The sequence below is a fragment of the Streptomyces sp. NPDC059788 genome (genome assembly GCF_042732265.1).
Classification (GTDB): domain Bacteria; phylum Actinomycetota; class Actinomycetes; order Streptomycetales; family Streptomycetaceae; genus Streptomyces.
In genome coordinates this window covers 1-56,510 of the sequence record NZ_JBHWHY010000026.1, presented here as the reverse complement: position 1 = coordinate 56,510, position 56,510 = coordinate 1, and the positions used below count along the sequence as shown (strand labels likewise).

Genomic DNA, 56,510 nt, shown 5'->3' with positions numbered 1-56,510 from the left:
GCTGCACCATCTGGATCGCGTCCACGTCGTTGTGCACCAGCGCCGCCGTCGCCTCCCCCGAGGCCACCGCCGACCGCAGTTCCCGTACGGCCCGCTCGAACCCTTCCGGGTCCCGCTCGGCGGGCACCGAACCGACGACCGGCCGAGGCGGCCGCACGCCGAGGGCCCGCAGCGCGGCCTCGTACCCCTCGCGCACGGCGAGCGCCGTCGGGCTGTCGGCGCGGGCCACCAGCAGCGGAGCCGCGTGTCCCTGCGCGACCAGGTGGCGCAGCGCCAGGAGCACCCCGTGGCCGTGGTCCGAGCACACCCGGTCCAGCCCCGCCAGCGGGCTGCCCGGCGGCACGCTGCGTTCCAGCAGCACGACGGGTACGGGGAGTTCGGCGACCCAGCCGCCGTACTCGGACGGGTCGCCCGGCCCGCGCCAGCCCGGCGCGACGAGCAGCCCCTCGGCCCCGGCCGTCAGCAGCCCCTCGGCGCGCGCGGGGTCTTCCTCGGGGCGGTAGTCGGAGATCCGCAGGACGAGCCGGGCCCCGGCCCGCGCCGCGGCCTCGTGGGCGCCGTGGATCACGTCGGCGAAGTAGTACGTGGCCGAGGGCGCCAGCAGGCCGAGCACGGGCCCCTCGGGGGCGGGCGCCCGGCCGCCGGAGCCCCGGTCGCGCTGCCGGGGCCAGGACACCGCGCCGTGCACCCGGTCGAGCAGTCCCTTGCCGGTCAGCGTCTCGACGTCGCGCCGTACGGTGACGGGCGAGACGCCGAGCTGGTCGGCCAGGTCGGTGACGCGGGCCGAGCCACGTTGCCGTACCAAGGACAGCAGGCGCTCATGACGTTGCACAGCACGCTCGCGCACGGCGGCAGCCCCCTCGCGGTGTGGTGGAACGGTGTCGGCCGGGACGGCGGCCGGCCCGGTCCCGTCTCCAAGATGAAGACGCACCCTAGTCCAGCGTGATCGAACGGCGCAGCAACCGGTCATTCGATCAGGTCCTCTTGACGTTCGATCGTGGTGAGTTGAGGATTTTCGAGTCGCCGACCGTAGAGGGAAACACCCATGACCGTGCCGTCATCTCCGCACCCCACCGGCCGGAAGGCCGGTTCCCTGCCGCCCGAGGACCGCGAGCGCAGCCCGTACACCGGCTGGACCCGCGCGCACTGGGAGTCCACGGCCGACAGCCTCCTGGGCGCGGTCGTCCCGTACGCCTCGCCCCGCAACGGACTCATCAACCTCCCCGGCGCCCGCCCCAGTTGGTCGGGCCCGCGCTCCGACGGCCTCGAAGGCTATGCCCGTACGTTCCTGGCCGCCGCCTTCCGGGTGGCCGGAAGCGGCGGCCACGACCCGCACGGCTACCTGGCCCGCTACGGGGAAGGGCTCGCCGCGGGCACCGAACATCCCGTCAGCGAGCCGGACCTCGGCGGCAAGCACCCCGACGCCTGGCCGCTGATGCCCGGCACCCGGCAGGCCATCGTCGAATCCGCGTCCGTCGCCCTGGGCCTGCGCCTGACGCGCCCCTGGCTGTGGGACACCCTGGACGAGGACGTCCGCACCCGCGCCGTCGAATGGCTGCTGCCCGCCCTCGACCCGCCGCCCATCGACAACAACTGGTGGCTGTTCGGCCTGACCGTCGGCGGGCTCCTCCTGGACTCGGGCATCGAGACGGAACGCGCGCAGGCCTCCGTCGACCGCGCGCTGGAGCGCATCGACGGCTGGTACCGGGGCGAGGGGTGGTACAGCGACGGCGACAACCAGGCCTTCGACCACTACAACGGCTGGGCGCTGCACTTCTATCCCGTTCTGCACGCCCATCTTTCCGGCGACCGCGCCCTGCTCGACACATACGGGGAACGGCTGCGCGCCCACCTCGACGGCTACCGCCACATGTTCGACGCCAACGGCGCGCCGATGCCCTTCGGCCGCTCGCTCACCTACCGCTTCGCCACCCTCGCCGCCCCCTGGCTCGGCGCGCTCACCGGCCACACCCCGCTCACCCCCGGCGCCACCCGCCGCCTGGCCTCCGGCACCCTGCGGCACTTCGTCGACCACGGCGCGGTGACGGACGAGGGCCTGCTGCCGCTCGGCTGGTACGGCCCGTACGCGCCCATGCTCCAGGGCTACTCGGGCCCGGCCTCCCCGTACTGGGCGTCCAAGGGCCTGCTCGGCCTGCTGCTGCCGGAGGACCACCCGGCCTGGACCGAACGCGAGGAACCGCTGCCCGCCGAGACCGCGGACGCCGTCACCACGCTGCGCGCGCCCGGCCTGCTCGTGCAGTCCACGGCGGCCGACGGGCTGGTCAGGCTGCACAACCACGGCAGCTCCTCGGTCTTCGGCCCGGCCGACCCGAACTACGCGCGGTTCGCCTACTCGACGCGTACGGGCCCGTCGGCCGCCGGGACCGGCGAGGACGCCGCGAACGCCGTGACCGTCCTGGACACCTCCGCCAACCCCGGCTCGGACACCACTCCCGCCGAGACCCCCGACAACCACTTCGCGCTGCTCGTGGACGGCGTGCCCACCGGCCGCGGCGCCGCCGAACCACGCGGCGCCGGCCCCGGCTGGGCCGCCTCCGCGCACACCCCGCGCCACCCGGACGGCTCCGAACTGACCGGCGTACGGGTGCTGTCCGCGACCCTGGCGCACGGCCGCGCCGAGGTGCGCGCCCACCTCGTCACCGGGGCCGCGCCCGGCACGCCCGTACGCCAGACCGGCTGGGCCGTCACGGAGGACGGGCCGACCGCCCAGCTCCACCCCGTACACGGCTTCGCGGCGGACGGCGCCGGAGAGCCGAGGACCGTACGGACGGGCAGTACGCCCTTCGGGGACCACACCCGCACCGCCTGCCTCGACGGCACCGTGCCCGACACCTCCGACGCGTCCGGCGGCGCGCTGTTCGTCTCGCTCGCCTCGCTCACCGCCGAGCCCGCCCCGGCCCCCGTGCACAAGCTCGCCGAGGTCCGGGTCACCGGCCGCCACACCCTCCACGTGACCTGGGAGGACGGCACCACCAGCGCCCTGACGTTCGACAAGGACACCGCCACCGTCCCGTAAGGGAGGTACGTGACCATGAGACCCGAGGCCGGACCAGCAGTCCGCGCCACCGCCCGCGCGCGTGCGCTCACGGCAGTCCTGGCACTGTCCGCCGCGCTCGCGCCGGGCCCGGTCCCCGGCGCGCACGCCGCCGGCCGCCCCTCCGCTTCCGCGGGCCACGCCTTCCACGTCGACTGCGCCGCGCCCGCCGGGGGCGACGGCTCCCGCGCCCGCCCCTGGTCCACCCTCGCCCAGGCCAACGCGCATCCGTACGGCCCCGGCGACCGCCTGCTGTTCCGCCGGGGCAGCACCTGCGCCGGAACCCTCGCCCCCAGGGGCGCGGGCTCCGCCACCGCCCCCTTCACCATCGCCGACTACGGAAGCGCCGCCGCCCGTGCCCGTCTGGACGGCGCCGGCGCCCACGACACCGTGCTGCTCGCCGACACGCAGTACGTACGGCTCGCCGCCCTGGAGATCGTCAACGCGGCACGCCCCGGCACCGAACGCAACGGCGTACGGCTGCGCCTGACCGACTACGGCACCGCGCGCGGCCTGGTGCTCTCGGGGCTGTACGTGCACGACGTGCGCGGCGGCGACGCCAAGACCCTGACCGGTTCCAGCGGCATCCACGTGGCGGTCGAGGGCACGGCGCGGCCCAGCCGCTACGACGGGCTGGAGATCGCGGGGAACCTGATCGAGGACGTCGACCGGGAGGGCGTGTACTTCAAGTCGACCTGGTCCAGGCGCGACCTCGTCGGCAACCAGCAGGACCCGCACACCTACCCGGGGGCCTGGACCCCGAGCACCGGCGTCCGCGTCCACCACAACACCCTCAGGTCACTGGCCGGCGACGGCATCAAGCTCGACACCACCGCGGGCGCCGTCGTCGAGCACAACCGCGTGGACGGCTTCCAGCTCCGCTCGCCCTCGGCCAACGCCGGAATCTGGACGTTCAACACCGACGACACCCTCGTCCAGCACAACGAGGTCTCCGGCGGCGGCAGCACACACGACGGCATGTCCTTCGACGCGGACGGCGCCTCCAGGAACACGGTGTTCCAGTACAACCACAGCCACCACAACAAGGGCGGCTTCCTGCTGCTGTGCCCGTACAGCGGTGCCAAGACCGTCGGCACCACCGTCCGCTACAACGTCAGCCGCGACGACGGCGCCCGGCTGATCCAGAACTGCGCGGGGCCCATCCTCGACACCCGCATCTACAACAACAGCTTCCTCAACACCGACCGCATCCCCGCCTACCTGGTCCAGGACGACACCGCGGCCCCGGCCCGCACCGACCACCAGCTGACCGTCCGCAACAACATCTTCGTCAGCCGCGGACCGGGCGGCTACGCCCTCAAGAACCCCACACCGGACCTGCGCTTCGACCACAACGTCTTCCACGGGCCGCCCCCGGAACACCTGCCCGCCAACCCGGGCGGCACCACCGCGGACCCCCGGCTGCGCGACGACTTCCGCCTTACCGCGGGGTCACCGGCCCTTGCCGCCGGGCAGCACATCGCGGGCAACGGCGGCCGCGACTACTTCGGCACACCGCTGCCCGCCGGAGCCCCCGCCATCGGCGCTTACGAGGGCCCCGGCATCCGCTGACGACTTCCGCAGCGGTGCGGGCCGCGCGCACCTCACCCACGGCCCGTACCGCAGCGCCTCACTGAGGCCCGTACTTGCGCCCCGTCTTCGACGTGATCCCGCCGAGGAGGTTGCGCGGCGCCAGCTTCGCCACGCCCATCAGCGCCTTGTAGCGCGGGTCCGGAACGGACAGCGACTTGCCGCGCGCCAGGTCCTTCATCGCCGCGTCCACCAGCTTGTCGGCGTCCAGCCACATCCAGTCGGGGATGCTCTCCGTGCCCATCCCGGCCCGTTCGTGGAACTCGGTCCGTACGAAGCCGGGGCACAGCGCCATCAGCCGTACGTTGCTGCCCGACAGGTCGCGGGCGGCGCCCTGGGTGAACTGCACGACCCACGCCTTGCTCGCCCCGTACGTGCCGCGCGGCACGAACGCGGCCACCGAGGCCACGTTGACCACGCCGCCGCGGCGGCGCTCGCGCATCCCCTTGACCGCCGCCGACGTCAGCCGCAGCACCGCCTCGCAGTGCACCTTGAGCATCTTCAGCTCGTCGGCCATCGGCACGTCCAGGAATTCACCCTTGTTGCCGAAGCCCGCGTTGTTGATCAGCAGGTCCACCGGGTGGGTGCGGTCGGCGAGCCGCTCCTCGACCGCGGTGATGCCGTCCTCCGTCGCCAGGTCGGCGACCAGGACGGACACCTCGACGCCGTGCCGGTCGTGCAGTTCGGTGGCCTGCTCGCGCAGCCGCTTCTCGTTGCGCGCCACGAGCACCAGGTTGTGGCCGTCGCCCGCCAGCCGGCGGGCGAAAGCGGCGCCGATGCCCGCCGTCGCTCCCGTAATCAATGCAGTCGTCATACGGGCACGCTATCCGTATACGGGCACGCCCCTCGCCCCCGGCCGGTACGCCCCGGCCGGGGCCCGGACGCCCCGTTCACCCGGGTTCAAGCCTCTTGTGCGCGGATGTACTTGAGCGCCCACTCGCGCAGCTCCGGGTGGAGCGCCGCACCCGCCTCCAGGAGCCGCGGCAGCACCTCGCGCCCCGTGGTCATGCCGCGGAAGGCGAGGGCGATCGTCACGTCGTGGTCCGGGCGGTGCTCGATGGTGATGGTGTCCCCGGCGCGGATCTCGCCCGGCTCGACGACCCGCAGGTACGCGCCGGGCCTGCCCGCCTGTGTGAAGCGCTTGATCCAGCCCGGCTCGCCCAGCCGCCCCTGGAAGGTCATGCAGGGGATGCGCGCTGAGGTCACCTCCAGCAGCAGCCGGGGGCCGACGCGCCAGCGCTCGCCGATCCGCGCGTGGGTGACGTCCACGCCGCGGGTGGTGAGGTTCTCCCCGAAGAGGCCGGCGGGCAGGTCGCGGCCCAGCTCCTTCTCCCAGACGTCCAGGTCCTCGCGGGCGTACGCGTACACCGCCTGGTCGTCGCCGCCGTGGTGCTTGAGGTTGACCACCGCGTCACCGGCCAGGCCGCTGCCGCCGGTGCCCTTGGGACCGGGCGGGGACACCGCCACCGGTCCGTCGACGGGCCGCTTGCCGATGCCCGTACTCCCCGTGGCGCCGCGGTACTCCATGGGCCGCGGCTCTCCCGTGTTCACAGACAGAAGCTCCATGGGGGCACGCTAGAGCCACCGGGGCAAAGGTGCGAGTGATTATTTCCCTCCCGCTCCAAGGCTCGCTTATGATCGAAGCATGATCGAAGCCCGTCATCTCCGTGTGCTGCGCGCCGTCGCCCGGACCGGCTCCTTCTCCGCGGCGGCCCGCGGGCTGGGCTGCACCCAGCCCGCCGTCAGCCAGCAGATGAAGGCGCTGGAGCAGTCCGCCGGCACACCGCTGCTGATCCGTACGGGCCGCGAGATGCGGCTGACACAGGCGGGCGAGGCGCTGGTCCGGCATGCCACCGGCATCCTGGCCGGGCTCACCGCCGCCGAGGAGGAGGTCGCCGCCATCGCGGGCCTGCGGGCCGGGCGGGTGCGGCTGGTCTCCTTCCCCTCCGGCAGTTCGACGCTGGTGCCCACCGCGCTGGCCGCCATGCGCGCCGCCCACCCCGGCACCCGGGTCTCCCTGGTGGAGGCCGAGCCGCCGCGCTCGGTCGAGATGCTGCGCAACGGCGACTGCGAGATCGCGCTGGCCTTCCGTTACCCCGAGGTGCGCGGCGCCGACCCCGCCGCCGAGGCGGAGTGGGACGACCTGGTCGTGCGGCCGGTCCTGGTCGACCGGCTGGTGGGCCTGGTCCCGGAGTCCCACCGGCTGGCCGGTGCCGGCACGGCGGGCTTCGCCGACCTGGCCGGCGACCCGTGGATCGCGGGCTGTCCGCGCTGCCGGCGGCACCTGGTCGAGGTCTGCGAGGGCGCGGGCTTCACGCCGCGCATCGACTTCGCGACGGACGACTACCCGGCGGTGATCGGGCTGGTCGGCGCCGGCCTCGGCGTGGCCGTGCTGCCGGAGCTGGCGCTGGAGTCGGTGCGGCACAAGGGGGTCCGTACGGTCGCGATGGAGCCGTGCGTACAGCGCGAGGTCGTGGCACTGACCCTGCCGGACCTGGCGCAGGTCCCGGCGGTCGAGGCGATGCTCGGCCGGCTCGCGGGCGCGGTCCACCGCTGAGGGCGGCCCCGGGGCGGGCCTTCGTGGGACGCGGGGCGGTCCGTCGTGGGGCGCGGTCCGGCAGGGGGACGCGGTCCGTGACGGCGCGGTCCGCGGCAGAGCCGTGATGCGCGGCAGATCCGCGGTCCCTGGCAGACCCGCGGTCCGGACTGGGCCGTCCGGGGGAAAATTCCGAGGAAACGTTTCTTCAGTCGTCGGCGCGTCCGGCCCCCGTCAGGCGCCGCCGACGCCCGGACGACCGGCCACGGCCGCCGCCGGAACCAGCCGGTGCCGCGCCCGGCCCATCAGCTCCTCGCGCTCGTCCTCCGTCAGTCCGCCCCACACCCCGTAGGGCTCGCGGACCGCGAGGGCGTGCGCCGCGCACTGGGCCCGTACCGGGCAGCGCATGCACACCTCTTTCGCCGACGTCTCACGCGCGCTGCGGGCGGCGCCGCGCTCGCCCTCGGGGTGGAAGAAGAGGGAGCTGTCCACGCCACGGCACGCGGCGAGCAGCTGCCAGTCCCAGAGGTCTGCGTTCGGGCCCGGAAGGCGCGAGAAATCTGCCATTGCTAGTCCCCTCGAAGCGGTACCGGTTCGGGCTCGGTGCTCACGACCGTACATCTACTGTCTAAGTAGATGTAAATATGACTCATTGCGAATCTAGCCACAGACACCGTGAAAAAGGAAGAAAAGCCACCAAATAGGGCACAGCGCCACGAAGGTGGGCATTGATCGGCCGCACATCTTCTGCGTGTCCGGGCCCTCACGTAGAGTGTCGAAGGCGGCTACCCAACCCGTAACTCTTTCGAGTGACCGTCGTTGAGAGGGCGGAAGCGGTTGATGGAGGTAGTCCTCGGGCAGGTGTCCGAGGCGGTCTACCGCTCAGGTGACGATACGTACCAGCCTGGAGGCTCAAGGTGACGCGCATCAGCTGCGGAGGGCGGTCATGACATCCGTCCTCGTCTGTGACGACTCCCCGCTTGCCCGAGAGGCGCTCCGCCGCGCGGTCGCGACCGTGCCCGGTGTAGAGCGTGTGACGACGGCGGCCAACGGCGAGGAAGTCCTCCGCCGCTGGGGCGCCGATCGCTCGGACCTGATTCTGATGGACGTGCGGATGCCCGGACTGGGAGGGGTCGAGACGGTGCGCCGGCTGCTCTCCGCCGATCCCGGGGCCCGCATCATCATGCTCACGGTCGCCGAGGATCTGGACGGGGTCGCCTTGGCGGTCGCCGCCGGCGCCCGCGGCTATCTGCACAAGGACGCCTCGCGCGCCGAACTGCGCGCGACGGTCACGCAGGCGCTGGCCGATCCCACGTGGCGGCTCGCTCCACGCCGGCTGCGGTCCGCCGAGATGGGGGCCGCGCCGACCCTGACCGCGCGCGAGATCCAGGTGCTGGAGGGCATGAGTCACGGCCGCTCCAACGCGGAGATCGGACGTGAGCTGTTCCTCTCCGAGGACACGGTCAAGACCCACGCCAGGCGGCTGTTCAAGAAGCTCGGCGCCTCCGACCGGGCCCACGCGGTCGCGCTCGGATTCCGCTGGGGTCTGGTCCGCTAGGACGGCTGTGACGTGCAGCGATGCGGGGGAGTGAGGGTCCCCGCCCGCCGCGTGGCGGGCGGGGTGGCAGGCGGTCCCGCAGGCGCCGGTCCGGGAGCGGAATCCCGGTTCGGCGCGCGGTGCCGCATCCTTGAGGTATGGAGTTCCTCGGGGACGGGCCGATCCGGTGCGAGGGGAGGGCGCGGGAGATGACAGCCGGCGCACCTGCCGCTCATAACGCTTCGGTGCACAAGTACGGACCTGATGCCGCGGATCGCGCCGCGCCAAGGCACCATGGACCGATGCGCGATGACGGGATTCAGGAGATCGGTGATCTCGTCGCACGCGCCGTGGAAGGGGATCGCCGGGCCACCCACGACCTGCTGGCCCATGTGCATCCGCTCGCGCTGCGCTACTGCCGCACCCGGCTGTCCCGGCTGCCGGGTGACGCGCGCCACTTCGTCGAGGACCTCGCCCAGGAGGTCTGTGTCGCGGTGCTCTGCGCGCTGCCGCGCTACCGGGACACCGGAAAGCCCTTCGAGGCGTTCGTCTTCGCCATCGCCGCCCACAAGGTCGCCGATCTCCAGCGGGCCGCGATGCGGGGTCCCGGCAGTACGGCCGTGCCGTCCAACGAGATGCCCGAGCAGCCGGACGACTCCCTGGGTCCCGAGGAGCGGGCGCTGCTCAGCAGCGACGCCGAGTGGGCCAAGAAGCTGCTGGCCAACCTCCCGGAGAACCAGCGCGAGCTGGTGCTGCTGCGGGTCGCGGTCGGGCTGACGGCCGAGGAGACCGGGCAGATGCTGGGGATGTCGCCGGGTGCGGTGCGGGTGGCGCAGCACCGGGCGCTGAGCCGGCTGCGGGCGCTGGCCGAGCAGTAGTCACGGCTCGGGGCGAGGGGCGGAAGAGCGGTGCACGGTGCACAGTGCTCGCCGGGAAGCCGGGAAGCCGGGAAGCCGGGAAGCTGGGAAGCCGGGAACGCGGGGAAGCCGGCATGGCGCGGCCCCCCGTTTCGGAGCCCCGGCGGATGAGGCGCGCCCGGGGAACGTACAGTCGAAGGAACGTGCGCCCGTAGGAACGCACACCCGTGTCGCCGCGAATTCGTAGCAACGTACAAGTGATGCGCTCCTCACCGGCTGTGGAATGAGACGCCTGTGGTGGCCGTTAGCATGGGTGTCCGCGCTGAGGCAAGACCATTGGGAAGGTGTCATGACTGACAACGTCGACGGAATGCCCGCCAAATTCGCGATGCTCGGTCTGACATATGACGACGTGCTGCTGCTGCCCGGCGCCTCCGAGGTGCTGCCGAACGCGGTCGACACGGCGTCCCGGGTCTCGCGCAACGTCCGGGTCAACATTCCGCTGCTCTCCGCCGCCATGGACAAGGTCACCGAGGCGCGGATGGCCATCGCCATGGCGCGGCAGGGCGGCGCGGGCGTGCTGCACCGCAACCTGTCCATCGAGGACCAGGCCAACCAGGTCGACCTGGTCAAGCGCTCCGAGTCCGGCATGGTCACCGACCCGATCACGGTCCGCCCGGACGCGACCCTCGTCGAGGCGGACGCGCTGTGCGCGAAGTTCCGGATCAGCGGTGTGCCGGTGACCGACGCGGCGGGCAAGCTGCTGGGCATCGTCACCAACCGCGACATGGCCTTCGAGCTGGACCGCAGCCGTCAGGTGCGCGAGGTCATGACCCCGATGCCGCTGGTCACCGGCAAGGTCGGCATCTCCGGCGAGGACGCCATCGAGCTGCTGCGCCGCCACAAGATCGAGAAGCTGCCGCTGGTCGACGACGCGGGCGTCCTCAAGGGCCTGATCACGGTCAAGGACTTCGTGAAGGCCGAGAAGTACCCGAACGCGGCCAAGGACGCCGAGGGCCGCCTGGTCGTCGGTGCCGCGGTGGGCGTCGGCGACGAGGCGTACGACCGGGCCCAGGCGCTCGTCGAGGCCGGTGCCGACTTCCTGGTCGTGGACAGCGCGCACGGCCACAGCCGCGGCATCCTCGACATGATCTCCAAGGTGAAGTCCAACATCCGCGTCGACGTGGTCGGCGGCAACATCGCCACCCGCGACGGCGCCCAGGCGCTGATCGACGCCGGTGCGGACGGCATCAAGGTCGGCGTCGGCCCCGGCTCGATCTGCACCACCCGCGTCGTCGCCGGTGTGGGCGTGCCGCAGGTCACCGCGATCTACGAGGCCGCCCAGGCCGCGAACGCGGCGGGCGTGCCGCTGATCGGCGACGGCGGCCTGCAGTTCTCCGGCGACATCGCCAAGGCCATCGCGGCGGGTGCCGACACGGTCATGCTGGGCTCGCTGCTGGCCGGCTGCGAGGAGTCGCCGGGCGAGATGGTCTTCATCAACGGCAAGCAGTTCAAGTCGTACCGCGGCATGGGCTCGCTGGGCGCGATGCAGTCCCGCGGCCAGGCGCGCTCCTTCTCCAAGGACCGCTACTTCCAGGACAACGTCCTGTCCGAGGACAAGCTCGTCCCCGAGGGCATCGAGGGCCAGGTCCCCTACCGCGGCCCGCTCGGCTCGGTGGCCCACCAGCTCGTCGGCGGTCTGCGCGCCTCGATGGGCTACGTCGGCTCGGCGAGCATCGAGGAGCTGAAGGACAAGGGCCGCTTCGTGCGCATCACCGCGGCGGGCCTGAAGGAGAGCCACCCGCACGACGTGCAGATGGTGACCGAGGCGCCGAACTACGCGCGGCGGTGAAGCCGGTAGGCTTGAGGCGCCTGTTTAAGGGGGCCAGATGCTGTACTCGGTGAGTTACAGCGAACGCGCGGCCCAGATCCGCGACAGTTTGCCCGAGGACCGCAGGGCTTTGCTGGAGCGGGGCCTCAAGAAGCTGGCGGACGACCCGCGGCCGGAGATCTCGGTTCCGCTCTCGAAGGACGGGAACACCCGGTCGCTGGCGCTCACCCGGAACATCGCGATCGAGTACGTCATCAGCGACGGTTTGCTGATCGTCCTCGTGGTCCACGTCGTGGACACCTCGCAGGTGCTCCTCGAAAACGAGGAGTGATCAAGCCCTGATACGTCCCCAGCGTCCCCGGTCGGGGATACTGGGGACGTAATCGTATGGAAGGGCCACACACGTGACTGAGATCGAGATCGGGCGCGGCAAGCGCGGCCGCCGGGCGTACGCCTTCGACGACATCGCCGTCGTACCGAGTCGGCGCACCCGCGACCCGAAGGAGGTCTCGATCGCCTGGCAGATCGATGCCTACCGCTTCGAGCTGCCGTTCCTGGCGGCCCCGATGGACTCGGTCGTCTCCCCGCAGACCGCGATCCGCATCGGTGAGCTGGGCGGCCTGGGCGTTTTGAACCTGGAAGGGCTCTGGACGCGCTACGAGGACCCGGAGCCGCTGCTCGCGGAGATCGCGGAGCTGGACGGCGAGGCCGCCACCAAGCGCCTCCAGGAGATCTACGCCGCGCCGATCAAGGAAGAGCTGATCGGGCAGCGCATCAAGGAGGTGCGCGACTCCGGTGTGGTGACCGCCGCCGCGCTCTCGCCGCAGCGGACGGCCGAGTTCTCCAAGGCCGTGGTGGACGCGGGCGTGGACATCTTCGTGATCCGCGGCACCACCGTCTCCGCCGAGCACGTCTCCTCGGCCGCCGAGCCGCTGAACCTGAAGCAGTTCATCTACGAGCTGGACGTCCCGGTGATCGTCGGCGGCTGCGCCACGTACACCGCGGCCCTGCACCTGATGCGCACCGGCGCGGCGGGTGTGCTCGTCGGCTTCGGCGGCGGCGCCGCGCACACCACTCGTAACGTGCTCGGCATCCAGGTGCCGATGGCGACCGCGGTGGCCGACGTCGCCGCTGCCCGCCGTGACTACATGGACGAGTCCGGCGGCCGCTACGTGCACGTCATCGCCGACGGCGGCGTGGGCTGGTCCGGCGACCTGCCCAAGGCCATCGCCTGTGGCGCGGACGCGGTCATGATGGGCTCGCCGCTGGCGCGCGCCACGGACGCGCCGGGCCGCGGCCACCACTGGGGCATGGAGGCCGTCCACCCGGACGTGCCGCGCGGCAAGCGCATGGACCTGGGCGCGGTCGGCACCACCGAGGAGATCCTGTGCGGTCCCTCGAACACGCCGGACGGTTCGATGAACTTCTTCGGCGCGCTGCGCCGGGCGATGGCGACCACCGGCTACTCGGAGCTCAAGGAGTTCCAGCGGGTCGAGGTGACGGTCGCGCCGTCGCAGCACGACAAGCGCTGACCGACGGCCGGCCGGAGGCGTCCCGGCCGCCTGTGACGCCGAAGGGCCCGGACCGCACACCTCGTGCGGTCCGGGCCCTTCGCCTTGCGCGGGGTGTCAGGCGCCCAGCTTCTTGGCGACCTGGAAGCCGCCGGCGCCCGCCAGCAGGTAGAAGACCACGTCGATCACGCCGAGGTAGTCCTTCCACGCCGCGTTGACCACGTCGAAGTGGTCGAGGGCGACCTCGGCGAGCGGGATGCCGAGGATGTCGGAGGAGATGAGGGCGATGCCGAAGACCTGGCCGAGGTAGAGCCCGAGCAGGCCGAGGGCCGCGGCGACGACGGGCAGTGCGGCGCTGCGGCCGCCGGTCTTGCCGACGACGGCGCCGATCAGCGCGCCGACGGCGAGCGCCGCGTAGCCGATCGAGGCGCCGTCGACGGCCTTGAGCACCGCGCCGTACACACCGGCCGCGACCAGTGTGGTGACGACGCCGAGCGCGACGGCGAGCGCGGCGTTGCCCCGGCGGGCGGGCGGGGCCGTCGGCGCCGGGAAGCCGGCCGGTGCGGGAGCGCCGTACGGGGCCTGCGGCTGCTGGAAGGGCTGCGGCGGCTGATGCGGCTGCTGAGGCGCGGGCGGCCAGGGCTGGCTCATGGTGGTGTTCCCCCGGGAGTGGAGACCGGCGCGGCGCTGGGCGCGCGGGACCGGTCGGCATGATGAGCGCGCACCTGTTCGACGCGCGGACACAAATTAACAGACCGGTCTGACATGTCCACTATGGAATTGTCCGCGTGGTGCCGGGGGCGCCCGGAAGCGCGGCTCAGAGGCGGTGTGCGGCCCCCGTCGGCGTGGCCCCCCGGGTGTCCAGCAGCAGCTGGGCCTTCACCGCCAGGCCCTGGAGGTCGTATGTGCGGTGGTGCTGGAGCAGCAGCGTGAGGTCGGCCCCGGCGGCGGCCTCGTAGAGGGCGTCGGCGCGCGGGACGGGGCGGTCGCGGACCTGCCACTGGTGGACGTACGGATCGTGGTACGTGATGTGCGCGCCCAACTCCATGAGCCGGGAGGCGACTTCGCGGGCCGGTGAGCCCGCCTCGTCGCCGGTGTCCGGCTTGTACGTGACGCCGAGGAGCAGGACGCGGGCGCCGCGGGCGGACTTGCCGTGCTCGTTGAGCAGGGTGGCGCAGCGCTGTACGACGTAGCGCGGCATCCGGGTGTTGACCTCCTGCGCCAGCTCGACCAGGCGCAGCGGGTAGCCCAGCGAACGGCCTTTGTAGGAGTAGTAGTTGGGGTCGATGGGGGCGGTGTGGCCGCCGACGCCGGGGCCGGGGCGGAACGCCTGGAAGCCGAACGGCTTGGTCTCGGCGCAGCGGATGACGTCCCACAGGTCGACGCCGATGTCGTGGCACAGCACCGCCATCTCGTTCATGAGGGCGATGTTCAGGTGCCGGTAGTTGGTCTCCAGCAGCTTGGTCGTCTCGGCCTCGCGCGGGCCGCGGGCGCGTACGACCTTGTCGGTGAGGCGGCCGTAGAACGCGGCGGCGGCCTCGGTGCAGGCGGGGGTCAGGCCGCCGATGACCTTCGGGACGGTGCCGTAGCGGTGCGCGCGGTTGCCGGGGTCGTGGCGGGCGGGGGAGCAGGCGAGGTGGAAGTCGCGTCCCGCGGTCAGGCCCGACCCCTCTTCCAGGAGGGGGCGCAGGAATTCCTCGGTGGTGCCCGGGTAGACGGTGGATTCCAGGACGACCGTGGTGTGTGGGCGCAGGTGCGCCGCCAGTACGCGGGCGGCGTCGGCGACCGCGGTCAGGTCGAGGACGCCGTCCTCGCCGAGTGGGGTGGGGGCGCAGATGACAGCCGTACGGACCCGGCCGAGCGCGGCGGGGTCGTCGGTGATGCGGAAGCCGGCCGACAGCAGCCGGCGGACCTCGGGCGCGGTGAGCGGGGAGTGCGCGGCGGCCGGGCGTCCTTCCGGGGGTGTGGCCGCGGGGGCGCCCGGTGTGTCCGCGGCCGGCGGCGGCGCGGGTTCGTGCCCGATGGTGCGGACGCCGGCGAGGGTGGCGGCCTGGGCGAGAGGGAGACCGATATGGCCTAGTCCGATGACGGCGAGGTCTGCGGGCATGGCTGGCTGCCGTCCTTCCCGAGCGGTTCCGGATGAGGCGGTGAAGCATAAGAGCATAAGTAGACTAAGCGGACATTTGGCCCAGAATGGGGATTGCGGCGGCCGGGTGTTGCCGGGTCGCCGGAGGGTGGATACGGGCCGAAGGCGCGGCCAAAATCGACGGACGGGGAGTGTGACCCCGACCACAGCGGGAGGCAGCGGTGAGGACAGCGACACTCGGACCGGCCCAGCGTGCCGAAGCGCTCGCACGGATGGCGGAACGGGAGCTGGACATTTTGGTGGTCGGCGGCGGAGTCGTCGGCGCCGGCACGGCCCTGGACGCGGCGACCCGCGGCCTGGACACCGGGCTGGTCGAGGCCCGTGACTGGGCCTCGGGCACGTCGAGCCGGTCGAGCAAGCTCATCCACGGCGGACTGCGGTATCTGGAGATGCTGGACTTCGCGCTCGTACGGGAGGCGCTGAAGGAACGCGGGCTGCTGCTGGAACGGCTCGCGCCGCACCTGGTCAAGCCGGTGCCGTTCCTCTATCCCCTCACCCACAAGGGCTGGGAGCGCTGGTACGCGGGCTCCGGCGTCGCCCTCTACGACGGCATGTCCGTCTCCTCCGGACACGGCCGCGGGCTGCCCGTACACCGGCACCTCTCGCACAAGCGGGCCCTGCGGGTCGCGCCCTGCCTGAAGAAGGACGCCCTGGTCGGCGCGTTGCAGTACTACGACGCCCAGATGGACGACGCCCGCTTCGTGACGAACCTCGTCCGCACCGCCACCGCCTACGGGGCGGACGCCGCCAACCGGGCCCGCGTGGTCGGCTTCCTGCGCGAGGGCGAACGCGTTGTCGGTGCCAGGGTGCAGGATGTGGAGGCGGGGGGTGAGTACGAGGTACGGGCGCGCCAGGTGGTGAACGCGACCGGCGTGTGGACCGACGACACCCAGGCCCTGATCGGGGAGCGCGGCCAGTTCCACGTACGGGCGTCGAAGGGCATCCACCTGGTCGTGCCCAAGGACCGCATCCACTCGACGTCCGGGCTGATCCTGCGCACGGAGAAGAGCGTGCTGTTCGTGATCCCGTGGGGCCGGCACTGGATCGTCGGTACGACCGACACGGACTGGGACCTGGACAAGGCGCACCCCGCGGCGTCCAGCGCCGACATCGACTATCTGCTGGAGCACGTCAACTCGGTGCTCGCGGTGCCGCTGACGCGCGACGACGTCGAGGGCGTCTACGCGGGCCTGCGGCCCCTGCTGGCCGGCGAGTCGGACGCGACCAGCAAGCTGTCGCGCGAGCACACGGTCGCGCACCCGGTGCCCGGGGTCGTCGTGGTCGCGGGCGGCAAGTACACGACGTACCGGGTGATGGCCAAGGACGCGGTGGACGAGGCGGTGCACGGGCTCGACCAGAGGGTGGCCGAGTGCGTCACCGAGGACACGCCGCTCGTCGGGGCCGAGGGCTACAAGGCGATGTGGAACGCGCGCGCCCACACGGCGGCCCGCACCGGTCTGCACGTGGTGCGCGTGGAGCACCTGCTGAACCGTTACGGCTCGCTGGCCGACGAGGTCTTCGAGCTGATCGTGGCCGACCCGGCGCTCGGCGAGCCGCTCGCCGCCGCCGACGACTACCTGCGCGCCGAAGTGGTCTATGCCTGCACCCACGAGGGCGCGCGCCACCTCGACGACGTCCTCACCCGGCGCACCCGCATCTCCATCGAGACCTTCGACCGGGGCACCCGCAGCGCCCGCGAGTGCGCGGAGCTGATGGCGCCGGTGCTGGGCTGGGACGCCGACCAGGTCGACCGCGAGGTGCAGCACTACGAGAAGCGGGTGGAGGCCGAGCGCGAGTCGCAGCGGCAGCCGGACGACCTGACAGCGGACGCGGCGCGGCTGGGGGCGCCGGACATCGTGCCGCTGTAGAGCAGTGGGGCGGGGCGGCGGGCGGCTCGGAGGGGCGCGCGCCGCCCCGATGGGGCATGCGAGGCGAAGGCGGCGTGCGGGGCTCGGGCGGCCGTGCGCCGGGGCGGCAGGAAGGGTGGGGCGCCCCGTGGACCGGCCCTCGTCCCTGCCGTCGATTTCCGCCCCCGGGGCCCGTCGGCACCGCGCCGACGACCCCCTCGTCACCGGGAGCGCCGCCCGTCCTGGCCATCATGGCGGGTGCACAACAGGCGCCGAGTCGTGGACCCTGGCCTTCCCCACAGGCGCGGATGAGAGAGAATGAAGGCTCCGCCAGGGTGGGTTGTCCGAGTTGGGCCAGTTTGGTGATCGACAAGTGTTCGAGATGCCAACTCGGCTGGATTGCAGAGGGGATTCAGTGGGCGACGAGGTCGAGATGGACGGCAAGGAGGGCAGGCTGCTCGCCGGCCGGTACCGGCTCGCCGAAGTCCTCGGCCGGGGCGGAATGGGGACGGTCTGGCGCGCACGGGACGAAGTGCTCGGCCGTACGGTCGCGGTCAAGGAGCTGCGCTTCCCCGGCGGGGTCGAGGAGGACGAGAAGCGCCGCCTGATCACCCGTACGCTGCGGGAGGCCAAGGCGATCGCCCGGATTCGCAACAACGGCGCGGTGACGGTCTTCGACGTGGTCGACGAGGACGACCGCCCGTGGATCGTGATGGAGCTGGTCGAGGGCCGCTCGCTCGCCGAGGTGGTGCGCGACGACGGCCCCCTGACGCCGCGCCGGGCCGCCGAGGTCGGCCTCGCCGTCCTGGACGTGCTGTGCGCCGCCCACCGCGAGGGCATCCTGCACCGCGACGTGAAGCCCTCCAACGTCCTGATGTCCGACGACGGCCGGGTCGTGCTCACCGACTTCGGCATCGCCCAGGTCGAGGGCGACCCCTCGGTGACCTCCACCGGCATGCTCGTCGGCGCGCCCTCGTACATATCGCCCGAACGGGCGCGCGGCCAGAAGCCGGGCCCCCCGGCGGACCTGTGGTCGCTGGGCGGCCTGCTGTACGCCTGCGTCGAGGGTGTGCCTCCGTACGACAAGGGGTCGGCGATCGCCACCCTGACCGCCGTGATGACCGAGCCGCTGGAGCCGCCGAAGAGCGCCGGTGTGCTGGAGGAGGTCATCTACGGGCTGCTGGTGAAGGACCCGGCGGCGCGGCTCGACGACCGGGGCGCGCGTGCGCTGCTCCTGGACGCGGCCAGCGCGCCCGAGGACACCGGACCGGAACCGCCCGCTCCGGACGCGACGCGGGCGATGGCGCTGCCGGTCGTCCCCGAGGAGCGCCCGGCGAAGACCAAGGACCGCGCCCGGGACAAGGACCGCGACCGGGAGCAGGCGCGGGCGAAGCCGTCGGTGCCCCGCCCGCAGTGGAAGCCCAAGCCGCGGACGAAGGAGCCGGAGAGACGCGCACCGGATGCGGGCCGGGACACCGCGCGCCCGGCCTCGCCGGCTCCCGCCGCGCGCGCGGCGTCGGCCGCCGGTCCGCTCACGGACACCGGTTCCCGTACGGGCTCGGGCACGGATTCGGCTACGGGTACGGGCTCGGGGGCCAGGTCGGCGACCGCCTCGACGACCCGGAGCACCACCGGGCAGTCGGCGCAGACCGGCTCGACGAACGGGCCGAGGAACTGGCCGACGGCGGTCGGCTCGGCCGGGCGGACGGGCTTCGAGTCGGAGAGCGCCAAGGAGAAGGTGCGCAGCGCGCTCCAGTCGGTGCGCAAGGCCGCTGCCGCCGCCGCTGCCGCGGCCCGGCCGGAGTCCAAGCCGGACGACGGCACGCGCCAGTCCGGCCCGCCGCGGGCATCCGTCACGGATGTCGTGCCCCGCCGTACGCTCGTCATCGCCGCCGTGGTCGTGGTCCTCATCGTGCTCGGTACGGTCCTGGCCTTCGCGCTCGGCGGCGGCGACGAGAAGGGCGGCGGCAAGGCCGCGGGCTCCGGCACGGCCGCCACCGGCAAGGCCGACCCGTCCGCCGAGGGCGCGGGCGACGGCGGCAAGGGCGCCGACGCGGACGCGTCCCGGCCGGCCGACGCCGAGCAGGGCGGCGGGCAGGACGGCAAGGCGGACGGCGCCGGCCAGGGCAAGGCCGTGCCGCAGGGGTACGGCGCCGTCTCGAACGACGCGTTCCACTTCTCCGTGGCGCTGCCGTCCGGCTGGAAGCAGACGGACACGGCCGGCCGGAACTCCGGTGCGATCTACAGCGCCTCGGGCGGCTTCCCGCGCGTCCAGGTCGACTACAACGCCAAGCCCGGCACCGACGCGGCGGCGGCCTGGCGCGGCCAGGAGCCGGCCGTCAGCGGCAGCGTCCAGGACTACCACCGCATCGACATCAAGGCCGTCGAATGGCGGGGGTACCCGACGGTCGCCGACTGGTCGTTCACGCGCAAGCAGCGCGGCCAGGACGTCCGGGTGCTCAACCGCGGGTTCCGGGCGGACGACCGGCACGGCTACGCGATCATGATCACCTGCAAGGCGGACGCCTGGGACGCGGACGAGTGCCGTCGGCTCAGGGACACCGCGTTCGCGACATTCCAGGTGAAGGACTGACCTTTTGCGGCCTGCGTACCGAAGAGGTGCGCAGGCCGACGCGGTGTACGCGCCGACGGCCGCAGGGCGGATGCGAAGTCCTGGGGGAACTGTTGGCCGGAGCGCTCCTCAACCCGCGCCTCCGGCACGTATCGTGAGACCCCGAAGACCGTACGCAGCCGCAATCGGAGGGAATGCGACCGCTTTTGACCACTGGCGGTAACCGGTGGGTCCGGGAGCTCCCGGACAAAGACGGTCAGGCGGCGTGAATCGCGCGCTGGGGAGGCGTCGTGGACGAGTACGCGGGAAGAGTGCTCGCCGAGCGCTACCGCCTGCCGGTGCCGCCGTCGGACGAGTACGAGTTCGCCGAGACCCGCGCCTTCGACACGTACAGCGGGCAGGAGGTCCTCGTACGCCAGGTGCCGCTGCCCGAGGTCGTGGACGCGGAACTGGTGGACGCACCGGGACCGGCCGGGCACCCGGCACCCGGTGGCCGCGGGCACCGGCCGTCCGGCGCCGACCGGACACCGCACGACCCCGCCGTACGGCGCGCGCTGGAAGCCGCGACCGCCGCGGCCCGGCTGCCCGACCACCCGCAACTCGACCAGGTCTTCGACGTCTTCGCCCAGGACGGCAGCCTGTGGATCGTCAGCGAACGCGTCGCGGCCCGGCCGCTCGCCGCGCTGCTCGCCGACCGCACCCTCACCCCGCACCGCGCCGCCGAGGTCGCCGCCGATCTCCTCACCGCCCTGCGCGCCCTGCACGCGCACGGCTGGACGCACCGCAACATCACCATCCGTACGGTCCTGATCTGCGACGACGGCCGGGCGATCCTGACCGGCCTGGCGGCGGGGGCGGCGGAGGAGGCGCTGTGCGGGTACGACCCGGTGCCGGGGGATGAGACGGGGGCGGCTCCGGGCCCGGGGGCGGGTCTGGGGGGCGTGCGGGTGCAAGGAGGCGCATCCGCGCAGGGGGTGGCGCCCGCGCAGGGGGTGGCGCCCGCGCAGGTGTCCGCGCAGGCGTCCGCGCCGGAGCGAGGCAGTGCGCCGGAGCGGGTGTCCGGGCCGGAGCGGATGACCGCGCCGGCCGACGCCGTGGCGGAACCTTCCGGCGCCCCGGAAGCGGGCGGAGCGGGTGCCGGGGGCCCGTGCGACACGCCCGGGACGGATGCGCGCCGGGCCCGCGCCGGGGCCATCGCCGCCTATCAGGCGGGCGCCCGTGCGGCGGCTGCCCGTACGTCCCCCGGTGGCGGCACGTCCGCGCCCGCCGACCCCGCGCACCCCGCCGACCCGCACTTCAGCCCGTACCGTGACCACATCCCCGCGCCGGCGTCGCCGGCACGTCCGGCCCCACAGGAACACCCTGCCCAGCAGGAGTACCAGTCCCAGCAACCTCAGCAGTCCCACCCGGCGTCCCCCGTGAAACCGACGCAGCCGGGCAGCGCGGTGTACGGCGGCAGCCTGCCGGGGCCGGGGCCGCGTACCGGAGGTGTGCGGGTCCCTCACCCGCTGCCGATACAGCGGTCCGCGTCCGAGGCCGGGCCCTCCCTGTCCAAGACGCCGGAAGCGTCCGGGACACCGGAGTCGCCGAAGACCCCCGAGGCGCCGGAAGCGCCCCGAGAGCCGGGGCACTCCGCGCGCCCGGCGCACCAGCCCCCGCCCGGCTCCTACGGGCGCCCGAGCGCGGCCCTCGCGGCGGAGCGGGCCCGTCAGGTACGGGTCAACGTCGTCGGTGCGGTCACCGAGCGCTGGGCGCCGGAGCAGGCCGGCCCGGTGCACGCCAACTGGCAGCTCGCGCCCCCGGTCGGGCCCGCCACCGACCTGTGGGCGGTCGGCGCGCTGCTGTTCCGCATCGTGCAGGGACATCCGGCCTACCCGGAGGAGAGCGCCGCCGCGCTGGTGCAGCTGGTGTGCTCGGAGCCGCCGTCGTACGCCGAGGAGTGCGGCGCGCTGCGGCCGGTCGTCGAGTCGCTGATGCGGCAGGACCCGGCCGACCGCCCCGACTTCGAGGAACTGCGCGGCTGGCTGCGGTCGTTGATCCGTACCGCGCCGGAGCCGGAGGTGGGCAGCCGGGTCGTGACCGTACCGTCGCTGGAGGGCCCGGCCGACTCGCGGCGGCTCCCGATCCTGCGGCGCCGGGGCGAACTCGTACGCAAGGGGCGGCACAAGAAGGCGCGCCAGTCCCGCCCGCCGCGTCCGGCGAAGCCCCCGCGCCAGCAGAAGGGGCAGCAGGGCAAGGGGCAGCCGAAAGGGCAGCGCCAGGCGGTGGCGTACCGGGAAACCACCCAGCACGCCCACCCCGGCCTGACCGATTCCCCCGTCGAGCAGCCACAGCACCTCTCGGGGCCCGCCCCCCAGCCCCAGCCGCCCGTCCACCCGCTCCCGCACCCCCAGCCCCAGCACCCCCAGCCCTCCCAGCACCCCCAGTCCTTCCAAGCCCCGCCGCCCGAACCCCAGCCCACCCCCCAACCCTCCGTCTCCCCGCCCCCGCACGCGGCGCCCACAGCCCGCCCCCCGCGCCGGCCCAAACCGGCCCGCGCTCCCAAGCAGCCCCGCCCGGCCGGACAGCCCCGCCCCTCCAGGCAGCTGCGGCGCATCGAGGGCGCCACGCCGCCGGGCGGAGGCGGCTCGGGCGCAGGCAGCCCGCGCCGCCTGGGGCTGCTCCTCGTAGGGGTGGTGCTTCTTGTGCTGGTGGGCGCGGTGCTGTTCGCGGTGCTGTTCATGCCGAAGACGGGTTCGGGGGAGGCCGGGGCCGCGAGCAGCGTGCGGGAGCGCAAGGGGTCGGTGGGCGCGCAGAGTTCGGCGCCCGGCGGCGAGAGCGGCGGGCGGCCCGGCGAACAGGGCTCCCGCAGGCAGCAGCCGCAGACGACCGAACCAGCCGGTCTCGCCGAGGGCTTCGAGGTGCGCAAGGACCCCGAGGGCTTCCAGGTCGCCGTCCGCAAGGGCTGGCAGCGCCGGGGGGAGAACGAGCGCGGCCAGGTCCGCTACGTGGGGAACGACTTCGAGCTCCTGATCGTGCCCGGCCGCGACACCACGTCCCGCCACGGCACCGACCCGATGGCCTATCAGCAGGACAAGGAGGCGGAACTGGCCCCGTACCGCGAGTCCAGCTGGTCCGGCTCCTCCGGTCTGCGCCGTATCGACGTGGGCGGTACCGCGATGGCCGAAGGCACGTTCACCTGGCAGGACAGCAGCGGGCGGCAGGTGTACGTCCGGAACCTGGCCATGATCCACAACGGCCGCTACCACGTCATCCAGGTCATCGGCCCCGACAACGAGCGCCGTGAGGTCGACCGCCTCTACGACCAGGCGACGGGGACGTACCGCCCCAACTGAACGCTCCCGAAGAGGCCTTACGCGTTCGACTCACGCTCCAGCGGTGCACGGAAGCGCGGTTTCCCCGCACGCCCCCGATTCACCCTGCCCAGCCGCTCCGCCTTCCCGCGCACGGACTCGGACACGGGCCATCCGGGGCTTCGTTCCGCCCGTCGCGCGCCTTGTGGCCCCCGGAGCGCAGGGCTAGCCTCGTATCTGACGGGTCGTCAGCTAAGTGTCGATCGGCATGCGCACGGCGACCGTCCGGGCACCGTTCGGTGGAACCGCGTGAGGGGAACCAGATGGAGCTACCGCGCATCGTCAGCGTCGACGACCACGTCATCGAGCCCGCGCACCTCTTCGAGACCTGGCTGCCGGCGAAGTACCGGGACCGGGGCCCGCGGCCCCTGACCGCGGGGATCGGCGAGCTGGCGTACACCGGCGGCAAGTACGTGATCACGATGGACCCGGACGGCCCGGCCACCGACTGGTGGATCTACGAGGACCTGAAGTTCCCGTACAAGCGCAATATCGCCGCCGTCGGCTTCGACCGCGACGAGATGACCCTGGAGGGCATCACCCGCGCCGAGATGCGCCCCGGCTGCTGGGACCCGGCCGAGCGGCTCAAGGACATGGACCTCAACCACGTCGAGGCGTCGCTGTGCTTCCCGACCTTCCCCCGGTTCTGCGGCCAGACGTTCGCCGAGGCGCACGACAAGGAAGTCGCCCTGGCGTGCGTGCGCGCGTACAACGACTGGATGGTGGAGGAGTGGTGCGGGGACAGCGGCGGGCGGCTGATCCCGCTGTGCCTCGTCCCGCTGTGGGACATCGGGCTCGCGGTCGCCGAGATACGGCGGAACGCGGCGCGCGGGGTGCGGGCCGTGACGTTCAGCGAGATTCCGACCCACCTCGGACTGCCGTCGATCCACTCCGGCTACTGGGACCCCTTCTTCGCGGTCTGCGAGGAAACGGGGACGGTGGTCAACATGCACATCGGGTCCAGCTCGCAGATGCCCGCCGCCTCGCCCGACGCGCCGCCCGCCGTGCAGGCGTCGCTGAGTTTCAACAACGCCATGGCGTCGATGATGGACTTCCTCTTCAGCGGGGTGCTGGTGAGGTTCCCGCTGCTCAAACTCGCGTACAGCGAGGGGCAGATGGGGTGGATTCCGTATGCCCTGGAGCGCGCCGACGACGTGTGGGAGGAGCACCGGGCCTGGGGCGGTGTACGCGATCTGATCCCCGAGCCGCCGTCCACGTACTACTACCGGCAGATCTTCTGCTGCTTCTTCCGCGACAAACACGGCATCGCCTCGCTGGACGTCGTCGGCCGGGACAACGCGACCTTCGAGACCGACTACCCGCACGTGGACTCGACGTTCCCGCACACCAAGGAGGTCGCCCTCGACCATGTGAAGGGGCTGGACGAGGAGACCGTGTACAAGCTGATGCGCGGCAACGCGATCCGCATGCTGCGGCTGGATCTCGCCTGATGCGCCCGCGTGCGTACGCGTACCCGTCTCCGTACCCGTACCTGTCTCCGTACCCGTATCCCTGCCCGAGTCCGGACCCCGTCCGATGGACCTGACGTACTCGCCCGAGGAGGAGGAGTTCCGGGCGCGGCTGCGGGAGTGGCTGGCCAAGACGCTCCCGGACCTGCCGGCGCGGCCCGACCCGCTGGACTGGCCCGGCCGGCGCGCGTACGACCTCGGCTGGCAGCGGCGGCTGTACGACGCCGGGTACGGCGCCCTGCACTGGGACGCCTCGCCCACCCGGCGGCTGATCTTCCTGGAGGAGACGGAACGATCCGGCGCGCCCTACGTGGGCGCCAACTTCGTCGGGCTGCTGCACGCCGGGCCGACCATCGCCGCCGAGGGCACCGCCGGGCAGCGCGCCCGCTGGCTGCCGCCCATCGTGCGCGGCGACGAGGTCTGGTGCCAGGGCTTCAGCGAGCCGGACGCGGGCTCCGACCTGGCCGCCCTGCGCACCCGCGCCGTACGCGACGGCGACGACTATGTGATCACCGGGCAGAAGATCTGGACCTCGCACGCGGAGATCGCCGACTGGTGCGAGTTGCTGGTGCGCACGGACCCGCGGGCGCCCCGGCACCGCGGCATCTCCTGGCTGGCGATGCCGATGGACGCGCCCGGGATCACCGTACGGCCACTGCGCACGCTCGCGGGCCCGGCCGAGTTCGCCGAGGTCTTCCTCGACGCGGTCCGGGTGCCGGTGGCCAACCGGGTCGGCGCCGAGCACGACGGCTGGCGCGTCACCATGGTCACCCTGTCCTTCGAGCGGGGCACCGCCTTCGTCGGCGAGGTCGTCGCCTGCCGCCGCACGCTCGGGGAGCTGGCCCGTACGGCACGGGCGAACGGGCGCTGGGACGACCCGGTGCTGCGCCGCCGGCTGGGGCGGCTGAACGCCGAGTTCACGGCGCTGTGGCGGCTCATCCAGCGGAACGTCGGCGCGGCCCGGGAGGCGGGCGGGGTGCCGGACGCGGGCGGTTCGGTCTTCAAGCTGCGCTACTCGCAGGCCCGCCAGGAGCTGTACGACGCGGCCGCCGAGGTGCTGGGGCCGGCCGGCGCGCTGGACGCGGACCAGGAGTGGACGGCCGCCCGGCTGTCGTCGCTCTCGTACACGATCGCGGCCGGTACGTCGCAGATCCAGCGCAACATCATCGCCGAGCGCATCCTCGGCCTGCCGAAGGGACGGTGAGCGGGCGCCGTGGACCTGAGTCCCACCGCTGATCAGCGGGCCTTGCAGGCGGGAACCCGCGAACTGCTGGCGCGGCGCTTCGGCCGGGACCGGCTGCGGGCGGCGGTCGAGAGCCCCGCGCTCGACCGCGCGCTCTGGCGCGAGCTGGGCGCGGCCGGTTTCTTCGCGCTGCGGCTGCCGGAGGCGGACGGCGGGGTGGGTCTCGGGCTGCCGGACGCGGTGCTGGTCTTCGAAGAGGCGGGGCGGGCGCTGCTGCCGGGGCCGCTGGTGGCGGGGCAACTGCTGGCGGGGGTGGTGCCGGGAGCGGCGACGGGGGAGCGGGTGGTGGGGCTGTGTGATGTGGGGGAGGGCGGGGGGCGGCTGTGGGAACATCCGGCGGACTGTGATGAGTTGATCTTGGTGGAGGAGCCGAAGGCCGACGTCAGGGGAGGCGCCTACTGGAACGCCCCCGACTGGCCCGCCCTGGAGCCCGTCCGCTCGGTCGATCCGCTGACGCCGCTCGCGCGCGTGGCGTCCTACCCGCGCAGCGCGCCGCGCGCGCTGGACGTGCCCCGGCTGCGCCGTGAGGCCGCGCTGCTGACCGCCGCGCTCCAGTTGGGCAGCGCTGCCCGTACGGTCGAGATGGCCGTGGAACACGCCGGGCGTCGCGAGCAGTTCGGTGTGCGGATCGGCGCGTTCCAGGCGGTGAAACATCTGTGCGCCGAGATGCTGATACGAGTGGAAATAGCGCGAAGTGCCGTATACGCGGCTTCGCTCACCGGACGGTCACTCGCAGTAGTCGGAGCGAAGTTGCTCGCCGACGAAGCCGCGGTGCGCAACGCCCGGGACTGCCTCCAGGTGTACGGCGGTATGGGCTTCACCTGGGAGGCCGACGTACATCTGCATCTCAAACGAGCGTGGTTGCGGGTCGAACAGTGGCAAGGTGCCGCAAAAGCGGAAGAAGCGCTTGCGAGCGCTCTCCTGACCGAAGATATCGGCGTGTAGCGCATCTTGTGCGGAATGTCGGATTCCGTACACGCGAGCGGTCACGGAGTGTCGATATCGGGTTGTGTCCTAGGCGTAACTCGTCACAGGGGGGAGTCGGCGTCCCCGCTCGGGTACGCTCCCTCGGGTGCGAGTGGTTCTGAGGCGCAACAGTTCCCGTGGGGTCGTAGCGACGGACCCGGGATGCCGAATGCGCTCCGCTCGCCCTCGAAGGAGGGGCGAAGGGCCCTCTTGTTCGACTCCCGGCAAAGCGCGTCGCACAGTATGCACCACGCATACTCCCTTGCGCTGGAATATGCCCGAAGCGCTTGTTGGGGTGACTGAACGTCAACCATGCTGTGCATCACCGGGGTCACGGAGTGTGACCCCGAGGAGGCGCGAGGCGATGTGTCCGCCGGTTCGGATGGTGTGAGCGGTGCAGGTGCTTCAGGTGCAGTTGGAAGTGCGGCCCGACCCCGCGGAGGTGGGGCGGGCCCGGAGGTGGGCCAGGTCGCGGCTGGCCGGCTCGGGCATAGGGGTCGACGAGCCATTGGCAGAGACGTTGATCCTGCTGATCTCCGAGTTGGTCACCAATGCCGTCGTGCATACCGGGACCCCCGCGCAGCTGCGGATGTGTTTCTCCGGTTCGGGCGCGGTGGTGGGCACCGTACGGGTCGAGGTCGCGGACCGCAGTTCCCGCGCCCCGCGCCCCCGGCACGCCGAGGGCGACGAGACGAACGGCCGTGGTCTGGAGCTGGTCGACGGGCTGGCGGACCGCTGGGGCTGGCGGCCCGAGGGGGCCGGCAAGAGCATCTGGTGCGAGGTGGACCGCGGCCGGCCGGTGCTGATGGCGGCGGGCTCGGACATGGGCGCGTACGACCCGCACTGCGCCGTCCCGAACCGCGCATAGCCGCGGGAAAGTCCAGACCAGGTGTTGACGTGGCGTGTTCACTTGATCACGCTTGGGTGGAGCGATTCGCCGCGAGGGGACGTCGAGGGCACGGGGGCAGGGCCTCGGCGAGTGCGGGTCGCGTCCCGTAGCCGGGTGGTGGTCCGCGGTGCCGCGCTCGGGGTGCGCATGGGCGTACCGCCACCCGGCTGGGGCTCCGGGGCGCATGGGTGGTATCGCCACCCGGCTGGGCCACGGGGCCGACGCTGCCGGCCGGACCTGCGTGGCCGCCGGTGTGACTACAGGACCGCGACCGGCGCCACCGGCGCACCGGTGCCGCCGACGAACGGCTCGGCCGTCGCGGCGAGGAAGAACGCGTAACGCCCTTCCTCCGCGCAGGCCTCGCCCAGCTCCTCCAGATTCCAGTTCTGGCCCTGGATCATGCCCATCTCCACCAGGTGCAGCGCGTGCACCGGCATCCACAGGTTGTCGATCTCCGGCGGGAAGATCTCGAAGGTGAGGGTGTCGGTGGCGACGGCCGCGACGTCGCGCGCATGGAACCACTCGGGCGCGCGGACCGACAGCCCGGGGGACGGGAAGACGTACGCGTCCCGGTCGCCCGCCAGGTAGTGCCCCATCTGCCCGGTGCGGACGAGGACGATGTCGCCGGGCCGTACGCGCACCCCGCCCAGCTCCTCCGCCGCGGTGAGATCCTCCGGGGTCACGGCGTGGTCCGCCGGCAGCCGTCCGGGCCCGTCGGGGCCGCTGCCGAGGGCGCGGGCCACATCCAGCAGGACGCCGCGCGAGACGATCGGCGGCGCCTTCTCGATGCCCAGGGCGCCCGCGCCGCCGTGCGCGGTGACGGTGCCGGCGGGGCGGTTGTTGTACAGGCGCCCGGAGTGCGAGACATGGGCCAGGCCGTCCCAGTGGGTGGCCGCCTGGAGGCCCATGGTGACGGCGTCGTCGGAGGTGGCGACCGTTCCCGGGCCGAAGATCTCCTGGTTGATCGCGGTCATGGTGTGCAGCGGGTTGACCCGGCCGGGGATCGCCCCGGTCTGCACGCCGTCCTGGCGCAGCGGCAGCGCGAGCGGGACGCGGCGGCCGGAGCGGACGGTGGCGGCGGCCTCCCGTACGGCCTCGGGGGTGAGCAGGTTCAGGGTGCCGATCGCGTCGTCCGCGCCCCAGCGGCCCCAGTTGTTGACGCGCTTGGCGAGGGCGTGGAACTCGTCGGGCAGCGGCATGGGCCCTCCTCGGGGTGCGCCGGGTCTTGTGCTCGGTGCGGGTCTGCTCAAAAATCTAACGGTCCGTCAGAAACTGCGGGAAGGGGCGCGGCATGGGGAACTTCTTGGCCGGCAAGGTGATCGCCGTCACCGGTGCGGGCCGCGGAATCGGGCGCGCGGTGGCCCTGGCCTGCGCCGCGCAGGGCGCCCGGGTGGTCGTCAACGACTACGGGGTGGCGGTCGACGGGGCCGATCCGAGCAGCGAGGTCGCCGAGGCGGTCGTCAAGGAGATCGAGCAGGCCGGCGGCGAGGCGGTCGCCGTGGCCGACGACGTGTCCACCATGGCGGGCGGCCAGCGCATCGTGGACGCGGCACTCACCCGGTACGGGCGCATCGACGGCGTGGTGTGCGTGGCCGGCATCCTCCGCGAGCGGATGCTCTTCAACATGACGGAGGAGGAGTGGGACCCGGTCGTCGCCACCCACCTGAAGGGCACGTTCACCGTGTTCCGCGCGGCCTCGGCGGTCATGCGCCGGCAGAAGTCCGGCACCCTCATCGGCTTCACCAGCGGCAACCACCAGGGCAGCGTCTCCCAGGCCAACTACGCCTCGGCCAAGGGCGGCGTCATCTCGCTGGTGCGCAGCGCCGCGCTCGGCCTGAGCCGGTACGGCGTGACCGCCAACGCGGTGGCGCCCGTCGCCCGTACGCGGATGTCCGCCAACGTGCCGACGGAGCTGACGGAGATCGGCGAGCCCGAGGACGTCGCGGCCCTCGTCGTCTACCTGCTCAGCGACCGCGCGGCGGCGGAGCGGATCACCGGGCAGGTCTACACGGTCGCCGGGCCGAAGATCGCGGTCTGGGCGCAGCCGAGGGAACTGCGTTCCGCGTACGCGGACGGGGGATGGACGCCGGAGAGGATCGCGGAGCTTCTGCCGGGGGCGGTGGGGGCCGATCCCATGCCGCTGCTGGCCCGGGTGGAGGGGATGGCCGCGGATGCCGCCGAAGGGCGGCGTCCGAACCGGTAGCCGTGCGGTGGGCCCTTTGGGCCCTTTGGGTCTGGGGCCGGTTCGCTTTCGGCTTCCGGTCCGTTGCGCCTGCGGTGGGCCCTTTGGGCCCTCTGGCTCCGGGGCCGGTTTGCTTTTGGCTGCGGGGCCGTTCGCGCCTGCGGCGGGCGGGGGCCGCTGCGCGGGGCTGTCAGGTTCGGGGGCAGGCCTGCGCGGCAGGCCGCTCCGGCCCGCCCCCTTCCGTGGGTGGGTGGGGGACAGGTGGGTGGGGGCTGATCTCGGTGGGAGGCGGACGGTGGACTTTTCGTTCGGGGTTGAGGATGAGGTATTTCGGGGGGAGGTTCGTTCCTGGCTGGGCGAGCGTCTGGGCGTGGGGGGCTGGAGTGGTGCTTTCGAGGATCTCTCCGTGCGGCGTTCCTGGGAGCGGGAGTTGGGGCGGGGTGGGTGGATCGGGATCGGGTGGGACCGGGCGTGCGGCTCGTACGGGAACCGGGAGGCCACGCTCGCGCAGCAGGTTGTCTGGGCGGAGGAGTACGCGGGGGCGCGTGCGCCGGAGCGGGTGGGGCACATCGGTGAGAACCTGCTGGCCCCGACGTTGATCGCATACGGGGACGCCGCGCAGCGGAAACGTTTCCTGCCGCCCGTGGCGCGCGGCGAGGAACTGTGGTGCCAGGGGTACAGCGAGCCCGGCGCGGGCTCGGACCTGGCGGCGGTCCGTACGGTGGCCGTACGGGACGGGGCCACCTACCGGATCAGCGGCCAGAAGGTCTGGACCTCGCTCGCGCGGACTGCCGACTGGTGTTTCGTGCTGGCCAGGACCGATCCGGGCGAGCGGCGGCACCGCGGGCTGTCCTTCCTGCTGGTGCCGATGGACCAGCCGGGGCGTGTCGAGGTGCGGCCGATCCGGCAGATGACGGGGACGGCCGAGTTCAACGAGGTCTTCTTCGACGGGGCGGTGGCGCGCGCCGAGCACGTGGTCGGCGGGCCCGGGGCCGGGTGGCGGGTGGCGATGGGGCTGCTGGCGCGGGAGCGCGGCGTCTCCACGCTCGCCCAGCAGGTCGGTTTCGCCGTTGAGTTGGTCGAGGTGCGCGACGCGGCCGTACGCACGGGCGCGGTGCGCGACCCGGTGCTGCGGGACCGGCTCGTACGGCTGTGGGCCGAGCTGAGGGTGATGCGGTGGAACGCGCTGCGCACGCTCGGGCCGGCGGCCGGTGACGCCGGTGCGCCCAGTGTGGCGAAGCTGCTGTGGTCCGGCTGGCACCAGCGGCTGGGGGAGCTGTCGATGCGCGTTCGGGGAGCGGACGCGGCGTGCGGACCGAGGGAGTGGACGGCGGACGCACCGTACGAACTCGACGCGGAGCAGCGGCGGTTCCTGTTCAGCCGGGCCGACACGGTCTACGGCGGTTCGGACGAGATCCAGCGCACGATCATCGCCGGGCGCGTGCTCGGCCTCGACGGAGGGCGGGAGCGGGGATGAAGGGCGTCGTCTTCGAGGGTGGACAGCCGCGGGTCGTGGACGACCTGGAGGTACGGGGGCCGGGGCCCGGCGAGGTGCTGGTCGGCGTCCGGGCGGCGGGGCTGTGCCACAGCGATGTGTCAGTGGTCGATGGGACGATTCCTTATCCGGTGCCCGTGGTGCTGGGGCACGAGGGTGCGGGCGTGGTCGAGGAGGTGGGGGACGGGGTCGGTCATGTGACGGCAGGAGATCATGTCGCGCTGTCCACGCTGGCCAACTGCGGGGCGTGCGCGGAGTGCGACCGGGGCCGGCCGACGATGTGCCGTGCGTCGATCGGGATGCCCGGAAAGCCGTTCCGGCGCGGCGGCCGGGAGCTGTACAACTTCGCGTCCAACTCGGCCTTCGCGCAGCGTACGGTCGTCAAAGCCGTGCAGGCGGTGCGGATTTCCCGGGAGATACCGCTGACGTCGGCGGCGCTGATCGGGTGCGGTGTGCTGACCGGCGTCGGCGCCGTCCTGAACCGGGCGCGGGTGGAGCCGGGGGACACGGTGGTGGTGATCGGCACGGGCGGCATCGGGCTGAACGTGTTGCAGGGTGCCCGGCTGGCCGGCGCCTCGGTGATCGTCGCCGTGGACGTCAACCCGGCGAAGGAGGCGGTGGCGCGGCAGTTCGGGGCGACGCACTTCGTCGACGCGTCGGCGGTGCCGGACACGGTCGGGGCCGTGCACGGCGTCCTGCCGCACGGCGCGGACCACGCGTTCGAGTGCGTGGGCCGTACGGAGCTGATCCGGCAGGCCGTGGACCTCCTCGGCCGACACGGCCAGGCGGTCCTGCTGGGCGTGCCCCCGGCCACCGCGGAGGCGTCGTTCCTGGTCTCGTCGATGTACCTGGACAAGTCCATCCTGGGCTGCCGCTACGGCTCCTCGCGCCCGCAACGGGACATCGCGCGGTACGCCGCGCTCTACGCCGAGGGCCGCCTCCTCCTGGACGAACTGGTGACGAGGACGTACGCGGTGGAGGACTTCGCGAAGGCGGTGGAGGACATGCGGCAGGGGCGGGTGGCGCGCGGGGTGCTGACGTTCTGAGCGGCTGCCTGTTGGACGGAGTCACTGGCTGTTCGGGGGAGCCCCCGTCTGTTTGGGGGGCCACTGGTTCTTCGTAGGGGCCCTGTCCCTTCATGGAGAGGGTGGGGCCTTCGTAGGATCTGGGTCTCCGTGGGGACCTGGGTCTCCGTAGGCCCGGCGCTTTCGTGGGGGCCCGGCGGGGCCTTCGCCTACGCGGTGAAGCGGCCGAAGGCGCCCCGGTGGAAGAGGAGCGGGCCGGAAGCGGCGGCGTCCGGGTCCGTGCCGAGGGCGGCGACCCGGCCCACGACGATGAGGTGGTCGCCGCCGGTGTGCACGGCCTGGATCGTGCAGTCGATCCAGGCGGGGGCGTCCGCCAGGCGCGGTGACCCGGTGACGGGCGCGGGCGCGTGGCCGACCCCCGCGAACTTGTCGCCGCCGCTGACCGCGAAGGCGCGGCACAGGCCTTCCTGGCCGGCGCCCAGGATGTTGACGCAGAAGACGCCGGCGCGGGCGATCCGCGGCCAGGTCGTGGACGTACGGGCCACCATGAACGTGACCAGCGGCGGGTCGAGGGACAGCGACGCGAAGGACTGGCAGGCGAAGCCGGCGGGGGTGTCGGGGTCGGTGGGGCCGGTGGGGCCGACAGGCTGGGCGGGTGGGGTGCCGGCGGTGCCCTCCGGTCGCGGCGCGGGCGCGGTGATGACGGTGACACCGCTGGCGAAGTGGCCGAGTACGGCTCGGAAGGCGGCCGGGTCGAGGGGCGCCCGCTCGTCCTCCCGTACGGCCCTGAGGGCGGGGCGCGGCGGCGGGGCCGAGGCGCGGGCCGGGGTCCGCTGCGCGGCTCCCTCCCGTGCCGGGGCCGGAGCCGGGGCCTCGGCGGAGGTCGGCGCGCCGACCGACCGCAGATAGCGCACCGCGGTGGCTGCCATTCCGGCGTGTCCCATCATGCCTCCATTGAACCTGACGGACCGTCAGGTGGGAAGGTCGAGGCCTTCGCCTCAACGCCCCCGATACGTCGGCCGCCGCCGCTCCACGAAGGACGCGACGCCCTCCCGTGCGTCCACCGTCGTCATGTTGATCTCCTGGGCCGCTGCCTCGGCGGCGAACGCCGCGCCGCGGTCGCCGTCCAGGGACGCGTTGACCAGCTGTTTGGTGAGGGCGAACGCCCGGGTCGGGCCGGCGGCCAGCCGTTCCGCCCAGTCGCGCGTGGCCTTCTCCAGCCCGGCGTCCGGGACGACCCGGTTGACCAGCCCCAGCCGTTGGGCCTCGGCCGCCGTGACGGCGTCGCCGAAGAACAGCAGCTCCTTCGCGCGCTGCGGGCCGACGAGCCGGGGCAGCAGGTACGCGCCGCCGCCGTCCGGTACGAGGCCGCGGCGCGCGAACACCTCGATGAACGTGGCGGACTCGGCCGCCAGCACCAGGTCGCAGGCGAGGGCGAGGTGCGCGCCGAGCCCGGCGGCGGTGCCGTTGACGGCGGCGAGAACCGGTTTCTCGCAGTCCAGGACGGCGGCGACGAGGCGCTGGGCACCGCGCCGGAGCATCCGGGCCACGTCGCCCACGACCCGCTCGGGCGGCCGCGCCCGGTCCTGCGGTCCTTCGCTTTCGCTACGCGTTCCCGCCTGCTCGCCCCCGTCTTCCGCCTGCCCGTCCCCGTCTCCCGGCCCGCTGCCGCCTGCCGCCTGTCCCTCCCCGCCTCCCGGCCCGCCGCGCAGGTCGGCTCCCGCGCAGAAACCTTTGCCTGTGGCGGTGAGGACGACGGCTCGTACGTCCGGGTCGGCGGAGGCGTCACAGAGCAGTGCGATGACGCGTTCGCGCTGGTCCCAGGTGAGGGCGTTGAGGGCGGCGGGGCGGTTGAGAGTGATCCACAGCACGGCGTTGTCAGTGGTGTGGAGTATCAATGAGTCAGTGGTCCCGGGTTCGGGGGAAACGGGGGTGGGGGTCATGACGAAGCGGCTCCAAGCGGTGGGTGCCTGCAGGGGGGCTCACGTGGTCTCACGCGTGTGGTCGTGCGCGCGATCGGCCGTGCGGCGGCCGGCGCGGAGACCGGCCGCACCGTCGTCGGTGCGGCCGCGGTCGTCGCTGTGGCCGTTCGCGCGATCGCCGGTGCCGTCAGTGGCAGACGGCGAGCGCGTCGAGGGCGACGGCGCCCTGCCCGCGCGGCAGCACCATCAGCGGATTGATGTCCAGCTCGGCCAGTTCGCCGCTCAGGTCCAGCGCCATCCGCTGCACCCGCAGCACGACCTCGACGAGCGCGTCCACATCGGCCGGCGGCCCGCCTCGTACGCCGTCCAGCAGGGCGTGCCCGCGCAGTTCGCCGAGCATCGCGCGCGCCCGCTCCTCGCCGAACGGCGGCACCCCGACGGCGCTGTCCCGCAGCACCTCGACGAGCACCCCGCCCAGCCCGACGGTCACGGTCGGCCCGAAGAGACGGTCCGCAGTGACGCCCACGACCATCTCCACGCCCCGCTCGACCATCTGGCAGACGAGCACGCCGTCCAGCTCGATGTCCTCGTAGCGGGCGATGTCGGCCAGCTCCCGATAGGTGTCCCTGACCTGGCTGGCGGAGGTCAGCCCGACCCTGACCAGCCCCAGTTCCGTCTTGTGCGCGAGCTGCGGCGCGGACGCCTTCATGACGACGGGGTAGCCGACCAGGCTCGCCGCGCGCACGGCCGCCGCCGCGCTGGTCACGAGCTGTTCGCGCGGCACCCTGATCCCGTAGGCGCGCAGCAGTTGCTTCGCCGCGTGCTCGCTGAGCTGCTGTCCCGGGCGTATCAGCTCCTGCGCCTTGCGCGCGGAGAGGGACGGGGTGCGCGGGGCGGTGTCGAAGGGGGAGCGGTAGGCGGCGGTGAAGCGGTGATGGGCAAGGTGGGCGCGGACGGCCGTGACGCAGTTGGCGAAGGTGCGGAAGGTCGCCACGCGCCGGGAGCCGAGGAGCGTGTGCCGATAGGCGTCCTCGGTGCCGACCGGCGATCCCCACACGACGCAGACGAGTTTGTCGGTCCGCTCCGCGGCGTCCACGAGATCCTGCGCCAGCCTGTCGCTCATCGGCGGGAACGGGCCGGTGATCGGGCAGACCAGTACGCCTATGGAGGGGTCGGCCAGGATGGCGTCGATGATCTTCCGGCCGCGCCGGTCACCGACCGGATGCCCGCCGCTGTCCACGGGGTTCGCGACGTCGAGATAGTCCGGTATCCACTGGTGCAGCTCGTCCTGCTTCGCCCGGTCCAGTGCGGGCAGCCGCAGCCCGGCCGCCGTCGCCAGGTCCGCGAAGTGGGCGCCGGTGCCCCCGGATATCGAATAGACGGCGACGCCGTCGGCCACCGGCGGGCGGGCCCGCGCGAGCAGGGCCGCGGTGTCCTGGAGCTCGTCCAGCCCGTCCACCCGGATCACGCCGAACTGCCGCATGGCCGCGTCCACCACCGCGTCCGCGCCGGTCAGCTTGCCGGTGTGCGAGGCGGCCGTACGGGCCCCGGCCTCGGTGCGGCCGACCTTGACGGCGACGACCGGGACCTTGTTGCGGGCCGCCCGGTCGGCGGCGAGCAGGAAGCTGCGGCCGTCCTTGAACCCTTCGATGTACGCGGCGATGGCCCCGACCTCGGGACGGGAGGCGAAGTAGGAGAGGAAGTCGGCGGTCTCCAGATCGGCCTCGTTGCCGGTCGGTGCCCAGTGGGAAAGGCGGATGCCCAGCTCCTGGAGGGAGAAGACGGGGCGGCCCTGGTGGCCTGACTGGGTGATCAGGGCGATGGCGGGACCGTCCAGGTCCTCGCGGAACGACGCGAAGGCGTTGAGGTTGGTGTTCGGGCCGAGCAGCCGGATGCCGGTACGGGCCACGGCCTCGGCGAGCCGGTCCTGGGCGGCGGCGCCCGCCGCGCCGGTCTCGGCGAAGCCGGAGGCGAAGGCCACCGCGAATTTGACCTTGGCGTCGGCCAGTTCCCCGATGACGGGCACGGGGTCCGCGACCAGCAGTACGGCGAGATCGACCTGCTCGGGCAGGTCGGAGACGGAGGTGAGACAGGGCAGGCCGAAGACACTGCTGCGGCCCGGGTTGACCGGGTGCAGACGGGCACCGACGCGTTCGGCCCACGTGATGAGCTGCCGGGTGATACCGGCGTTCGGGCGGCCTTCGCTGTCGGAGGCGCCGACGACCGCCACCGACCCGGGCCGGAAGAACCGGTCCAGGTCGGGGACGGGGGCGTACAGCGGCCGCCCGCTGACGTCCAGGTCGACCGCTGCGCCACCGTCGCCCGAGCCGTCGCCCGCGCGCGACCCACCGGGGTACGACGCGCCCGCGTGGGGCCCGTCGGAGCGGGCCCCGCCTGCGTGGGACCCGGCTGGGTACGGCCCGCCTGCGGGAGGTCCGCCCGCGTGGGGTCCGCCCGCGTGGGGTCCGTTCGCGTCGGGTGAGGCTGTGTGGGGTCCGGAGGGGTGTGATCCGGGGGTGTGGGGTGGTGCGGTTCCGTGGACGGTCCGTGGGGGTGTCTCGCCGCAGGCCACTGCGCGGGCCGGGCTGGAGTGAGTGCTGAGGGTGCCGTGAGTCGATCCAAGCATCGCTGACGCCCGTTCCCGTGTGACGGCTGCCGATTCAACTGACGTTCAGTCAGGTTAGGGCAACTGACGCACCGTCAGGAATGCTCGGAGCCGCTAAACCTTGCGGAGGTGAGCTGCTTGGGTGCTGCGGACGTGAGCTGCTTGGGCCTTGCGGACGCCCGCGGCTGGGGGCCGGCGGACGCGGGTGGCCCGGGGCTTGCCTGCGCGCGCCGTCTGGACCTTGCGCGCGCACCGAAGCCGACGGAGCCCCCTATCCACCTCCCGATCCACCTCCCTGTCTCTCCCCCTCATGCACGGCAGCGATGGTGCGGGCGATGCGGCGGGCGTCCAGGGTGAGTTCGCGGAACATGCCGCTGATGGGGTTGGTGTAGCCGGTGAAGTGCAGGCCGGGGGCGGAGGGCAGGGTGCGGGGGCCGTGGACGCGTGGGCGGCCGCGCGTGTCGAGGAGGTCGAGGTGGCCGACGAGGCTGTCGAGGCCGCGCCGGTAGCCGGTGGCGGCGATGACGGCGTCGGGCTCGATCGCGTCGCCGTCCGCGAGCCGTACGACGCCGCCGTCGAAGGACTCCACCGCTGCCACCGGCCGTACCGTTCCGCGCAGTACGGCGTCGATCAGCCCCACGTCCTGGACGGGGATCGCCCCCGCCAGCACGCGGCTGTAGAGCCCGGTGTCGGGCATCGGCAGGCCGTGCGCGGACAGGTCGGGTACGGACAGGCGGCGCATGACGTGGGCCGCCCGGTCCACCGCGCGCGGCGGCAGGCGGCGTACGAGGATGCCCGTCGCCTGGGCGGGCCAGCCCGCCGTCGACCGGCGCACGATGTGCGGGGCGGTGCGGACCGCCAGCCGTACCCGCGCCGCGCCGCCCTCCGCCAGGTCGACCGCGATCTCGGCCCCCGTGTTGCCGGTGCCGACGACCAGGACGTCCTTGCCCGCGAAGGGGCGGGCGTTGCGGTAGGTGCCGGCGTGCAGCAGTTCGCCGGGGTAGTCGTCGCGGCCGGGCCAGTCGGGGAGGTACGGGGTGTGGTTGTAGCCGGTGGCGATCACGACCGTACGGGCGGCCAGCTCGCGCCCGCCGTTCGCGTGCAGGACCCACCCGCCGTCCGTCGCGCGGTCGACGCGCCGCACCTCCACACCGGTGGCGACTTCGAGGTGGTGGTGCGCTGCGTACTGCTCCAGGTAGCGCACCACGTCGTCACGCGCGACCCACCGCCCGTACGCCCGCGGTATCGCGAGGCCCGGCAGTCCGGAGAGGCGGCGCGTGGTGTGCAGTCGCAGACGGTCGTAGTGGCCGCGCCAGGAGGCGCCCACCGCGTCGGCCTTTTCGAGGACGACGGCGCGGACGCCGTGGGCGCCCAGCGCGGCGGCGGTGGCGAGCCCGCCCGGCCCGCCCCCGACGACGTGCACGGGCGGGACGGCGGCGGGCGGGACGGCAGCGGGCTGCGCGGCGCTGGATACGGAGGTGCTGGTTACGGAGGCGCTGGATGCGGGGGAGCTGGATGCGGGGGAGCTGGCGTGCGCTGCGGCGTCCGGCATGCCGGTGAGGGTAGCCGCGCGGCGCACGCGTGTCGCCGTACGAGGCCTTGCCCGTGCCCGTCCCCTTGCGCATCCCGGCCAACATCGATTGAACTGACGGTTCGTCAGAGCAGTGGCTCGGCCGCGAACTGAGGTGGGTGGTCCGCAGTGACACCGCAAGCGAAGCCCGAATCCGGGGGAGCGGCGCCGTCCCCACCCGCCGCTTCCAGGTTCGACCTGCCCGAGACCGACGCGTTCAGCCGCTTCTACTGGGACGCGGCAGCGGAGGGGCGCCTGCTGTTGCGCCGCTGCCGTGCCGATGGCTGCGGTGCGGCGCACCACTACCCGCGCGAGTTCTGCCCGCGTTGCTGGAGCGAAGACGTGGGGTGGGAGGAGGCGAGCGGCAGGGCCACGCTCTACACGTGGTCGGTGGTGCACCGTAACGACCTGCCGCCGTTCGGCGAGCGCGTCCCGTACGTGGCCGCGGTCGTGGACCTGGCCGAGGGCCCGCGGATGATGACGGAGGTCGTCGACTGCCCGGAGGCGGAGTTGCGCATCGGGATGCCGCTGCGGGTGCGTTTCCGTACGGAGGACGAGACCGCGCCCGTCATCCCCGCGCCCACCCCTCCCGCACGCGGCTTCTCCGTACCTGTCTTCCGTCCCGCCTGAACAGAAACGGCTCCTGAACGGCAACGGCCCCCGGAAATTCGCTGGCCCGCCGCCCCGCCCGCCCGCCATGCTGGCCCGCGTGCTGATCCGAGAAGCGACCGCGGCCGACTGGCCTGCCGTCTGGCCGTTCTTCCGCGCCATCGTGGCGGCCGGTGAAACGTACACCTACCCCCGCGACATGGACGAGCCGACGAGCCGCGCGATGTGGATGCTCGACCCGCCGGCCCGCACGGTCGTCGCCGTGGACGAGGACGGTACGGTCCTGGGCTCGGCCAAGATGAACGCCAACCACATGGGCGGCGCGTCCCACATCGCCAGCGCCTCCTTCATGGTCGATCCGGCCCACGGCGGCCGTGGCGTGGGCCGGGCGCTCGGCGAGTACGCCGTCGACTGGGCCCGTACGACCGGCTTCCGTGCCATGCAGTTCAACGCGGTGGTGGAGACCAACACCCGTGCCGTCGCCCTCTGGGAATCCCTCGGCTTCGAGATCATGACGACCCTCCCCGAGGGATTCCTGCACCCCGTCAAGGGCTACGTCGGCCTGCACATCATGTATCAGCGCTTCTGAACGGGTCCGCTCGTGTGCCGGCGCTTCTGAACGGTCCGCGCACCCCGGCCGGCTCGCTCGCTTCAGGCAGTGGCCCGCATGTGCTCCCGCGCCCACGTGTCGAAGCTGGTGAGCGGGAGGCCGAGTTCCTGTGCGTACTGCGGGCGGCCCGGCTGCCCGATCACGTTCAGCCACTCGTGTGCGGCGCCCATCCCCGGCATTCCGGCGGCGACGGCCTCGGCCTCGGTCATGTCCGGTGCGGTCAGCCGCGTGCCCAGCGCGCGCGAGAGGACGTCGGCGATCTCCGTCATGGGCAGATAGTCGCCGGCCAGTTCCAGCTCGACCCCGTCGAAGCGCTCCGGCGCGGCGACGGCGGCGGCTGCCGCCTTGCCGATGTCCTCCACGGCGATCAGGGACAGGTGGGTCGAGGGCTTGAGCACGCTCACGATGCCGCCCTCCACGCCACGCGGGAACAGGAACGCCATGGAGGGGAAGAAGTTCTCCATGAAGAAGGCGGGCTTGAGGAGTGTCCAGTGGGGGAAGCCGGCCGCGCGGACCCGGTCCTGGATCGTGCTCTTGGCGCCCAGGGTGCCTTCCATCACGGCCCAGCGGCCTTCGGCCCAGCCGGGAGCCTCGGTGTGCTGTCCGGCGCCGCTGACCGAGGAGTGTATGAACTGCGGTACGCCTGCGGCCTTCGCGCCTTCGATGAGGTTGACGCCCTGGGTCACCTCCCCGTCGTAGTCGAAGCCGTCCGCGGTCATGCCGGGCATCTGTACGGAAAACACGGCGCGGACGCCGTCGGCGGCCCGGACCACCGAGTCGCGGTCGTGGAGATCGCCGGTGACGAGGTCGACGCCGAGCGCCTCGACGGCCTTGGCCCGGTCGGTGGCCGGGTCGCGCACCAGGGCGCGGACGGGTACGCCCGCCGCGCGCAGGGCGCGGACGGTGGCGCCGCCCTGCCTGCCGGTCGCGCCGGTGACCAGAACGGGTGCGGAGTCTGCGGACATGCTGCTCCTCGGGTACGAGAGGGCTAAACGGCGGGGCCCGCCGTTTCTCTGTCGGTAAGATATGGCGGGCCCCGCCACTTGGCAAACCGCCCCGCGCCGAAAGACCCCGCCCGAGAAGCCCGCCCCCGGTAAAACCGCCGGTCAACCCATACGGAGACGCCCCCATGCCCGACGGACAGCGAGCGGACGCCCGGCGCAACCACGCGCGCATCCTCGCCGTGGCCGAACAGGAGGTCGCCGCCCACGGCGCCGACGCCTCCCTGGAACAGATCGCGCGCACCGCGGGAGTCGGTTCGGCGACGGTGCGCCGGCACTTCCCGACCCGCCGCGCGCTGCTGGAGGCGGTCTCCCGGCAACGGATCGACGCCCTGTGCGCCCGCGCCCACGACCTGGCCGACGCGAGCGACAGCCGGGGCGCGTTGCTGGAATGGCTGGGCGAGGTCGTCGCCTACTCCGTCGCCGCCCGGGGGCTGGCGGCCGCGCTCGCCTACGACGGTGCCGGTTCCGACCCGGCGCACGGGAATTCCTGCTCGGCGGCGGTGGAGGAAGCGGCGGAACCGCTGCTGCGCCGCGCCGTGCGGGACGGCGCGGTGGCGGCGGACGGCGTCACCGTCGCCGATCTGATCACGCTGGTCGTCGGCATCGTCCTGGCCACGGAGCACTACCCCGATCCCGCGGCCCAGGCGGACCGGCTGTTCCGGCTGGCCGTGGCGGGACTGGCCCCGCGGCCCTGAAGAGGACTGGCCCCGCGGCCCTGAAGAGGGGCCGGCCGGCCGGTCAGGCGTCCATGAGGATTACTTCGTACTGCTTCGAGGTGGGCGGGATCGTGCGGAGGGGCGGCGGCTACGGCCAGAGCAGCTCCCGCACCCAGCCCTCCCCGCCCCCGACGCCCACGCCGTCGCCGCGATCACCGTCCCCGCCTTCCCGGCGATAGTTGATCCGTACGTGTCGCCGCCGGGCATCGCCCTGGAAGAACTCGACCTCGTCGGGCCGCAGGACGTACAGGGTCCAGCTGGGTACGGGAGCGGTCGGCTCCCGCTGAGCCCGGTCCCAGGCGGCTTCCGAGGCGCGCTCCAGGTCCGCGTACGAGGCGAGGACTTCGCTCTGGTGGCCCACGAGGGCGGCGGCCAGCGCGCCCGTCGAACGCCGGTGGAGGTCGGCCGCGCTCTCCTCCGGGCCCGCCTCGGTGACCCGCCCCCGTACGCGCACCTGGCGGCCGAGCGCCGCCCAGTAGAAGCCGAGGGCGGCGCGCGGGCGGGCGGCGAGTTCGCGGCCCTTGCGGCTGCCGCGGTGGGAGGCGAAATGCCAGCCGCGCTCGTCGGCATCGTGCAGCATCAGGGTGCGTACGTCGGGGTCGCCGGCCGCGTCCGCCGTCGCGAGCGTCATGGTGTGCGGCTCGGGTACGCCCGCCTCCGCGGCCTCCCGCAGCCACTGCCGGAAGAGGGGCAGCGGGTCGGCCGGGGCGTGCGTGGGGTCGGTGTCGATGCCGGGCAGTTCGCAGTCCCAGACGCGCAGGGAGCGCAGGAGCGCGTGGAAGCGGTCGGCGGCGGCGTCGGCGTTGCCTGCGTTGACTGGACTGTCTGCCGGGTGATCGACCATGCCCGGCAGCCTAATCCGCAGCTGTCGCGGAGGGGGTACAGGCCGGCCCGGGTGCCGGGCCGTCCCGGTGGCCGGTGTACGGCTTCAGGGTGATCGCCTTGGCGCCACGCTGCACGTCCTCGGCGAGCTTCTTCACGACGTAGTTCTTCCACGGCATGTGCGGCAGCAGCCGCATCATCACGTGCCGGAAGCGGATCGTGGCCCTGCTGCCGGGCGTCATCTGCGGTACGAACTTCTCCGCCATCCGCTGGTTCGCCGTGACATACGGGCGCATCTCCGCCTCGTAGCGCGCGAAGGCCGTGCGCGGGTCGCCGCCCGCCGCCAGTTCCCCGGCGAGTACGTACGCGCCCACCAGCGCCATCCCCGTCCCCTGCCCCGACGCGGGCGAGGCGCAGTGCGCGGCGTCGCCCAGCAGCACCACGCGCCCGCGCGACCAGCGGTCCATCTCGATCAGGTGCAGCCCGTCGAAGTAGAAGTCCTCGGCGGTACGGGAGGCTTCGAGCAGCCGTGGCACCTGCCAGCCGACCCCCTCGAACGCGTCCGCCAGCAGCTTCCGCTGTGCGTCCGCGTCGCGGTGGTCGTAGTCCAGCCGGGGCGAGCGGAAGCTCAGCCAGGCCTTTGCGCCGGTGCCCCCGGCCGCGCTGTAGGCGCAGACGAGTCTGCCGGGCGCCATGTAGTACAACTCCTCGCGCGGCGGCGCGAGTTCGTCGGGCACGCTGAACGAGGATATGTACGCGCCGATGTGCCGCAGGTAGCGGGACTCGTCGCCGAAGGCGAGGCGGCGGACGGTGGAGTGCAGGCCGTCCGCGCCGACGACGAGGTCGAAACGGCGCGGCGCCCCGCGTTCGAAGGTGACGTCGACCCCCGCCCCGTCGTCCGCGAGCGAGCGGATCGAGTCGCCGAAGACGTACTCCACGGAGTCGCGGGTGCGCTCGTGGAGGATGCGGGTCAGGTCGCCGCGCATGATCTCGTCGTCGCCGTCCACACGGGCGCCGAAGATGTCGGCGGGCAGCGTGGCGAGACGCCGCCCGTCGCCGTTCACGTACGTTCCGGTCCGCATGTCCGTACTGGCGCGCCGGATGTCCGCCAGCACGCCCATCCGCTCCGCGGCCTCGACCGCGGCGCCGCGGACGTCGACCTTGTAGCCGCCGGTACGGGGGGCTTGCGCCCGCTCGATCACGGTGACGGCGTGGCCGTGGCGGTGCAACCAGTACGCGAGGGCGGGGCCGCCGATACCGGCGCCGGAGATCAGGATTCGCTGAGGCATGGCCCGACTATACGAGCGTCTTATACGCGTGTCTATGACGTTCGTATATCGCGCTTGTTTCAAGGCAGGCGGCGGCCCCTGCTGTCGGCCACGCGGACGGCGTCGCCGAGCGACTCGGTGAGGCGGTTGGTGATGAAGAGCAGCTCCGCGTGCTCGGGGGGCTGGGCCCGGTTCAGCGCCGCGCGCGAATGGTCCAAGAGCTGGACAGCCATGGAGAGTTGCATCTCCTCCAGGCCGTCGGCCAGGTCCGTTACGAGGCCCCGGCCCTCCCCGATCACGTAGCAGGGCTTGCCGTCCTGACCCGCCCATGGGAGCAGGCGTGGCTCCTGGGGGTGATTTTCGGTCGTCATGGCCTTAATGGTCGGCTCGTGTGCGTAGCGTCACCAGGAGTAAGTGGCATACAAGGTGGGTTGTGGGGAGGTTGATCATGGCCGCAAAGGGGGCGGAGCCATCGCCCGCGCGAGTGCACGTCGGCGGGCTCATCAGCTCTTGGCGTCAGCAGGCGGGGATGACACAGAAGGAGCTGGCCCGTGAGACGCACGTGTCGGAATCACTGGAGGGCGCTTACGAGCGCGCGGAGCGCATTCCGAGCGCGGGCTTCCTGATCGAGGCTGATCGGCTCACCGTGGCAAAGGGCGTGCTGGAGTCCTGTGTCAGCCTGATGGAGCAGGAATCCTCGCGTGACCAGTTCCTGGAGTGGAAGGCGTTGGAGGCCGAGGCTCTGAGCCTGAGTGGCTACCAAAGCCTCGTGCTGCCGGGGTTGTTGCAGGCGACCGACTACGTTTCGTCTCTGTTCCGGACTCGTGTACCGGCGTACAGCAAGAGTGAGATCGACCGGCTGGTGGAAGAGCGACTGGCGCGCAAGTCCACGCTCATCCGGGACCCGGCCCCGACGGTGAGCTTCGTGGTCGAGCAGGCGGTGTTCGAGCGGCCGATCGGCGGGGCGGCCACGTTCAGGAGGTGTCTGCTCCACATCGTGAAGACGGTTCGCGAGCTGGATCACGTCATGCTTCAGGTGATGCCCACGAATGTGGACGAGCATGCAGGGCTCAATGGTCCCCTGGACATGCTGTTTTCCCCGGATGGGCGGTACAGCATCTTCATGGAGGGGCAGGGCAAGGGTAGGTTGCTGACGAGGCCGGCTGAGGCCAACCAGTACGCCCAGAGGTTGGGTGCTCTCCGGTCCCAGGCTATGACTCCGAAGAAGTCACTGGAACTGATCGAGAGACTGGCAGGGTGAGTGTGAACGCCGAACTGGCTTGGTTCAAAAGCAGTTACAGCAACCCCGATGGTGAAACGTGCGTAGAGGTGGCGTACGCCTGGCGTAAGTCCAGCTACAGCAGCGAGCAGTCCGCCGACACCAATTGCGTGGAGATGGCCGCAACGGCAACCACCATCCACATACGCGACTCCAAGAACAAAACCGGACCCGGCCTCGCCATACCCCCGGCCGCCTGGGCGGACTTCCTCGGCCTTATTTCTTCGGGCCGGAGCTGACGTACTCCGTGAGGCGTTCGTTCATGGCCTGCATGTGCGCGTCCCAGGAGTAGACCCGCCGCAGGTCGTAGCCGCGCATGCCGGCCGGTTCGCGGATGATCACTTCGCGGCCCGACAGTTCGACCGACAGGGGTGTCACCCCGGCGTCCATGATCTGGGTGACCACCCCGTCCCGCACGGTGAAGGCCCACAGGAACAGAAACGTCTTCCCGGACTCGACCCCGAGCAGCAGCTCGTCCTTGCCGTCACCGGTCATGTCCCGGTACTGCGGCGTCTGTACGGGACACGGCTTCTGCCCGGCGGTCCGGCACTCCTTGATCTTCCTGTTGGTGCCGCCCTCGTCGAGGGCGCCGGTCATGGCATCGACCTTCGCCTTCGCGACGGCGAGGGCCGGGACCTGGTGGATGTCGCCGGACGGCGCCCGCGGCGCGGCGCGCAGCGGTGACGGCCGCTCGGCGGAGTTGGGCTCGTACGTCTGCTGCGGCGCCGGTGTCCGGCCGGGCCACAGCAGCGCGGGCGCCGACGCGCCCGGCGTGCGCCCGGCGCTCTTCGGCTCGCCGCCCCCACCGCACCCGCTCAGCAGCGTGCAGGCCGAGGCCAGGGTGAGCGCCGCGACCGGCAGCGTGACCCGGGCGCGCCGTGCGGCGCCCGGCAGGAAGCGGAGCATCGGTAGTACGTCATTTCCGGTCGGGCCTGAAAGGGCGGTGACGGTCAGGGGTCACACCGCACATGATGTTGTCTGCCCTTTATTGCGGCAATTCGGCGAAGACGTAACGGCATGCCGTAGACGGCGGGGCAGTGCTGTTACAGCCTGCGGCCCGCAGCGCGGCATCCGCAGCTGCCCGGCCGCGGGCCTGTAGGACACAAACTGTCCTACACGGCGCTTAGCGTCTGAGGTACCGGCCCGCGCGGCCACCCCGGCCGCCCCGTACCGCGAGGAGCACGTCATGAGCCGTGTCACCGGCAATCAGCCCGACGGAACGCCCACCTGGATCGAGCTGGCCGTGCCCGACCTGGACCGCGCCATGGACTTCTACGGGGCGCTGTTCGGCTGGACGTACGAGACGGAGACGATGGAGCAGGGGCGGTACGCCGTCGGGCTCGTGAACGGGCAGCGCGCCGCCGGGATCATGGAGCGGACCGACGCGGAGGGCGGCGCGTGGACGATGTTCATGGCGACCGACGACTGCGACGGCACCGCCAAGCGGATCGCCGACGCGGGCGGCCGGGTGCTGTGGGGGCCGGTGGAGATCCGGGACTTCGGGCGGGCCGCGATCGCCGAGGACACCGTGGGCGCGCAGTTCGGGCTCTGGCAGGGGCGTTCCCGGCCCGGCTGCGAGATCGTCAACGAGCCCAACACCCTCGTACGCAACGACCTGGTGGCGCCGGACCCCGGCCCGGCCCGCGCGTTCTACTCGGCGGTCTTCGGTTACACCCTGGACGGAAACCCGGATATGCCGGACGTCGACTTCACCTTCCTGCGCCGCCCGGACGGGCACGAGATCGGCGGGATCATGGGCGATCCGTCGGCCCGGAGCGCGGGGTGGGCGACGCTGTTCGAGGTTGGTGACACGGACGCGGCGGTGGCGCGGGCGGTGGCGGCGGGCGGTACGGCGACCGAGCCGGAGGACAACGTGTACGTGCGGCAGGCGCAGGTGACGGACCCGTTCGGCACCAAGTTCGTGATCGGGGCGCGGCCGTCCTCGTGAGCGGGCGGAGCGCTCCGGCGGGGCCGCCCGGTCACCGGTGAGCCGGTTGCCGGGCGCCCCCGCCGTCGTCCGGATCAGCCGCGCTCGGCGGCGGTACGGCGACGGCCCGCGACCATCAGGCCCGCGCCCGCGGTGAGCGCGGCGGCGGCGCCACCGACGGCCCACGGGGTGGCCGGGCCGACGCCGGTCGAGGCCAGGGCGGCGCCGTGGCCGGCCGACGCCGCGGCGTTGCCGGGCACGGTGACCGAGGTGGTGGTGCCGTAGCTGCCGCCGGTCCGGTCATCGGTGGAGGCGACGGGCTTGGCGCCCTGGCTGCCGTCCTTGGCGGCCTCCTCCTTGGCAGCCTTGTCCGCGGCTTCCTTCTCCTTGGCCGCCTTCTCCTTCTCGGCCTTCTCCTTCTCGGCCTTGTCCTTGGCGGCCTTCTCCTTCGCCGCCTTCTCCTCGGCGGCCTTCTTCTCGGCCGCCTCGTCCTTGGCGCGGGCCTCGTACTGGCCGACGTCGAGGAAGTGCTGAACGGCCTCGGGACCCGCGCGGAGCGCGTCACGGGCGGCGTCCTGCACCGCGGGGCCGCCGATGCTGTAGATCTGCACCGCGCGGACGCGGTTGTCCGCCTGGCGAGCCGTGTACTGGCCCTTCTCCAAGAAGCGCACCCGGTCCTGCGGGGAACCGTTGAGAGCCTCGCGCGCCGCGCCCTTGACGTTCCGGCCGGCGTCCTTGGCCCCGTAAATCCGGGTGATCGCGATGGAGTTGTCGATGTCGCGGGCGATGTACTGCCCGGTCTTCAGGAACTCGCGCAGTTCCTCGTGCGTGCCGAGGAGCGCCTTGTCGGCCGCCTCGATGAAGACGGCACCGGCGTTCTTCTCGCCCATCATCCGAAGGACCGCTATCCGGTCGTCCGCCAAGGACCGGTCCCCCTGCTCCTTCGCCGCCTCGTCCGGCTTCGCCTCCGCGCCCTGGTCCGGCGCCGAGTTGGCGGCGGACGGTGCCTCGGCGGCGACCGCCGGGGAGGAGAACAGTACGGCCGGCGCGATGGCGGCGGCCGCGATGAGGGCCGAGAGACGGGCCTGCTTCTTCATGTGCTCCCACTCAAATTTCCGATAATGCCCAGATAAAAAACCTTTACAGGGTAAGGCGGCGTGAGCCGCCCTTTACGCCCGGGGCCCGGCCACCGCCTCCGTGACTAGCGTGGGCGGCATGGAGATTCCAGAAAGCCCCCGTGATCAGGTCCTCTTGAACGGCCGCCGCCTGTCCTATCTCGACTACGGACCCGCCGCCGGAAAACCCCTCCTCGCCCTGCACGGGCACTTCTCCGAAGGCCGGAGCTTCGCCGCGCTGGCCGCCGAACTCGGCCCGGAATGGCGGGTGATCGCTCCCGACCAGCGGGGCAACGGCGAGTCCGACCGCGCTCCGGATTACTCCCGCGAGGGGTACGTCGCCGACGCGGTGGCCCTCCTCGACCACCTCGGCCTGCCGTCCGCCGTGGTGCTCGGGCACTCCATGGGCGGCAAGAACGCGTACCACCTCGCGGCCCGGCATCCCGGCCGGGTGCGCGCGCTGATCAACGTGGACGACCCGGTGGTCATCACGGACACCGGGCCGAGCGGCATCGCCTTCTGTCTCGACTGGCCGCAGCGGGCGCCCACCCGCGAGGCGCTGCTCGACGGGCTCGGCCCGGCGGCTCCGCTGATCGCGGACTGGCTGCGGCAGGAGCCGGACGGCAGCTGGCGGTTGCCCTTCGTGCCACAGGACGTCGTCGACTCCGACCTGGGCGTACGGGGTGATCACTGGGCGGCCTGGCTGGGCAGCGACTGCCCGGCCCTGCTCGTCCACGGCCGTACGAGCTTCCTGGTGTCGCCGGAGCTGGCCCGGGAGATGGCCGGGCGCCGCCCGCGCACCCGCCGGGTGGAACTGGACGCCGGGCACTTCATTCCGGCCGAGGACCCGGACGGGCTGGCCGGGGCCGTGCGGGAATTCCTCGAAACGCTCCGGTGACCGGGTGGGGTCATAGTGGACAAGGGGGAGGAATTCTCCATAAGGTAAAGAAATGGCAAACTTCGTTGAATGTATAACCGACGCGTCCCTCGCCGGTGAGCTGTGGTGCGGCGACCGCACGGTCGCCGTCCTGACCGCGAGCCCCCGGGGGACCGTGGAAGGTTCGGTCGCCCTGCTGGACTTGGGTGCACTCGATCCCGCGCTGCGCTTCGTCGCCGTACTCGACTGCGCGGACCAGGAGATCCTGGTGCCCCTGCTGCGGGCGGCGGCGGACGAGGCCCGTAAGGGGGGCGGTACGGCTCTGCGGTGGATCACGGAGGAGGAGACGAGCCCCGGCAAGGCCGCGATCGAGCTGAACGCCCTCGAAAGCGGCGAGGTCTACCGCTGGTGGCGGCGCGACCTGCCGGCCGGGGTGCCCGCCGGGGGCCCGGAGGTGCGGCGGCTGCCCGCCGGCGACGAGGGCGAGGACGAGGGGATCGCCTTCCGTATCGGTACGGACGAAGCCTGGTACGACGTCGAGCTGACCGACACCCGCGCGCGCCTGGTCCACAACCGGGAGGCCGACAGCACCGCCGACGCGCTCACGTCCCTCACCTCCGCGGCGCTGTGCGCACTCGACGCCGACCACCCCGGCCTCGGCGCCGCCGAGGTCAACGCGGCTCCCGATGACGAAGAACTCCACGATGCGCTGCGACGGTTGGGCTTCGCGCCGACCAGCGAGCGCGCCGTGGAGTACACCCTGTCGTTCGCGTAGGGCCACGCAGGGGCCGGCCGGCCGCTCACTTCTCGCGCGTACGGTGCGTGCTGCTCGTACGGCGTGCGTTGCCCGCAGGTCGTGTGCTGCTCGTACGGTGCGCGCCGCGCGTATTGCGCGTGCTGGTGGCGCGGTCGAGGTGCCGGCGTCGGGCTACCCCCGCCCCAGCACCAGCGTCCCCGACGAGCAGAACCAGCCGCCCGTGCCCGACGCCACGGCCAGCTCGGGCGGGCTGCCGTCCGGGCGCCGCACCTGGCGGCCTTCGCCCGCCTCGCCGCGTAGCTGCCGTACCGCCTCGACCAGCAGGAACAGTCCCCGCATGCCGGGGTGGCAGGCGGCCAGGCCGCCGCCGTCGGTGTTGACGGGCAGCTCGCCGTCGCGCAGCAGCCGCCCCTTCTCCACGAACGCGCCGCCCTCGCCCTTGGCGCAGAAACCGAGGTCCTCCAGCGTCACCAGCGTCATGTACGTGAAGGCGTCGTAGATCTCGGCCACGTCGATCTCCGACGGGCGCACCCCGGCCCGTTCGAAGGCGAGGCGGCCGGAGACGGCGGCGGGGGAGACGGTGAAGTCGTCCCACTCGGACATCGCGGAGTGCGACACGGCGGTGCCCGAGCCCAGCACCCAGACGGGCGGCCTGGGCAGGTCGCGTACGTACTCCTCGGCGGCTAAGAGGACCGCGCAGCCGCCGTCGGAGCGGACGCAGCAGTGCAGCTTGGTGAAGGGGTCGGCGATCAGCGGCCCCGACAGCACGTCGTCGACGGTGACCGGGGTGCGGTACAGGGCGTCCGGGTTCGCCGCCGCGTTGGCCCGCGCCTGGACGGCGACCTCGGCGAGCTGGGCGAGCGTCGTGCCGTACTGGTGCATGTGGCGGCGCGCGGCCATCGCGTACTTGGCGACGAGTGTGTGGCCGTACGGCACCTCGTACTGGAGCGGGCCTCGGGCGCCGAAGGAGAGGTTCGCCGTACGGCGCCCGGCCTTGAGGTCGGCGCGCGCTGTGGACCCGTACACCAGCAGCACCGCGCGCGCTTGCCCGGCCGCGATGGCGTCGGCGGCGTGCGCGGCCATCACCTCCCAGGTGGCGCCGCCGACGGAGGTGGAATCGGCCCAGGTCGGACGCAGGCCCAGGTACTCGGCGACCTCCACGGGCGCGAGGGTGCCGAGACCGGCCGAGGCGAAGCCGTCGACCAGTGAGCGGTCGAGGCCGGAGTCGGCCAGCGCGCGGCGGGCGGCCTGGGCGTGGAGGGCGTACGGGGTGGCCTCGTCCACGCGTCCGCAGTCGGCGAGGGCGACGCCGGCAATGGCGACCTTGCGGCCGTGGCCGTGGCCGTGTTCGTAGCCGTAGCCGTGGCTTCGGTTGCGGGGGGATGGGCGGCTGGTCCCTGGCGGCATGAATCTGACGGTACATCAGGTTTGTGGGTGCCGACAGGTGTGGTGGTGGGGCCGTGATGGGGTGCTGCCGCATGGCATGGCGAGTGCGCGCGAGGCTGGGAAATGCCGGACGCAGTACCTAGTATGACGGGCCGTCAGCTAACGGCCGGGAGGGGTCCGCCGATGGATGCCGCGTTCACCGAGGAGCAGGACGAGATCCGCCGCACGCTGCGCGAACTGCTCCACAAGCGCTGCGGCCCCGACGACCTGCGGGCCGCCGTCCGCACCCCTGAGGGATACGACCCCGCCCTGTGGCGGCAGCTCGCGCGGCAGCTGGGCCTGCCGGGGCTGGCCCTGCCCGCCGCGTACGGCGGTGCCGGCTGCGGCCCCACCGAACTGGCGCTGGCCTGCGAGGAGGCCGGGCGGGTGCTGCTGCCCTCGCCGCTGCTGCCCACCGCCGTCCTCGTCGCGCCGCTGGTGCAGGCACTGGGCACGGAGCGGCAGCGTGCGGAGCTGCTGCCCGCCCTCGCGGCGGGCGAGCTGACCGGCGCGCTCGCCGTACCCGGCGGGCAGCTGGGCACCGCCCTCGCGCTCACCGGCCGTAACGACGAGGGATGGGCGGGAGGCGGCCGGGCGGGTGGCATCCAGGCGCGGAGGGGCGGAGCGGACGGACGGAGCGGGGCCCCCAAGGCCTCCGGTGGCCCTGGGGCGGACAGGGCGGACGGGGCGGCGGGGGAGTGGCGGCTGTACGGGGAGGCCGCGCAGGTGCTCGGCGGCCACAGTGCGGAGCTGCTCCTCGTGGTCGCGCACACGGGGGGCTACGCGCGAAGCCGCACGCTGCTCTTCGTCGTACGCGGTGACGCGCCCGGTGTGGTGCGGGTCCGGCAGACGGCGATGGACGAGACCCGGCCGCTCGGGCGCGTCCAACTGCGCAATGTGAGCGCCACGTTGCTGGGCGACGGGGGTGAAGAGGGCGAGGGGGACGCGGAGGGGCGGGCGCGGGACGCGCTCGCGCGGGCCGGCGCCGGTGCCGCCGCGGCGCTGGCCGCCGAGGCGGCCGGTGCGGCGGACGTGGCGCTCGGGCGGACCGTGGAGTACGTCCAGGTGCGGGAACAGTTCGGCCGGACCATCGGGTCCTTCCAGGCCGTCCAGCACCGGCTGGCGGATCTCTACGTACAGGTGCAGGCCGCACGGTCGGCGGCCTACTACGCGGCATGGGCGGTGGGCGGCCCCGCCGAGGCCGCCGAGCCCGGCGCCCCCGGCCTCGCGCTCGCCCACGCCCTGGAGGCGCTGCGCGCGGCGGCCGGCGAGGCCATCCAGCTGCACGGCGGCATCGGCTTCACCTGGGAACACGACGCCCACCTCTACTTCAAGCGCGCGGCATGCGACGAACTGCTGCTGGGGCCGGTGCACCTGCTGCGGGCACACGCGGCGGAGACAGCGGGGCTGTTCGGGTGAAGGTGGCGAAGGGGGTGAAGGTGATGGGGCGGGTAAAGGCGTCGAAGAGGGCTAAGGCGGTTGGCCGCGTGGGGGCGTGGAAGCGGGTGAAGGCGGACGGCCGGGGGAAGGCACCGGAGTGGGGGAAGGCGCCGGAGCGGGGAAAGGTGGCCGACGGGATGAAGGCGTACGGCAGGCGGCTGGTGCAGAAGGTGTCCGCGACGCGCGCGTTCGCGCGGGTGGCGCCGTACGTCGTCCCCGGGCTGGACCGTACGGTGCACCGGCTCACCGGCGGCCGGGTGCTGCTCAGCGCAAGCATGCTTCCGGGGGCGATCCTGACGGTTGCGGGAGCCCGGACCGGGCTGCCGCGGCGGACGCCGCTGGCCTGCCTGCCGGAGGACGCCGGGACCTGGCTGCTGATCGGCAGCAACTTCGGCCGCCCCGGACACCCGGCCTGGACGGCCAACCTGCTGAAGAACCCGGAGGCCGAGATCAGTTGGCGGGGCCGGGACATTCCCGTACGGGCCCGGCTGCTGACCGGCGCCGAGCGGGCGGCGGCGTGGGCGGCGGTGACCGGCTTCTGGCCGCCGTACGTCGCGTACCAGGCGCGCGTCACCCGTGAGATCCGGCTCTTCCGGTTGGAGCCGCGCTGAGGGCCGGTGCCAGGGGGGTGCCGGATGGTGGGGGTGCCCGGATGATGGCGGGGCGCGGCGCTGCCGCGGGCCGTGGACGCGCGCAGCGGGTGCCGGCCGGCCCGGTGGGCGGCCAACACCCGCTGCGACGTACAGCTATGGCAGGACGAGCGCGAACGAAGACGGTTCCGTGAGCTGATGCGGGGTGTTTCCCGAGCGGATCTCCGAGCCGGTCTCCGGACGGATCTCCGAGCGGTTCCCCGGGCTACTTTGTGGGCTTTTTCCCGGTGATGCCCAGGTGGACCAGAAGTGCCAGGTTCGGCTTCAGGTCCTGCTGCTTGACACCCCAGCTCTGGAATCCCTTCTGATGGGCGGCGACCGCGGCCAGCATGGCGACGATCGAACCGGCCATCGCGGCCGCGCTGACGTCCTTGTCGACCTTTCCCTTGGACTGGAGTTCCTTGATGGAGTCCGTAAGGGAGTTGGTGACGGCATTCAGGATCTTCATGCGGATCTTGTAGAAACGCTTGTCGCCCTCGGCGGCCCCGAGGTCGACGACGCGCAGGATCGCGTCGTTCTTGCGCCAGAAGGAGAGGAATCCCTCGACGAGTTCCTCGGCCGCCTGCCAGCCGGACTTGCCCACCCAGGAGCGTCCGGCCACCAGGTCGGTCAGGTTCGCGCCTTCCTTGGCCATCTCCTCGGCGATTTCCAGTACCGCGCCCTCGACATCGGGGAAGTACTGGTAGAACGTCGCGGGCGAAGTGCCCGCTTTGCGGGCCACATCGATGACCTTGACGTCTCTGTACGGGGACGAACTGAGCATGTCGCTGAGGCAGTCGAGCAGCTTCTGCCGGGTCGCCTGTCCGCGGCGCCCGGCGACTCTGCCGTCGACGGTCCGAACTTGTCCTGTCATGCCGTCAGCTTACCGAGGGGTGATCGGAGCGCGATTTGGTCGCCTGCAAATGGGGATGCGGGAGTTCGGCCGCATCGGTCCTGGTCGATCCCTTGCACAGAGCGCCGCAGGCGGGTTGCGGCGGTGTCGGGGGCGGTTTGGCCCGAACAAGTGAATCATCTTATCAACAGGCTGTGGACAACTTTTGCGCACCGGCGGACGGGGCTCCGCGGGCGGAAGTGATCCCGTGCGGGTCATTGCCGGTCACCGGGGAATGTCCGGTAATGAACGTGATCGCAGAGAATTGACAGAATGTTCGATTACTGTCCGGGCGCGAAACGTGATCCAGGGCTACTTTGGCCCCATGACTGCATTCGCGGCGGGCGTCCCCTGCTGGGCCGACGTCATGCTGCCCGACCTGGAAGCGGGCAAGCGATTCTACGGAGCGCTGTTCGGCTGGACCTTCTCCGACGGAGCCCCGGAGTTCGGTGACTACACCCAGGCGTTCAAGGACGGCAGGAAGGCCGCCGGCCTGATGCCCAAGCAGGACGGCCGGATGCCCACCGTCTGGAATGTGTACTTCGCGACCCCGGACGCCGCCCGCACCAGCGCGCAGATCCTCCGGGCGGGCGGCCGCGTCGTCACGGAGGCCACGCCCGTCGGCGACTTGGGCACCCTGCTCGTCGCCGCCGACCCCACGGGAGCGGTCTTCAGCGTCTGGCAGGCCGGTACCCACCAGGGCTTCGAGGCGGAGCGCGAGCCCGGCGCGTACGTCTGGACGAGCCTGAGCACCCGCGACCCCGAGCGGGCCGACGCCTTCTACGGCGAGGTCTTCGGCTTCGAGAGCGTCGCCGACGCCCCGGCCTCGGACGAGCGCTTCCGGCCCTGGCGCCCGGCCGGCCAGGAGCGGGAGATCGGCGGCCGGGTCCTCATGGACGCGAGCGCGCCCGCCGAGCTGCCCCCGCACTTCACCGTCTGCTTCCTCGTACCCGAGATGGACGACGCCGTACGGACCACCACCCGGCTCGGCGGCCGGATCACGGTGGAACCGGTCGCCACGCCGGGCGGGCCGTTCGCCGTGTTCACCGACAACCAGGGCGCCGGCTTCGGCGTCATGGCCCCTAAGTAGCGGCTCGCGCCGCACAATTGGGGTCAACGGCAGCTCCCGCTGTCGGGCCGTGGACGGCGCGGCCCGGCAGCGGGCCCATGAGGACTCCCCGGCGTCGGCCAGAGGCCGATCGTCCGCGTGGGGCGGATGCCGCTCGTCCGCGGGGGGCAGCGCGACGACCTTGAAGTACGGCACAGTGGGTACGGCCGCGTCGCAGCGACGACGCGGCGGCACGCAACCGGCACGGGTGCCGGCACACGGGGAGAGAACGGGGACGGGACGCATGACCGGTACGGACAGCAGGCCCGGCGGGCGGCCCCGGCCGCGCGCGGGGCGCGGCGCGGGACAGCCGCGAAGCGGTACGGGCGGCCGGGCGCCGCTGGGGATACCGGCGCGCGGCGCGAGGGCCCGGGCGGCGTGACGGCGGGACGCACGTTCCGGTCCGCAGGCCCTCGGCTCCCGTGACGGCGGGGCGCGGATTCCGGGCCCGGTGACGGCGCGGCGACGGCCCGCCCGCGCGGGTCCCGGTCGTACGGTGTTCGAGAGCTTTCCGGGGGGCCGCACCGGCGCCCGGGAGCGTCCGTACGCACGTATGTGCGCAGGGCCTCGTCACGGCACGTGACGGCACCGGTGCGCACCGCGGAAGCCCGCCGGGACACGACGGGAGCGGCCCCGGGTTCGCAACCGTGGGCCCGGCCAGGAAGAATCAGCACGCGTACGGCCGAATCGGCCAGGCGGTGAGACGCTGCACGGGGCAGTGGCTCTCGGCGGCCACTGGCTTTTGAGAGTCTCTTTAGCCCCACGGGGAGGTGGCAGGCAAGTGGTGGAGCAGCTGACACAGCTGACGCAGCACGATCCCCGGCGGATCGGCCCGTTCGAGGTGCTCGGCCGTCTCGGGGCCGGCGGCATGGGGCTGGTCTACCTCGCGCGCTCGGCGTCCGGCCGGCGCGTCGCGATCAAGACGGTGCGTACGGAGCTCGCCGAGGACCAGCTGTTCCGGGTCCGCTTCACACGCGAGGTCGAGGCGGCCCGCGCGGTCAGCGGCTTCTACACCGCCGCCGTGGTGGACGCCGACCCCCGGGCCGCGGTGCCGTGGCTGGCGACCGCCTACGTGCCCGCGCCCTCCCTGGAGGAAATAGTCAATGAGTGCGGGCCGCTGCCGGCCCAGGCGGTGCGCTGGCTGGCGGCCGGCATCGCCGAGGCGCTGCAGTCCATCCACGGCGCGGGCCTGGTCCACCGGGACCTGAAGCCGTCCAACGTGCTGGTCGTCGAGGACGGCCCGCGCGTCATCGACTTCGGCATCGCCAGCGGCGTCTCCAACACCCGCCTGACCATGACGAACGTCGCCGTCGGCACCCCCGCGTACATGTCGCCCGAGCAGGCCCGCGACTCCCGCAGCGTCACCGGCGCCAGCGACGTCTTCTCCCTCGGCTCCACCCTGGTCTTCGCCGCCACCGGACACGCCCCCTTCCACGGCGCCAACCCCGTCGAGACGGTCTTCATGCTGCTGCGCGAGGGCCCGGACCTCGCCGGGCTGCCCGACGAACTGCGGCCGCTGATCGAGTCCTGCATGCAGATGGCGGCGCCCGGCCGCCCCACCCCCGCCGACCTCCAGTCGCAGCTCGCACCGCACCTGTTCGGCTCCGGCTGCGACGACAGCGGCACGGCCTCGGCCTGGCTGCCGGCCAGCGCCGTCGCCCTCATCGAGGGGCGGCGCGGCGGGCGCCCGGCCACGCCGAAGCCCGTCGGCCGCGGCACCTCCGGGCAGGCCCGCGCCGCCGTGCGCGAGCCCGTACCGCAGTCGCCGCCGCCCGCCCAGCCCCCGCCACCCCGCCCGCGCAACGCCCCGGCGGCCGCCGCGGCGCAGGCC

Annotated in this window: 49 protein-coding genes (1 of these 49 running past the window's edge); 30 read left to right on the top strand and 19 right to left on the bottom strand. The window is 72.8% G+C overall.

All coding sequences use genetic code 11. The annotated features are described in order from the left end of the window. Positions 1-847, bottom strand: the 5' portion of a protein-coding gene (locus ACFV57_RS23010) for a LacI family DNA-binding transcriptional regulator (protein ID WP_385235323.1). It extends 470 nt beyond the left edge of the window; the window shows 847 of its 1,317 coding nt (coding positions 1-847); its start codon is at positions 845-847; its stop codon lies beyond the left edge, outside the window. Positions 848-1,045: 198 nt separating this feature from the next. Here ACFV57_RS23010 and ACFV57_RS23005 point away from each other — a divergent pair, with 198 nt between their 5' ends. Both ACFV57_RS23005 and ACFV57_RS23000 read left to right on the top strand, forming a co-directional pair. Then, on the top strand, positions 1,046-3,037 hold the full coding sequence (locus tag ACFV57_RS23005) for a DUF2264 domain-containing protein (RefSeq protein WP_385235320.1): 1,992 nt from the start codon (positions 1,046-1,048) through the stop codon (positions 3,035-3,037). A gap of 15 nt (positions 3,038-3,052) precedes the next feature. Beyond that, entirely contained in the window at positions 3,053-4,627 is a 1,575-nt protein-coding gene (locus ACFV57_RS23000; RefSeq protein WP_385235529.1) for a right-handed parallel beta-helix repeat-containing protein, read from the top strand. A gap of 58 nt (positions 4,628-4,685) precedes the next feature. On the opposite strand, the gene ACFV57_RS22995 is transcribed toward ACFV57_RS23000, so the two are convergent. Together ACFV57_RS22995 and ACFV57_RS22990 are read right to left on the bottom strand one after the other, a co-directional pair. After that, positions 4,686-5,459 (bottom strand): SDR family NAD(P)-dependent oxidoreductase, encoded by a 774-nt coding sequence (locus ACFV57_RS22995; RefSeq protein ID WP_385235317.1) that lies wholly within the window; start codon positions 5,457-5,459, stop codon positions 4,686-4,688. A gap of 86 nt (positions 5,460-5,545) precedes the next feature. Continuing rightward, positions 5,546-6,211, bottom strand: a complete 666-nt coding sequence (locus ACFV57_RS22990) for an MOSC domain-containing protein (protein ID WP_385235313.1) — start codon at positions 6,209-6,211, stop codon at positions 5,546-5,548. 79 nt (positions 6,212-6,290) lie between these two features. Between ACFV57_RS22990 and ACFV57_RS22985 the strand changes: the two genes are divergently transcribed. After that, positions 6,291-7,202, top strand: coding sequence for a LysR family transcriptional regulator (locus ACFV57_RS22985; protein WP_385235310.1), 912 nt, complete (start codon positions 6,291-6,293; stop codon positions 7,200-7,202). Positions 7,203-7,415: 213 nt separating this feature from the next. Here the strand turns inward: ACFV57_RS22985 and ACFV57_RS22980 are convergent, their stop codons facing one another. Continuing rightward, a complete protein-coding gene (locus ACFV57_RS22980; protein WP_385235307.1) occupies positions 7,416-7,748 on the bottom strand; it encodes a WhiB family transcriptional regulator in 333 nt (110 codons plus the stop codon). 379 nt (positions 7,749-8,127) lie between these two features. Between ACFV57_RS22980 and ACFV57_RS22975 the strand changes: the two genes are divergently transcribed. The 5 genes from ACFV57_RS22975 (at position 8,128) to ACFV57_RS22955 (ending at position 12,938) form a co-directional block, all read left to right on the top strand. Continuing rightward, positions 8,128-8,739: a response regulator transcription factor gene (locus tag ACFV57_RS22975; RefSeq protein WP_003948568.1), complete on the top strand. Its 612-nt coding sequence runs from the start codon at positions 8,128-8,130 to the stop codon at positions 8,737-8,739. A gap of 281 nt (positions 8,740-9,020) precedes the next feature. Next, positions 9,021-9,596 carry a sigma-70 family RNA polymerase sigma factor gene (locus tag ACFV57_RS22970; protein ID WP_003984493.1) on the top strand — a complete coding sequence of 192 codons (576 nt, stop codon included), beginning with the start codon at positions 9,021-9,023 and terminating at the stop codon, positions 9,594-9,596. 328 nt (positions 9,597-9,924) lie between these two features. Then, a complete protein-coding gene (guaB, locus tag ACFV57_RS22965; RefSeq protein WP_385235303.1) occupies positions 9,925-11,427 on the top strand; it encodes an IMP dehydrogenase in 1,503 nt (500 codons plus the stop codon). Between the two features lie 37 nt (positions 11,428-11,464). Further along, positions 11,465-11,737, top strand: a complete 273-nt coding sequence (locus ACFV57_RS22960; protein WP_385235300.1) for a hypothetical protein — start codon at positions 11,465-11,467, stop codon at positions 11,735-11,737. Between the two features lie 73 nt (positions 11,738-11,810). Further along, positions 11,811-12,938 (top strand): GuaB3 family IMP dehydrogenase-related protein, encoded by a 1,128-nt coding sequence (locus ACFV57_RS22955; protein WP_030675082.1) that lies wholly within the window; start codon positions 11,811-11,813, stop codon positions 12,936-12,938. A gap of 96 nt (positions 12,939-13,034) precedes the next feature. Here ACFV57_RS22955 and ACFV57_RS22950 read toward each other — a convergent pair whose 3' ends face one another. Beyond that, positions 13,035-13,568: a hypothetical protein gene (locus ACFV57_RS22950; RefSeq protein ID WP_385235297.1), complete on the bottom strand. Its 534-nt coding sequence runs from the start codon at positions 13,566-13,568 to the stop codon at positions 13,035-13,037. A gap of 166 nt (positions 13,569-13,734) precedes the next feature. Then, positions 13,735-15,024 carry a nucleotide sugar dehydrogenase gene (locus tag ACFV57_RS22945; protein WP_385235294.1) on the bottom strand — a complete coding sequence of 430 codons (1,290 nt, stop codon included), beginning with the start codon at positions 15,022-15,024 and terminating at the stop codon, positions 13,735-13,737. Positions 15,025-15,224: 200 nt separating this feature from the next. Between ACFV57_RS22945 and ACFV57_RS22940 the strand changes: the two genes are divergently transcribed. From ACFV57_RS22940 to ACFV57_RS22910, 7 genes are all read left to right on the top strand, one after another. Further along, a complete protein-coding gene (locus ACFV57_RS22940; protein ID WP_385235291.1) occupies positions 15,225-16,931 on the top strand; it encodes a glycerol-3-phosphate dehydrogenase/oxidase in 1,707 nt (568 codons plus the stop codon). A 412-nt stretch (positions 16,932-17,343) separates the two neighbouring features. Further along, positions 17,344-19,503, top strand: a complete 2,160-nt coding sequence (locus ACFV57_RS22935; protein ID WP_385235526.1) for a serine/threonine-protein kinase — start codon at positions 17,344-17,346, stop codon at positions 19,501-19,503. Between the two features lie 269 nt (positions 19,504-19,772). Next, complete coding sequence (locus ACFV57_RS22930; protein ID WP_385235288.1) at positions 19,773-22,817, top strand: serine/threonine protein kinase; 3,045 nt, start codon at positions 19,773-19,775, stop codon at positions 22,815-22,817. 281 nt (positions 22,818-23,098) lie between these two features. Next, a complete protein-coding gene (locus ACFV57_RS22925) occupies positions 23,099-24,286 on the top strand; it encodes an amidohydrolase family protein (RefSeq protein WP_385235285.1) in 1,188 nt (395 codons plus the stop codon). 85 nt (positions 24,287-24,371) lie between these two features. Beyond that, the gene (locus tag ACFV57_RS22920; protein ID WP_385235282.1) at positions 24,372-25,508 is read left to right on the top strand and encodes an acyl-CoA dehydrogenase family protein; all 1,137 of its coding nucleotides are present in this window, start codon (positions 24,372-24,374) and stop codon (positions 25,506-25,508) included. Positions 25,509-25,517: 9 nt separating this feature from the next. Further along, positions 25,518-26,492 carry an acyl-CoA dehydrogenase family protein gene (locus ACFV57_RS22915; RefSeq protein ID WP_385235279.1) on the top strand — a complete coding sequence of 325 codons (975 nt, stop codon included), beginning with the start codon at positions 25,518-25,520 and terminating at the stop codon, positions 26,490-26,492. A 415-nt stretch (positions 26,493-26,907) separates the two neighbouring features. Further along, positions 26,908-27,381, top strand: a complete 474-nt coding sequence (locus ACFV57_RS22910) for an ATP-binding protein (RefSeq protein WP_385235276.1) — start codon at positions 26,908-26,910, stop codon at positions 27,379-27,381. A gap of 278 nt (positions 27,382-27,659) precedes the next feature. On the opposite strand, the gene ACFV57_RS22905 is transcribed toward ACFV57_RS22910, so the two are convergent. After that, entirely contained in the window at positions 27,660-28,601 is a 942-nt protein-coding gene (locus ACFV57_RS22905; protein WP_385235273.1) for a cyclase family protein, read from the bottom strand. A 92-nt stretch (positions 28,602-28,693) separates the two neighbouring features. Between ACFV57_RS22905 and ACFV57_RS22900 the strand changes: the two genes are divergently transcribed. From ACFV57_RS22900 to ACFV57_RS22890, 3 genes are all read left to right on the top strand, one after another. Further along, positions 28,694-29,605 carry an SDR family oxidoreductase gene (locus tag ACFV57_RS22900; protein ID WP_385235270.1) on the top strand — a complete coding sequence of 304 codons (912 nt, stop codon included), beginning with the start codon at positions 28,694-28,696 and terminating at the stop codon, positions 29,603-29,605. A gap of 274 nt (positions 29,606-29,879) precedes the next feature. Further along, the gene (locus ACFV57_RS22895; protein WP_385235267.1) at positions 29,880-31,061 is read left to right on the top strand and encodes an acyl-CoA dehydrogenase family protein; all 1,182 of its coding nucleotides are present in this window, start codon (positions 29,880-29,882) and stop codon (positions 31,059-31,061) included. Then, positions 31,058-32,125, top strand: a complete 1,068-nt coding sequence (locus ACFV57_RS22890) for a Zn-dependent alcohol dehydrogenase (protein ID WP_385235264.1) — start codon at positions 31,058-31,060, stop codon at positions 32,123-32,125. Before ACFV57_RS22895 ends, ACFV57_RS22890 begins: the two co-directional genes overlap by 4 nt. A gap of 188 nt (positions 32,126-32,313) precedes the next feature. Here the strand turns inward: ACFV57_RS22890 and ACFV57_RS22885 are convergent, their stop codons facing one another. The 4 genes from ACFV57_RS22885 to ACFV57_RS22870 form a co-directional block, all read right to left on the bottom strand. Next, a complete protein-coding gene (locus tag ACFV57_RS22885; protein ID WP_385235261.1) occupies positions 32,314-33,051 on the bottom strand; it encodes a flavin reductase family protein in 738 nt (245 codons plus the stop codon). Between the two features lie 51 nt (positions 33,052-33,102). Beyond that, complete coding sequence (locus ACFV57_RS22880) at positions 33,103-34,047, bottom strand: enoyl-CoA hydratase/isomerase family protein (protein WP_385235258.1); 945 nt, start codon at positions 34,045-34,047, stop codon at positions 33,103-33,105. Between the two features lie 166 nt (positions 34,048-34,213). After that, positions 34,214-36,652 (bottom strand): acetate--CoA ligase family protein, encoded by a 2,439-nt coding sequence (locus ACFV57_RS22875; RefSeq protein ID WP_385235255.1) that lies wholly within the window; start codon positions 36,650-36,652, stop codon positions 34,214-34,216. A gap of 250 nt (positions 36,653-36,902) precedes the next feature. Next, a complete protein-coding gene (locus ACFV57_RS22870) occupies positions 36,903-38,183 on the bottom strand; it encodes a flavin-containing monooxygenase (protein ID WP_385235252.1) in 1,281 nt (426 codons plus the stop codon). 147 nt (positions 38,184-38,330) lie between these two features. Between ACFV57_RS22870 and ACFV57_RS22865 the strand changes: the two genes are divergently transcribed. Together ACFV57_RS22865 and ACFV57_RS22860 are read left to right on the top strand one after the other, a co-directional pair. Beyond that, positions 38,331-38,831: an OB-fold domain-containing protein gene (locus ACFV57_RS22865; RefSeq protein WP_385235249.1), complete on the top strand. Its 501-nt coding sequence runs from the start codon at positions 38,331-38,333 to the stop codon at positions 38,829-38,831. Between the two features lie 67 nt (positions 38,832-38,898). Beyond that, positions 38,899-39,399 carry a GNAT family N-acetyltransferase gene (locus ACFV57_RS22860; protein WP_385235246.1) on the top strand — a complete coding sequence of 167 codons (501 nt, stop codon included), beginning with the start codon at positions 38,899-38,901 and terminating at the stop codon, positions 39,397-39,399. A gap of 62 nt (positions 39,400-39,461) precedes the next feature. On the opposite strand, the gene ACFV57_RS22855 is transcribed toward ACFV57_RS22860, so the two are convergent. Then, positions 39,462-40,385, bottom strand: a complete 924-nt coding sequence (locus ACFV57_RS22855; RefSeq protein ID WP_385235243.1) for an NmrA/HSCARG family protein — start codon at positions 40,383-40,385, stop codon at positions 39,462-39,464. 164 nt (positions 40,386-40,549) lie between these two features. On the opposite strand from ACFV57_RS22855, the gene ACFV57_RS22850 reads away from it, so the two are divergent. After that, complete coding sequence (locus ACFV57_RS22850; protein WP_385235240.1) at positions 40,550-41,119, top strand: TetR/AcrR family transcriptional regulator; 570 nt, start codon at positions 40,550-40,552, stop codon at positions 41,117-41,119. A gap of 109 nt (positions 41,120-41,228) precedes the next feature. On the opposite strand, the gene ACFV57_RS22845 is transcribed toward ACFV57_RS22850, so the two are convergent. From ACFV57_RS22845 to ACFV57_RS22835, 3 genes are read right to left on the bottom strand one after another with little or no spacing between them, the layout of a single operon-like run. After that, on the bottom strand, positions 41,229-41,984 hold the full coding sequence (locus ACFV57_RS22845) for a pyridoxal 5'-phosphate synthase (protein WP_385235237.1): 756 nt from the start codon (positions 41,982-41,984) through the stop codon (positions 41,229-41,231). A 10-nt stretch (positions 41,985-41,994) separates the two neighbouring features. Further along, on the bottom strand, positions 41,995-43,251 hold the full coding sequence (locus ACFV57_RS22840; protein WP_385235235.1) for an FAD-dependent monooxygenase: 1,257 nt from the start codon (positions 43,249-43,251) through the stop codon (positions 41,995-41,997). 59 nt (positions 43,252-43,310) lie between these two features. Beyond that, entirely contained in the window at positions 43,311-43,601 is a 291-nt protein-coding gene (locus ACFV57_RS22835; RefSeq protein ID WP_385235232.1) for a hypothetical protein, read from the bottom strand. A 77-nt stretch (positions 43,602-43,678) separates the two neighbouring features. Between ACFV57_RS22835 and ACFV57_RS22830 the strand changes: the two genes are divergently transcribed. Then, positions 43,679-44,491: a Scr1 family TA system antitoxin-like transcriptional regulator gene (locus ACFV57_RS22830; RefSeq protein ID WP_385235229.1), complete on the top strand. Its 813-nt coding sequence runs from the start codon at positions 43,679-43,681 to the stop codon at positions 44,489-44,491. A 2-nt stretch (positions 44,492-44,493) separates the two neighbouring features. Continuing rightward, positions 44,494-44,748: a DUF397 domain-containing protein gene (locus ACFV57_RS22825; protein WP_385235523.1), complete on the top strand. Its 255-nt coding sequence runs from the start codon at positions 44,494-44,496 to the stop codon at positions 44,746-44,748. On the opposite strand, the gene ACFV57_RS22820 is transcribed toward ACFV57_RS22825, so the two are convergent. After that, a complete protein-coding gene (locus ACFV57_RS22820; RefSeq protein WP_385235226.1) occupies positions 44,726-45,415 on the bottom strand; it encodes a hypothetical protein in 690 nt (229 codons plus the stop codon). The genes ACFV57_RS22825 and ACFV57_RS22820 overlap by 23 nt on opposite strands. A 280-nt stretch (positions 45,416-45,695) precedes the next feature. Between ACFV57_RS22820 and ACFV57_RS22815 the strand changes: the two genes are divergently transcribed. Next, entirely contained in the window at positions 45,696-46,457 is a 762-nt protein-coding gene (locus ACFV57_RS22815) for a VOC family protein (RefSeq protein ID WP_385235223.1), read from the top strand. A 74-nt stretch (positions 46,458-46,531) separates the two neighbouring features. Here ACFV57_RS22815 and ACFV57_RS22810 read toward each other — a convergent pair whose 3' ends face one another. Continuing rightward, entirely contained in the window at positions 46,532-47,533 is a 1,002-nt protein-coding gene (locus ACFV57_RS22810; RefSeq protein ID WP_385235220.1) for an ALF repeat-containing protein, read from the bottom strand. A gap of 118 nt (positions 47,534-47,651) precedes the next feature. Here ACFV57_RS22810 and ACFV57_RS22805 point away from each other — a divergent pair, with 118 nt between their 5' ends. Next, positions 47,652-48,449 carry an alpha/beta fold hydrolase gene (locus ACFV57_RS22805; protein WP_385235217.1) on the top strand — a complete coding sequence of 266 codons (798 nt, stop codon included), beginning with the start codon at positions 47,652-47,654 and terminating at the stop codon, positions 48,447-48,449. A 52-nt stretch (positions 48,450-48,501) separates the two neighbouring features. Continuing rightward, on the top strand, positions 48,502-49,203 hold the full coding sequence (locus tag ACFV57_RS22800; protein ID WP_385235215.1) for a hypothetical protein: 702 nt from the start codon (positions 48,502-48,504) through the stop codon (positions 49,201-49,203). Positions 49,204-49,356: 153 nt separating this feature from the next. On the opposite strand, the gene ACFV57_RS22795 is transcribed toward ACFV57_RS22800, so the two are convergent. Continuing rightward, the gene (locus tag ACFV57_RS22795; protein WP_385235520.1) at positions 49,357-50,469 is read right to left on the bottom strand and encodes an acetyl-CoA acetyltransferase; all 1,113 of its coding nucleotides are present in this window, start codon (positions 50,467-50,469) and stop codon (positions 49,357-49,359) included. Positions 50,470-50,754: 285 nt separating this feature from the next. On the opposite strand from ACFV57_RS22795, the gene ACFV57_RS22790 reads away from it, so the two are divergent. Next, positions 50,755-52,029, top strand: coding sequence for an acyl-CoA dehydrogenase family protein (locus tag ACFV57_RS22790; protein WP_385235212.1), 1,275 nt, complete (start codon positions 50,755-50,757; stop codon positions 52,027-52,029). A 158-nt stretch (positions 52,030-52,187) separates the two neighbouring features. Beyond that, the gene (locus tag ACFV57_RS22785; RefSeq protein ID WP_385235517.1) at positions 52,188-52,661 is read left to right on the top strand and encodes a nitroreductase family deazaflavin-dependent oxidoreductase; all 474 of its coding nucleotides are present in this window, start codon (positions 52,188-52,190) and stop codon (positions 52,659-52,661) included. 244 nt (positions 52,662-52,905) lie between these two features. Here ACFV57_RS22785 and ACFV57_RS22780 read toward each other — a convergent pair whose 3' ends face one another. Continuing rightward, entirely contained in the window at positions 52,906-53,553 is a 648-nt protein-coding gene (locus ACFV57_RS22780; RefSeq protein WP_385235209.1) for a TetR family transcriptional regulator, read from the bottom strand. Between the two features lie 343 nt (positions 53,554-53,896). Here ACFV57_RS22780 and ACFV57_RS22775 point away from each other — a divergent pair, with 343 nt between their 5' ends. Both ACFV57_RS22775 and ACFV57_RS22770 read left to right on the top strand, forming a co-directional pair. Beyond that, positions 53,897-54,661, top strand: a complete 765-nt coding sequence (locus tag ACFV57_RS22775; RefSeq protein WP_385235206.1) for a VOC family protein — start codon at positions 53,897-53,899, stop codon at positions 54,659-54,661. A gap of 799 nt (positions 54,662-55,460) precedes the next feature. Then, positions 55,461-56,510 (top strand): serine/threonine-protein kinase (locus ACFV57_RS22770; RefSeq protein ID WP_385235203.1); only part of this gene is annotated, 1,050 nt, incomplete at its 3' end.

Excerpts from the sequence above, each read along its gene's own strand:
- ACFV57_RS22980 (WP_385235307.1), bottom strand. The coding sequence starts at position 7,748 with ATGGCAGATTTCTCGCGCCTTCCGGGCCCGAACGCAGACCTCTGGGAC.
- ACFV57_RS22885 (WP_385235261.1), bottom strand. The coding sequence starts at position 33,051 with ATGATGGGACACGCCGGAATGGCAGCCACCGCGGTGCGCTATCTGCGG.
- ACFV57_RS22845 (WP_385235237.1), bottom strand. The coding sequence starts at position 41,984 with ATGGTCGATCACCCGGCAGACAGTCCAGTCAACGCAGGCAACGCCGAC.
- ACFV57_RS22805 (WP_385235217.1), top strand. The coding sequence starts at position 47,652 with ATGGAGATTCCAGAAAGCCCCCGTGATCAGGTCCTCTTGAACGGCCGC.
- ACFV57_RS23005 (WP_385235320.1), top strand. The coding sequence starts at position 1,046 with ATGACCGTGCCGTCATCTCCGCACCCCACCGGCCGGAAGGCCGGTTCC.
- ACFV57_RS22775 (WP_385235206.1), top strand. The coding sequence starts at position 53,897 with ATGACTGCATTCGCGGCGGGCGTCCCCTGCTGGGCCGACGTCATGCTG.
- ACFV57_RS22835 (WP_385235232.1), bottom strand. The coding sequence starts at position 43,601 with ATGACGACCGAAAATCACCCCCAGGAGCCACGCCTGCTCCCATGGGCG.
- ACFV57_RS22875 (WP_385235255.1), bottom strand. The coding sequence starts at position 36,652 with ATGCTTGGATCGACTCACGGCACCCTCAGCACTCACTCCAGCCCGGCC.
- ACFV57_RS22900 (WP_385235270.1), top strand. The coding sequence starts at position 28,694 with ATGGGGAACTTCTTGGCCGGCAAGGTGATCGCCGTCACCGGTGCGGGC.
- ACFV57_RS22800 (WP_385235215.1), top strand. The coding sequence starts at position 48,502 with ATGGCAAACTTCGTTGAATGTATAACCGACGCGTCCCTCGCCGGTGAG.
- ACFV57_RS22970 (WP_003984493.1), top strand. The coding sequence starts at position 9,021 with ATGCGCGATGACGGGATTCAGGAGATCGGTGATCTCGTCGCACGCGCC.
- ACFV57_RS22820 (WP_385235226.1), bottom strand. The coding sequence starts at position 45,415 with ATGCTCCGCTTCCTGCCGGGCGCCGCACGGCGCGCCCGGGTCACGCTG.
- ACFV57_RS22945 (WP_385235294.1), bottom strand. The coding sequence starts at position 15,024 with ATGCCCGCAGACCTCGCCGTCATCGGACTAGGCCATATCGGTCTCCCT.
- ACFV57_RS22810 (WP_385235220.1), bottom strand. The coding sequence starts at position 47,533 with ATGAAGAAGCAGGCCCGTCTCTCGGCCCTCATCGCGGCCGCCGCCATC.
- ACFV57_RS22785 (WP_385235517.1), top strand. The coding sequence starts at position 52,188 with ATGAAGGCGTACGGCAGGCGGCTGGTGCAGAAGGTGTCCGCGACGCGC.
- ACFV57_RS22905 (WP_385235273.1), bottom strand. The coding sequence starts at position 28,601 with ATGCCGCTGCCCGACGAGTTCCACGCCCTCGCCAAGCGCGTCAACAAC.
- ACFV57_RS23000 (WP_385235529.1), top strand. The coding sequence starts at position 3,053 with ATGAGACCCGAGGCCGGACCAGCAGTCCGCGCCACCGCCCGCGCGCGT.
- ACFV57_RS22975 (WP_003948568.1), top strand. The coding sequence starts at position 8,128 with ATGACATCCGTCCTCGTCTGTGACGACTCCCCGCTTGCCCGAGAGGCG.
- ACFV57_RS22935 (WP_385235526.1), top strand. The coding sequence starts at position 17,344 with ATGGACGGCAAGGAGGGCAGGCTGCTCGCCGGCCGGTACCGGCTCGCC.
- ACFV57_RS22985 (WP_385235310.1), top strand. The coding sequence starts at position 6,291 with ATGATCGAAGCCCGTCATCTCCGTGTGCTGCGCGCCGTCGCCCGGACC.
- ACFV57_RS22880 (WP_385235258.1), bottom strand. The coding sequence starts at position 34,047 with ATGACCCCCACCCCCGTTTCCCCCGAACCCGGGACCACTGACTCATTG.
- ACFV57_RS22870 (WP_385235252.1), bottom strand. The coding sequence starts at position 38,183 with ATGCCGGACGCCGCAGCGCACGCCAGCTCCCCCGCATCCAGCTCCCCC.
- ACFV57_RS22780 (WP_385235209.1), bottom strand. The coding sequence starts at position 53,553 with ATGACAGGACAAGTTCGGACCGTCGACGGCAGAGTCGCCGGGCGCCGC.
- ACFV57_RS22830 (WP_385235229.1), top strand. The coding sequence starts at position 43,679 with ATGGCCGCAAAGGGGGCGGAGCCATCGCCCGCGCGAGTGCACGTCGGC.
- ACFV57_RS22925 (WP_385235285.1), top strand. The coding sequence starts at position 23,099 with ATGGAGCTACCGCGCATCGTCAGCGTCGACGACCACGTCATCGAGCCC.
- ACFV57_RS22890 (WP_385235264.1), top strand. The coding sequence starts at position 31,058 with ATGAAGGGCGTCGTCTTCGAGGGTGGACAGCCGCGGGTCGTGGACGAC.
- ACFV57_RS22960 (WP_385235300.1), top strand. The coding sequence starts at position 11,465 with ATGCTGTACTCGGTGAGTTACAGCGAACGCGCGGCCCAGATCCGCGAC.
- ACFV57_RS22850 (WP_385235240.1), top strand. The coding sequence starts at position 40,550 with ATGCCCGACGGACAGCGAGCGGACGCCCGGCGCAACCACGCGCGCATC.
- ACFV57_RS22815 (WP_385235223.1), top strand. The coding sequence starts at position 45,696 with ATGAGCCGTGTCACCGGCAATCAGCCCGACGGAACGCCCACCTGGATC.
- ACFV57_RS22920 (WP_385235282.1), top strand. The coding sequence starts at position 24,372 with ATGGACCTGACGTACTCGCCCGAGGAGGAGGAGTTCCGGGCGCGGCTG.
- ACFV57_RS22995 (WP_385235317.1), bottom strand. The coding sequence starts at position 5,459 with ATGACGACTGCATTGATTACGGGAGCGACGGCGGGCATCGGCGCCGCT.
- ACFV57_RS22990 (WP_385235313.1), bottom strand. The coding sequence starts at position 6,211 with ATGGAGCTTCTGTCTGTGAACACGGGAGAGCCGCGGCCCATGGAGTAC.
- ACFV57_RS22855 (WP_385235243.1), bottom strand. The coding sequence starts at position 40,385 with ATGTCCGCAGACTCCGCACCCGTTCTGGTCACCGGCGCGACCGGCAGG.
- ACFV57_RS22790 (WP_385235212.1), top strand. The coding sequence starts at position 50,755 with ATGGATGCCGCGTTCACCGAGGAGCAGGACGAGATCCGCCGCACGCTG.
- guaB (WP_385235303.1), top strand. The coding sequence starts at position 9,925 with ATGACTGACAACGTCGACGGAATGCCCGCCAAATTCGCGATGCTCGGT.
- ACFV57_RS22840 (WP_385235235.1), bottom strand. The coding sequence starts at position 43,251 with ATGCCTCAGCGAATCCTGATCTCCGGCGCCGGTATCGGCGGCCCCGCC.
- ACFV57_RS22950 (WP_385235297.1), bottom strand. The coding sequence starts at position 13,568 with ATGAGCCAGCCCTGGCCGCCCGCGCCTCAGCAGCCGCATCAGCCGCCG.
- ACFV57_RS22860 (WP_385235246.1), top strand. The coding sequence starts at position 38,899 with ATGCTGGCCCGCGTGCTGATCCGAGAAGCGACCGCGGCCGACTGGCCT.